The sequence below is a fragment of the Acinetobacter sp. BHS4 genome, assembly GCF_018454425.1.
Classification (GTDB): Bacteria; Pseudomonadota; Gammaproteobacteria; order Pseudomonadales; family Moraxellaceae; genus Acinetobacter; species Acinetobacter pittii.
In genome coordinates this window covers 2,362,753-2,419,777 of sequence record NZ_CP075323.1, presented here as the reverse complement: position 1 = coordinate 2,419,777, position 57,025 = coordinate 2,362,753, and the positions used below count along the sequence as shown (strand labels likewise).

The 57,025-nt window shown below is 37.4% G+C and carries 58 protein-coding genes and 2 pseudogenes (1 of these 60 cut by a window edge); 39 read left to right on the top strand and 21 right to left on the bottom strand.

All coding sequences use genetic code 11. From position 1 onward, the window contains the following. Positions 1 to 124: 124 nt before the first annotated feature. The 3 genes from KIP84_RS11525 to KIP84_RS11515 form a co-directional block, all read right to left on the bottom strand. Complete coding sequence (locus tag KIP84_RS11525; protein WP_057077495.1) at positions 125 to 1,159, bottom strand: AraC family transcriptional regulator; 1,035 nt, start codon at positions 1,157 to 1,159, stop codon at positions 125 to 127. Between the two features lie 297 nt (positions 1,160 to 1,456). Then, positions 1,457 to 2,782 (bottom strand): haloacid dehalogenase-like hydrolase, encoded by a 1,326-nt coding sequence (locus KIP84_RS11520; RefSeq protein ID WP_213688535.1) that lies wholly within the window; start codon positions 2,780 to 2,782, stop codon positions 1,457 to 1,459. Between the two features lie 74 nt (positions 2,783 to 2,856). Next, on the bottom strand, positions 2,857 to 3,858 hold the full coding sequence (locus tag KIP84_RS11515; protein ID WP_086400064.1) for a phosphotransferase: 1,002 nt from the start codon (positions 3,856 to 3,858) through the stop codon (positions 2,857 to 2,859). 181 nt (positions 3,859 to 4,039) lie between these two features. Here KIP84_RS11515 and eat point away from each other — a divergent pair, with 181 nt between their 5' ends. Next, a complete protein-coding gene (eat, locus tag KIP84_RS11510) occupies positions 4,040 to 5,455 on the top strand; it encodes an ethanolamine permease (RefSeq protein ID WP_213688534.1) in 1,416 nt (471 codons plus the stop codon). Positions 5,456 to 5,544: 89 nt separating this feature from the next. Here the strand turns inward: eat and KIP84_RS11505 are convergent, their stop codons facing one another. Beyond that, positions 5,545 to 6,012: an Lrp/AsnC family transcriptional regulator gene (locus KIP84_RS11505; RefSeq protein WP_002115807.1), complete on the bottom strand. Its 468-nt coding sequence runs from the start codon at positions 6,010 to 6,012 to the stop codon at positions 5,545 to 5,547. A 118-nt stretch (positions 6,013 to 6,130) separates the two neighbouring features. On the opposite strand from KIP84_RS11505, the gene KIP84_RS11500 reads away from it, so the two are divergent. Next, positions 6,131 to 7,006, top strand: a complete 876-nt coding sequence (locus KIP84_RS11500) for an EamA family transporter (protein ID WP_213688533.1) — start codon at positions 6,131 to 6,133, stop codon at positions 7,004 to 7,006. Between the two features lie 184 nt (positions 7,007 to 7,190). Further along, entirely contained in the window at positions 7,191 to 7,817 is a 627-nt protein-coding gene (locus KIP84_RS11495) for a hypothetical protein (protein WP_068527032.1), read from the top strand. 158 nt (positions 7,818 to 7,975) lie between these two features. Here the strand turns inward: KIP84_RS11495 and KIP84_RS11490 are convergent, their stop codons facing one another. The 3 genes from KIP84_RS11490 to KIP84_RS11480 form a co-directional block, all read right to left on the bottom strand. Further along, complete coding sequence (locus KIP84_RS11490; RefSeq protein WP_024436173.1) at positions 7,976 to 8,209, bottom strand: hypothetical protein; 234 nt, start codon at positions 8,207 to 8,209, stop codon at positions 7,976 to 7,978. Positions 8,210 to 8,549: 340 nt separating this feature from the next. Then, a complete protein-coding gene (locus KIP84_RS11485; RefSeq protein ID WP_119026689.1) occupies positions 8,550 to 8,666 on the bottom strand; it encodes a hypothetical protein in 117 nt (38 codons plus the stop codon). Between the two features lie 172 nt (positions 8,667 to 8,838). Then, complete coding sequence (locus KIP84_RS11480; RefSeq protein ID WP_213688532.1) at positions 8,839 to 8,991, bottom strand: hypothetical protein; 153 nt, start codon at positions 8,989 to 8,991, stop codon at positions 8,839 to 8,841. 385 nt (positions 8,992 to 9,376) lie between these two features. Here KIP84_RS11480 and KIP84_RS11475 point away from each other — a divergent pair, with 385 nt between their 5' ends. The 3 genes from KIP84_RS11475 to KIP84_RS11465 all read left to right on the top strand — a co-directional run bounded on the left by KIP84_RS11475 (position 9,377) and on the right by KIP84_RS11465 (position 10,496). Continuing rightward, positions 9,377 to 9,697: a hypothetical protein gene (locus KIP84_RS11475; protein WP_032038393.1), complete on the top strand. Its 321-nt coding sequence runs from the start codon at positions 9,377 to 9,379 to the stop codon at positions 9,695 to 9,697. A 229-nt stretch (positions 9,698 to 9,926) separates the two neighbouring features. Then, complete coding sequence (locus KIP84_RS11470; protein WP_014206275.1) at positions 9,927 to 10,136, top strand: cold-shock protein; 210 nt, start codon at positions 9,927 to 9,929, stop codon at positions 10,134 to 10,136. A gap of 171 nt (positions 10,137 to 10,307) precedes the next feature. Further along, positions 10,308 to 10,496: a hypothetical protein gene (locus tag KIP84_RS11465; RefSeq protein WP_014206277.1), complete on the top strand. Its 189-nt coding sequence runs from the start codon at positions 10,308 to 10,310 to the stop codon at positions 10,494 to 10,496. 99 nt (positions 10,497 to 10,595) lie between these two features. Here the strand turns inward: KIP84_RS11465 and KIP84_RS11460 are convergent, their stop codons facing one another. The 3 genes from KIP84_RS11460 to folE2 all read right to left on the bottom strand — a co-directional run bounded on the left by KIP84_RS11460 (position 10,596) and on the right by folE2 (position 13,534). Then, entirely contained in the window at positions 10,596 to 11,951 is a 1,356-nt protein-coding gene (locus tag KIP84_RS11460; protein ID WP_213688531.1) for a dihydroorotase, read from the bottom strand. Next, positions 11,941 to 12,501 (bottom strand): carbonate dehydratase, encoded by a 561-nt coding sequence (locus KIP84_RS11455; RefSeq protein WP_032007519.1) that lies wholly within the window; start codon positions 12,499 to 12,501, stop codon positions 11,941 to 11,943. The genes KIP84_RS11460 and KIP84_RS11455 overlap by 11 nt, the downstream gene beginning before the upstream one ends. Before the next feature lie 130 nt (positions 12,502 to 12,631). Beyond that, positions 12,632 to 13,534, bottom strand: a complete 903-nt coding sequence (gene folE2, locus KIP84_RS11450) for a GTP cyclohydrolase FolE2 (protein WP_213688530.1) — start codon at positions 13,532 to 13,534, stop codon at positions 12,632 to 12,634. A 520-nt stretch (positions 13,535 to 14,054) separates the two neighbouring features. On the opposite strand from folE2, the gene KIP84_RS11445 reads away from it, so the two are divergent. The 4 genes from KIP84_RS11445 to KIP84_RS11430 all read left to right on the top strand — a co-directional run bounded on the left by KIP84_RS11445 (position 14,055) and on the right by KIP84_RS11430 (position 18,261). Continuing rightward, positions 14,055 to 14,618: a TetR/AcrR family transcriptional regulator gene (locus KIP84_RS11445; RefSeq protein ID WP_213688529.1), complete on the top strand. Its 564-nt coding sequence runs from the start codon at positions 14,055 to 14,057 to the stop codon at positions 14,616 to 14,618. 316 nt (positions 14,619 to 14,934) lie between these two features. Further along, the gene (locus KIP84_RS11440; RefSeq protein ID WP_213688528.1) at positions 14,935 to 15,999 is read left to right on the top strand and encodes a catalase family peroxidase; all 1,065 of its coding nucleotides are present in this window, start codon (positions 14,935 to 14,937) and stop codon (positions 15,997 to 15,999) included. Between the two features lie 12 nt (positions 16,000 to 16,011). Beyond that, entirely contained in the window at positions 16,012 to 16,608 is a 597-nt protein-coding gene (locus tag KIP84_RS11435) for a cytochrome b/b6 domain-containing protein (RefSeq protein ID WP_213688527.1), read from the top strand. Positions 16,609 to 16,956: 348 nt separating this feature from the next. Then, positions 16,957 to 18,261: an MFS transporter gene (locus KIP84_RS11430; RefSeq protein WP_213688526.1), complete on the top strand. Its 1,305-nt coding sequence runs from the start codon at positions 16,957 to 16,959 to the stop codon at positions 18,259 to 18,261. Positions 18,262 to 18,346: 85 nt separating this feature from the next. Here the strand turns inward: KIP84_RS11430 and KIP84_RS11425 are convergent, their stop codons facing one another. After that, complete coding sequence (locus KIP84_RS11425) at positions 18,347 to 18,784, bottom strand: DUF2147 domain-containing protein (protein WP_060465925.1); 438 nt, start codon at positions 18,782 to 18,784, stop codon at positions 18,347 to 18,349. A 512-nt stretch (positions 18,785 to 19,296) separates the two neighbouring features. Between KIP84_RS11425 and KIP84_RS11420 the strand changes: the two genes are divergently transcribed. After that, positions 19,297 to 19,767: a spore coat U domain-containing protein gene (locus KIP84_RS11420; protein WP_002163230.1), complete on the top strand. Its 471-nt coding sequence runs from the start codon at positions 19,297 to 19,299 to the stop codon at positions 19,765 to 19,767. Between the two features lie 123 nt (positions 19,768 to 19,890). On the opposite strand, the gene KIP84_RS11415 is transcribed toward KIP84_RS11420, so the two are convergent. Both KIP84_RS11415 and KIP84_RS11410 read right to left on the bottom strand, forming a co-directional pair. Then, a complete protein-coding gene (locus tag KIP84_RS11415; protein WP_213688525.1) occupies positions 19,891 to 20,919 on the bottom strand; it encodes a MerR family transcriptional regulator in 1,029 nt (342 codons plus the stop codon). A 185-nt stretch (positions 20,920 to 21,104) separates the two neighbouring features. Then, positions 21,105 to 22,004 (bottom strand): LysR family transcriptional regulator, encoded by a 900-nt coding sequence (locus KIP84_RS11410; RefSeq protein ID WP_213688524.1) that lies wholly within the window; start codon positions 22,002 to 22,004, stop codon positions 21,105 to 21,107. Positions 22,005 to 22,138: 134 nt separating this feature from the next. On the opposite strand from KIP84_RS11410, the gene KIP84_RS11405 reads away from it, so the two are divergent. Continuing rightward, on the top strand, positions 22,139 to 23,527 hold the full coding sequence (locus KIP84_RS11405; protein ID WP_213688523.1) for an amidohydrolase family protein: 1,389 nt from the start codon (positions 22,139 to 22,141) through the stop codon (positions 23,525 to 23,527). A 24-nt stretch (positions 23,528 to 23,551) separates the two neighbouring features. Then, a pseudogene (locus KIP84_RS11400) lies at positions 23,552 to 24,013 on the top strand (DMT family transporter). Between the two features lie 157 nt (positions 24,014 to 24,170). Here KIP84_RS11400 and KIP84_RS11395 read toward each other — a convergent pair. Then, positions 24,171 to 25,796 carry a sialidase family protein gene (locus KIP84_RS11395; RefSeq protein ID WP_213688522.1) on the bottom strand — a complete coding sequence of 542 codons (1,626 nt, stop codon included), beginning with the start codon at positions 25,794 to 25,796 and terminating at the stop codon, positions 24,171 to 24,173. A 340-nt stretch (positions 25,797 to 26,136) separates the two neighbouring features. Then, positions 26,137 to 26,835, bottom strand: a complete 699-nt coding sequence (locus KIP84_RS11390) for a DUF1826 domain-containing protein (protein ID WP_213688521.1) — start codon at positions 26,833 to 26,835, stop codon at positions 26,137 to 26,139. Positions 26,836 to 27,157: 322 nt separating this feature from the next. Between KIP84_RS11390 and KIP84_RS11385 the strand changes: the two are divergent. Next, positions 27,158 to 28,533 (top strand): annotated as a pseudogene (locus tag KIP84_RS11385) (EAL domain-containing protein). Between the two features lie 118 nt (positions 28,534 to 28,651). Here the strand turns inward: KIP84_RS11385 and KIP84_RS11380 are convergent. Genes KIP84_RS11380 through KIP84_RS11370 form a run of 3 tightly spaced genes read right to left on the bottom strand, consistent with a single transcriptional unit; the run spans position 28,652 to position 31,523 of the window. Beyond that, positions 28,652 to 29,566, bottom strand: coding sequence for an alpha/beta hydrolase (locus tag KIP84_RS11380; RefSeq protein WP_213688520.1), 915 nt, complete (start codon positions 29,564 to 29,566; stop codon positions 28,652 to 28,654). Beyond that, positions 29,550 to 30,449 (bottom strand): alpha/beta hydrolase, encoded by a 900-nt coding sequence (locus KIP84_RS11375; RefSeq protein WP_213688519.1) that lies wholly within the window; start codon positions 30,447 to 30,449, stop codon positions 29,550 to 29,552. Before KIP84_RS11375 ends, KIP84_RS11380 begins: the two co-directional genes overlap by 17 nt. A 21-nt stretch (positions 30,450 to 30,470) precedes the next feature. Beyond that, positions 30,471 to 31,523 (bottom strand): sugar phosphate isomerase/epimerase family protein, encoded by a 1,053-nt coding sequence (locus tag KIP84_RS11370; RefSeq protein ID WP_213688518.1) that lies wholly within the window; start codon positions 31,521 to 31,523, stop codon positions 30,471 to 30,473. Between the two features lie 180 nt (positions 31,524 to 31,703). Between KIP84_RS11370 and KIP84_RS11365 the strand changes: the two genes are divergently transcribed. Further along, the gene (locus KIP84_RS11365; protein WP_213688517.1) at positions 31,704 to 32,303 is read left to right on the top strand and encodes a TetR/AcrR family transcriptional regulator; all 600 of its coding nucleotides are present in this window, start codon (positions 31,704 to 31,706) and stop codon (positions 32,301 to 32,303) included. A 61-nt stretch (positions 32,304 to 32,364) separates the two neighbouring features. On the opposite strand, the gene KIP84_RS11360 is transcribed toward KIP84_RS11365, so the two are convergent. After that, positions 32,365 to 33,123 carry an HD domain-containing protein gene (locus KIP84_RS11360; RefSeq protein ID WP_213688516.1) on the bottom strand — a complete coding sequence of 253 codons (759 nt, stop codon included), beginning with the start codon at positions 33,121 to 33,123 and terminating at the stop codon, positions 32,365 to 32,367. A 677-nt stretch (positions 33,124 to 33,800) separates the two neighbouring features. Here KIP84_RS11360 and KIP84_RS11355 point away from each other — a divergent pair. Beyond that, positions 33,801 to 34,355, top strand: a complete 555-nt coding sequence (locus KIP84_RS11355) for a TetR/AcrR family transcriptional regulator (protein ID WP_213688515.1) — start codon at positions 33,801 to 33,803, stop codon at positions 34,353 to 34,355. 83 nt (positions 34,356 to 34,438) lie between these two features. Here the strand turns inward: KIP84_RS11355 and KIP84_RS11350 are convergent, their stop codons facing one another. Continuing rightward, on the bottom strand, positions 34,439 to 34,795 hold the full coding sequence (locus tag KIP84_RS11350; protein WP_032003267.1) for a helix-turn-helix domain-containing protein: 357 nt from the start codon (positions 34,793 to 34,795) through the stop codon (positions 34,439 to 34,441). 127 nt (positions 34,796 to 34,922) lie between these two features. Between KIP84_RS11350 and KIP84_RS11345 the strand changes: the two genes are divergently transcribed. The 11 genes from KIP84_RS11345 (at position 34,923) to KIP84_RS11295 (ending at position 44,458) form a co-directional block, all read left to right on the top strand. Next, positions 34,923 to 35,780 (top strand): SDR family oxidoreductase, encoded by an 858-nt coding sequence (locus KIP84_RS11345; RefSeq protein WP_032003269.1) that lies wholly within the window; start codon positions 34,923 to 34,925, stop codon positions 35,778 to 35,780. A gap of 482 nt (positions 35,781 to 36,262) precedes the next feature. Beyond that, positions 36,263 to 37,429, top strand: coding sequence for a carbohydrate porin (locus KIP84_RS11340; protein WP_213688514.1), 1,167 nt, complete (start codon positions 36,263 to 36,265; stop codon positions 37,427 to 37,429). 12 nt (positions 37,430 to 37,441) lie between these two features. Continuing rightward, positions 37,442 to 38,737 carry a serine hydrolase gene (locus tag KIP84_RS11335; protein ID WP_213688513.1) on the top strand — a complete coding sequence of 432 codons (1,296 nt, stop codon included), beginning with the start codon at positions 37,442 to 37,444 and terminating at the stop codon, positions 38,735 to 38,737. 285 nt (positions 38,738 to 39,022) lie between these two features. After that, positions 39,023 to 39,727 carry a hypothetical protein gene (locus KIP84_RS11330; RefSeq protein ID WP_108008354.1) on the top strand — a complete coding sequence of 235 codons (705 nt, stop codon included), beginning with the start codon at positions 39,023 to 39,025 and terminating at the stop codon, positions 39,725 to 39,727. Positions 39,728 to 39,919: 192 nt separating this feature from the next. Continuing rightward, the gene (locus KIP84_RS11325; protein ID WP_032038331.1) at positions 39,920 to 40,477 is read left to right on the top strand and encodes a hypothetical protein; all 558 of its coding nucleotides are present in this window, start codon (positions 39,920 to 39,922) and stop codon (positions 40,475 to 40,477) included. Positions 40,478 to 40,479: 2 nt separating this feature from the next. Continuing rightward, complete coding sequence (locus KIP84_RS11320; protein WP_213688512.1) at positions 40,480 to 41,172, top strand: hypothetical protein; 693 nt, start codon at positions 40,480 to 40,482, stop codon at positions 41,170 to 41,172. Positions 41,173 to 41,338: 166 nt separating this feature from the next. Next, positions 41,339 to 41,656: a hypothetical protein gene (locus KIP84_RS11315; protein ID WP_213688511.1), complete on the top strand. Its 318-nt coding sequence runs from the start codon at positions 41,339 to 41,341 to the stop codon at positions 41,654 to 41,656. Positions 41,657 to 41,832: 176 nt separating this feature from the next. After that, a complete protein-coding gene (locus tag KIP84_RS11310) occupies positions 41,833 to 42,027 on the top strand; it encodes a hypothetical protein (RefSeq protein ID WP_068563151.1) in 195 nt (64 codons plus the stop codon). A gap of 250 nt (positions 42,028 to 42,277) precedes the next feature. Further along, positions 42,278 to 42,736, top strand: coding sequence for a hypothetical protein (locus KIP84_RS11305; protein WP_017387211.1), 459 nt, complete (start codon positions 42,278 to 42,280; stop codon positions 42,734 to 42,736). A 312-nt stretch (positions 42,737 to 43,048) separates the two neighbouring features. Continuing rightward, positions 43,049 to 43,393: a hypothetical protein gene (locus KIP84_RS11300; protein WP_005070094.1), complete on the top strand. Its 345-nt coding sequence runs from the start codon at positions 43,049 to 43,051 to the stop codon at positions 43,391 to 43,393. Between the two features lie 120 nt (positions 43,394 to 43,513). Beyond that, positions 43,514 to 44,458, top strand: coding sequence for a DUF4424 family protein (locus tag KIP84_RS11295; RefSeq protein WP_213688510.1), 945 nt, complete (start codon positions 43,514 to 43,516; stop codon positions 44,456 to 44,458). A 128-nt stretch (positions 44,459 to 44,586) separates the two neighbouring features. On the opposite strand, the gene KIP84_RS11290 is transcribed toward KIP84_RS11295, so the two are convergent. Then, the gene (locus KIP84_RS11290; protein WP_174725351.1) at positions 44,587 to 45,189 is read right to left on the bottom strand and encodes a DoxX family protein; all 603 of its coding nucleotides are present in this window, start codon (positions 45,187 to 45,189) and stop codon (positions 44,587 to 44,589) included. Positions 45,190 to 45,352: 163 nt separating this feature from the next. Between KIP84_RS11290 and KIP84_RS11285 the strand changes: the two genes are divergently transcribed. The 12 genes from KIP84_RS11285 to KIP84_RS11230 form a co-directional block, all read left to right on the top strand. Next, the gene (locus tag KIP84_RS11285) at positions 45,353 to 45,661 is read left to right on the top strand and encodes a hypothetical protein (RefSeq protein ID WP_004642275.1); all 309 of its coding nucleotides are present in this window, start codon (positions 45,353 to 45,355) and stop codon (positions 45,659 to 45,661) included. Positions 45,662 to 45,730: 69 nt separating this feature from the next. Further along, entirely contained in the window at positions 45,731 to 46,594 is an 864-nt protein-coding gene (locus KIP84_RS11280; protein WP_213688509.1) for a DUF692 domain-containing protein, read from the top strand. Further along, positions 46,545 to 47,300 (top strand): putative DNA-binding domain-containing protein, encoded by a 756-nt coding sequence (locus KIP84_RS11275; RefSeq protein ID WP_213688508.1) that lies wholly within the window; start codon positions 46,545 to 46,547, stop codon positions 47,298 to 47,300. Before KIP84_RS11280 ends, KIP84_RS11275 begins: the two co-directional genes overlap by 50 nt. Positions 47,301 to 47,302: 2 nt before the next feature. Beyond that, a complete protein-coding gene (locus KIP84_RS11270) occupies positions 47,303 to 47,923 on the top strand; it encodes an RNA polymerase factor sigma-70 (RefSeq protein WP_213688507.1) in 621 nt (206 codons plus the stop codon). Continuing rightward, the gene (locus KIP84_RS11265) at positions 47,917 to 48,096 is read left to right on the top strand and encodes a zf-HC2 domain-containing protein (RefSeq protein ID WP_002163210.1); all 180 of its coding nucleotides are present in this window, start codon (positions 47,917 to 47,919) and stop codon (positions 48,094 to 48,096) included. Before KIP84_RS11270 ends, KIP84_RS11265 begins: the two co-directional genes overlap by 7 nt. 91 nt (positions 48,097 to 48,187) lie before the next feature. Beyond that, entirely contained in the window at positions 48,188 to 49,099 is a 912-nt protein-coding gene (gene mumR, locus KIP84_RS11260; RefSeq protein ID WP_016141501.1) for a LysR family transcriptional regulator MumR, read from the top strand. Between the two features lie 298 nt (positions 49,100 to 49,397). Continuing rightward, positions 49,398 to 50,651 carry an NRAMP family divalent metal transporter gene (locus tag KIP84_RS11255; RefSeq protein ID WP_014206320.1) on the top strand — a complete coding sequence of 418 codons (1,254 nt, stop codon included), beginning with the start codon at positions 49,398 to 49,400 and terminating at the stop codon, positions 50,649 to 50,651. Between the two features lie 34 nt (positions 50,652 to 50,685). Beyond that, positions 50,686 to 51,450: a 5-oxoprolinase subunit PxpA gene (locus KIP84_RS11250; RefSeq protein WP_000496075.1), complete on the top strand. Its 765-nt coding sequence runs from the start codon at positions 50,686 to 50,688 to the stop codon at positions 51,448 to 51,450. 2 nt (positions 51,451 to 51,452) lie between these two features. Continuing rightward, positions 51,453 to 52,268 carry a putative hydro-lyase gene (locus KIP84_RS11245; RefSeq protein WP_213688506.1) on the top strand — a complete coding sequence of 272 codons (816 nt, stop codon included), beginning with the start codon at positions 51,453 to 51,455 and terminating at the stop codon, positions 52,266 to 52,268. Between the two features lie 32 nt (positions 52,269 to 52,300). Further along, positions 52,301 to 53,887, top strand: a complete 1,587-nt coding sequence (locus KIP84_RS11240; RefSeq protein ID WP_213688505.1) for an urea amidolyase family protein — start codon at positions 52,301 to 52,303, stop codon at positions 53,885 to 53,887. Continuing rightward, on the top strand, positions 53,884 to 55,602 hold the full coding sequence (locus KIP84_RS11235) for a biotin carboxylase N-terminal domain-containing protein (RefSeq protein ID WP_213688504.1): 1,719 nt from the start codon (positions 53,884 to 53,886) through the stop codon (positions 55,600 to 55,602). The genes KIP84_RS11240 and KIP84_RS11235 overlap by 4 nt, the downstream gene beginning before the upstream one ends. A 303-nt stretch (positions 55,603 to 55,905) precedes the next feature. Beyond that, a protein-coding gene (locus KIP84_RS11230; protein WP_213688503.1) for a chloride channel protein crosses the window boundary here: on the top strand, positions 55,906 to 57,025 show its 5' portion. Its footprint extends 101 nt past the window's final position; only the first 1,120 of its 1,221 coding nucleotides appear in the window; the start codon lies at positions 55,906 to 55,908; the stop codon falls past the right edge of the window.

Sequence of the window (57,025 nt, the reverse complement as noted above, 5' to 3'; positions counted from 1 at the left end):
AAGTTGGATGCTAAATCTAATTTGAAGGGTATTTTGTTGTTCAATTATTTTGTAGCTGTAAAAGTTATTTAGAATTGCTTAAATAATAAAAAGGCCTTTATTCAAGGCCTGTATTTGCAATGTTTTAGTGTCTTAATTGACGTGGTGTAACACCAAACCAGCGTTTAAATGCACGAGATAACGCACTTACTTCTGAATAGCCTAATAAGAATGCCATTTCTGAAATTGGAATATTTTTCTGTTTAATATAATGCTCGGCCAACTCACAACGAACCTGATCGACTAAATGGGTGAAGGTCAGTCCTTCATTTTTTAAACGGCGGGTAAGGGTGCAACTACTTAAACCAATATCATGAGCGATTTTTTCAAGGTTTGGTTCACCTTCACTGAGTTCAAGTTGTATGTGAGAGCGAACCTGATCTGCAAGACATTGACTTGGTGAAGCGCGATTGAGTAGGTGTAATGTATCTAGAATCACTGTTAATAAAATAGAATCACGGCCCGGCATAGTATGCTGGACGTCTTTTTTTGAAATGATGATGGAGTTAAATGGCTGATCAAAATAAACAGGTGCGTTAAATAATTTGCTGTGTTCTTGCCAGAATTCAGGTCGAGTATGCTCAAAGTGAATGGCGCGTGGTGAATAATGAGGGCCCATCACTTCACGGATCACATTCATAAACATGCCCATGGTCAGTTCAGCATCTTGGCGACGAGTTAAAATCGCGCCGTGTTGGACTTGATAATCTATGCGCCAGCTATCTCCTAAATCGACCATTCGATTGAGGGTATCTTTCTGATGCAAATAAAAGTTATTGGTCATGTTCATGAGTGCAGACTCTAATGTGTTTGAGCAAAGACCGATGTAACCAATAAGCCCTAATGATTTCGGTTGAAACTGTTGACCATAATGCAGACCAAAATTATCACAACCTGAAACCAAGGCTGCCTGTTCTAACACCTTGCAATAATTGGGTAGTTGTAAGCTCAAAGTTGGGCTGATTAGAAGTTCAGGATTAATACCACTAATTCCTAAAACACGATCAACATCTGCACCTTTTTGATGAATAAACTCGCTTAATCCAGAGGCGGCTGCAGACAATACACCTTGATTACACATATTTGAATCGACAAGATGAGCTGGATTGAGATGTAACATGTCAAGTCTCATGATATTTATTCCTAACTATTATTATATTAAGCAAAAGCCATACCAGTTTTTGCTTGCGTCCATGATTTTGTGTGGTTAAAAGTACTTATAAAATAATGGTTTATATGTTGCTGTTTTAAGTTTCAGGTTTGATTCTTTAAGAGGATATCTTTAGGTTGGGTAGCGAACTAAAAGAAGGCAGAAAATGCATTAGAGATAGGCAAAAAGGGCAGAACTAAAACAAGAAATTAAGCGGCTTCTCATGCATACAACATGTATTGTAGGCATGAGAAAATAAGTGAAATACTAATTTTTTGTAGTTTTTGCCGTTTGCGCACCATAACTTAAACTGGCCATTGAAGGTCTAAATTGACCTGTATTGGCATCGCGGCCCTGTAGTAAAAACTTAGTATTGGCTTGACCATAGCCTTGCACAGCCTGCTGAGAAAACTTTCCGATATCAGAGTTTGGGCTGCGCAATCGGTTGATAATCAGAACCTTCTGAGTCGTTGCAAAATCTTGCATCATATTTTGATCGCCCTCACTGTCACCTGCGATAAAAATTGGTCCGTAACCATATTTAGAGACTAAAAAACGCTGGATGGTTGCAGTTTTGCCTTTACCTTGAGTTTGTGCATAGCCATGACGAAACTCGGGTAAAATTCGATTTTGTGCATCTCGTTCTAACTCCATGGCGTAGGCATTTTTTTCATTAATGTTATAGCCAATCTCTGGATTAGAAATAATTTCCTTAATCACATCAATAAAAGATGCCGAACAGACATAGACATCAATGCCATTATCCTGAAAGGCCTTAAATAGATTTTGCATTTCACGGTATGGTCTTAAACCATTTTCCCAAGTGGTTTTCACAACGCCTGCTTGACCCGAAAGTGCAGCGGGAGAGGTCCATGTCACGGGTCCAATCGGTTGCTGCATTTGCCAAGCCACCGTTGCTTTCACCAAATTACGGACTTGTTGTTCGGTAAGCCCAGTAAATAAATAAGTGACCCACGGATATGCAACTTCATGATCAAACGTGTCTCCAATTGCCGCATATAGATATCTCATTTTAGTAATGAAATCGAGATAATGCGGATCTTGTTTAATTTGATCCAGACTTTGCTTACCTTTTAGACCGTTATAGTGGTGATAAAGCCATGTGTAGCTGGCAATAATATCTGGGGCAATTTTATCAATATTGACGACTTGGCCTTGCTGGTTGTTGTAGGCTGCTTCAAAATTTTGCGGGCTAATTCCTTTGCGAATAATCTGATTAAGCTGCTCTGGCGTGACATTAAACGCTAAGTGTTCAAGTTGATAAATTAACGTTGCTTCTTCGATGTCTAAAAATACCGAAGTATTGTCAAAGTCAGTGACAATATATGGGCGTTTTTCAGGATTATAATTAGGGCTATCTTTTCCATAAGTAGCAATCAATTGGTTAAGTTGGTCAAAGTTAAAAGTGTCCCATTGACCTTTTTGTATATATTCCTTTTTGGGAATAGCGACTGCGGGAGATGTACTTTGTATAGGGTTGTAATTACATGCGCTTAGAGCAAGCATACTTGCCAGACTACTGGTGAGTAATAGTGCTTTGGCAACTTTGCTCAGTTGATGGGTAGCTTGCATAAACCCTTCCTTTAAATTCTATAAAATTTAAAAACTAAAAATTGAAAATGAAGAAAAGCGATCTAAATCACTTTTCAAATTCCTACAGGCATTTGACCGTTTAGATATTTTTTACAAAGACGCACAGTTTCATTGGACCATTGGTTTCCAAGACTTTGAGCCATTTCTGTTTGTGCGTGAGAACCATTCCAAGCCATCATTTGAATGCGGCGTTGCATGATAAAAGTTGGGATCATTTCATATTCTTCAGACTGAATATGACCTACGCGCTCGTAGCCTTTTAACCAGTAATCAACCCAATGAGGTGCATTTGCATAATGTTCATTGAAGCTAATTGCAGCGGCGAGATCATGCATAAACCAGCTCATGCCGCAGTCATCAAAATCGATCACACCGATACGTTCTTGTTGTAGTAATAAATTGGTTAAACGCAAATCGGCATGAATTAGGCCATAGCGTTCTTGGGTTTTACCAAAGAAATTTAAATCTTTCGAAATCTGTGCAATCGCTTCTTCAATCACGCCGTGATCTTGAGGTCTTAAATGAGGTGCATTTTTCCAGTTTCCCCAGTGTCCATCCGCACCGATCATGGTTTCATGATTCCACACAATACGTTGAAAGTTTTCAGGCGCTTGCCATGTCTTACTATGTACGTGCAACTTTGCGGTAATTTGCCCTAATTGCTCAAATGCAGTGGGGTCAACTTCAACAGTCGGCATATCGCCCTCAACCCAGTTGAAAAGGACTGCATAACGATAAATATCATTCGATAGTTTTAAAGTAATGACACGCTCACCTGATTGATCTGCAATCGCAACAGGAACTTGAATACCACTCGCATTTAAAGCATCTAACCATTCAAGCTCGCTTTGTATATCGAGTTTGCTGTGATAGTTGGGACGGTGAATTCGAAGTGCATATCGGGTAGAGCCAGTTGAAATCTGAAAGGTTGCATTTTCAGACTGACACAGCAGTTTGACCTGTCCTTGATATTCCGAGGGATATTGCTTAATTGCTTGTTCTGCCAGTATTTGTAATTGAACTTGGCTTAAAAATTCATTTTGTTCTACAGACATAACCCAACTCCTCAATTTAATTTTTAAACACGTTCTGTGTTGAGATGCCGTCGATCTTATAAAAGAAAAAATGAATCAACTTGACTTCAAGTGGTCGGGGAGATGTTTTGCTGTCAAGTTTTATGAATATCTTTTGCGCAACTATTGGTGGTGTAAATTTAGTCGATAAGGCAATACGACAATGAAAGAGTCAGAATTAAACGTAGATGTGGGTGCTCTACAACAGGACGCAGAGTATTTTGCAAAACGTCAGTTAAAAAAGGGGGCAGTAGGTTGGTTACTTTTAGTGGGGCTAGGTGTTTCTTACGTCATTTCGGGTGACTTTGCGGGTTGGAATTTTGGGCTGGCACAAGGCGGCTGGGGTGGGCTCTTTATTGCAACAGTCATCGTCGCGTTTATGTATCTCTGCATGAGCTTTGTAATGTCTGAGATGTCAACGATGTTGCCTACTGCTGGTGGTGGCTATAGTTTTGCCCGCGTTGCATTTGGTCCTTTTGGAGGCTACCTCACAGGGACTGCAATTTTAATTGAATATGCAATTGCACCTGCTGCCATTGCCGTATTTATCGGTTCATATTGCGAATCACTCTTTGGAATTGGCGGCTGGGCTGTTTATCTAATTTGTTATTTAGTTTTTATGGGTATTCATCTGAAAGGTGCAGGTGAAGCACTTAAAATCATGTTTGGAATTACCGCCGTTGCTTGTATTGCACTGGTCGTATTTATTGTCGCGATGCTTCCACATTTTGACAGCGCACGTTTATTTGATATTCCAGTCAGCACTCATGCAGGTGCGAGTAGCTTTTTACCGTTTGGCTATATGGGAATATGGGCCGCAGTACCGTATGCCATCTGGTTTTTTCTTGCAGTTGAAGGGGTACCACTGGCTGCTGAAGAAGCAAAAGATCCAGTACGTTCATTGCCACGAGGCTTGATTGGTTCAATGTTAATATTGGCATCGTTTGCACTTTTAATCTTATTTTTGGGAGCAGGTGCAGCGGGTTCAAATGCTTTAAAAAATTCAGGAGCACCTTTAGTTGATGCACTCATTGCGGTATATGGTCAGCACACATGGTTGGCAAGCTTTGTTAACTTTGTAGGTCTTGCTGGACTTGTCGCAAGTTTCTTCTCAATTATTTATGCATATTCGCGTCAGATTTTTGCATTGTCACGTGCGGGATATTTGCCAAAAAATTTATCGCTCACCAATGAAAATAAAGCGCCATATTGGGCCATTATCATTCCGGGCATTATCGGCTTCTTACTTTCTTTAACAGGTGAGGGTGACTTACTCATTTTAATGGCTGTATTCGGCGCAACAATTTCTTATGTGTTGATGATGCTCTCACATATCAAATTACGTTTATCTCGCCCTGAATTACCACGCCCGTATAAAACGCCTGGTGGAATGTGGACGTCTTGTATTGCCTTGGTTCTCGCTGCTGTTGCTGTAGTTGCAGGTTTAATGGTAAATCCAAAAGTTTGGTTATTGGCCGCGCTGATTTATGTCGGATTTATACTCTATTACTTGTTATATAGCCGTCATCATTTAGTGAAAGGCACGCCTGAGCAAGAGTTCGCGATGATTGATGACTGAGTTTGATTGCGATAAATATAAAGAGGCTTCGGCCTCTTTTTTAAGCTTTATAAGACTATTAAAACGTTTAGAAGCCAAAATTGAAAAGTTTAAATATTTAACTCAAAGTTTACTTTTACGCGGTCTAAAACAATTAAGGTTCGATATGTTTTTACATCTTCATTATCAGCAAAATGTTTTCTAACCAAACTTTCAAAATGAGATAAGTTATTGCTCAGCATAATAATGATAAAAGAGACGCCTCCATTCACAAAGTAACACTGTTGAATTTCTTCAACAGAAGCAAAGTATTGCTTCGCTCTGTCCATCACTACAGAGCGGTCTTCGCTAAGGCGGACTTCAATAATAGACGTAATTTTTTCACCAAATTTAAGCGGATTTAAGATAGCGCAATTTTTTAAAATTATTTCCTTTTCTTCCATACGAGATATACGTCTTTGAACAGAAGCGGACGATAGACCAATTTTTTCAGAAATTTCTCGATGCGAAGTCTTATTGTCTTTTTGCAGTATTCTTAAGATTGCGTAGTCAAAATTATCTAAAGAAATATCTGACATGAGTAAATCTCTCATTAAGCTTTAAATATAGAGTTATTTAATCGTTTTATTGAGAGAAATAGAAGAAATATATTGATTATATAGAATTAAAATTTCAATCATTCCCAGAGCGGTAAATATGATGATTGAGACAAACTCCAAGCAAGGCATGGCATTTGCAGCCGCATTTCTATCTTTAGTTTCTGTGCAAATAGGAGCATCAATAGGAAAAGCCCTTTTTCCAATTCTTAGTGCAGAAGGAGTAACTTTAACTCGACTTGCTTTAGCAGCATGTTTCTTGTGGATTGTTTATAAACCTTGGAGAGATTGGAACAGACAGACCAATTGGAAAAATCTCATTATTTATGGGGCCATCCTCACTTTAATGAATACTTTAATTTATAAAGCATTTTCTTATATGTCTGTTGGGATCGCGATTTCCATTGAAGTGTTGGGACCGCTTACGGTTGCTATTTTAATGTCTAAAAATAAATTAGATTATTTTTGGGGAGCATTATCTATGATTGGTTTGCTTCTTTTGCCTATGGGCAATTCAAATAATAACTTTAGCTTTATTGGTATGACGTATGCTTTAGTAGCCGCAGTGGGTTGGGGACTATATATTATTTACGGCTCTAAAGTTGCAAAAGGTGGTGGAAGTTCTGTTGCGACAGGAATGTTCTTAGCAGCTTTGTTTGCAACGCCTTTAGGGGCATCTCACATTGTCCATATTTTTGATAGTTATACGATTCTTTTGACATGTTTACTCATGGCGATGCTAGCAAGTGCGATTCCCTTCATATTAGATATGATTGCGATGAAAAAACTGCATCCACGTGTTTTTGGAATTTTATTGAGTGCATCACCTGCGGTGAGTGCTTTGGCTGGATGGCTGATTTTAGATGAACGATTAAACAGTTTTCAGATCATTGGAATAACAATTATTATGGCATCGTGTGCGGGATGTTCTTATTTTTCTTATAAACGTAATACTGCAAAGCCTGTTCATCTATGATGCCGCATCTCTAAAAGCTGGATGAGTCGTTTTGAAGGGGGGTAAATAATAAATAGAGCCCCCTTAGAAAGGCTGCTTGTGTACAAAAAGAATATAAAAACAGCAAGTAATACTTACTCAAGTATCATTTTAATCTGATTGATATTTATACAATATAGTTACCAGATCACATGGATATGAACTCATGAAATTTCTAAAATTTCTAACTTTTAGCACCATTCTTACCTTATCCGCACATAGTTATGCGACAGTGGGCGGTGGACAAAAAATTGAAGTATTGGGCTATCAGCAAAAAGAGAAGAAACTTTATGTATTAAGACACTACGAAGATGGTCGAGGACGTCTACCACAACTATATTATTATCTATTAAATAGTAAATCACCTGATAAACTGATTGAAGTTAAATCTCTCTATATCAATCCAAAAACACATAAGATTGATTATGATCAAGATAGTAGAGCGTTTGATAAAGCTCTAAATAAAATTAAAAAGAATTTAACTCCTTTGATCGTAAGTAACAGTAAGAATGTAAAAATTCAGACGTTAAAAACTCATCAGAATCAAGTATCGTCTTGGTTTGATCCTTCAGGAAAGATCACGCAATATAAAACAGAATATGTTGTAAAATCGCCATCCTTACAAAGTAAGCCCCATGTTGCGGTTCATTACACCAAAGCAATAAAAATTTCCCAAAATTATAGCGTGCCTAAACACAATAAGAGGTTGGTTGTCGTTAAATATCTGGGAGTTCCAGAAGAAACTGGTTACGATATTGAAGACCCTGTTTTACTACTTCCTGTGAAAAAATAAGTTTGACAGCAAATTATTTTCTTGGTTCAAAGCCGCAGCAGTAGGGCATCACTATCTAGATGTTTACAACAATATTGCCGGCATTGGTCATTGTCATTTCGCGATCATTGAAGCGGTAAATAAGCACAAGGAAATATTCATTTATTACTTAGATTGATTCATTCAAGGTCGAGTTGGTCGTCATCTTTGGTGACTTTAATTTTTAACTTCTTATATTTCCGTTTATTGGGGTCAATTGCAGAATTTATAACTTCATCTGAAAAAGCTGAACATAACATCAATTTTGCATATGCTCGGTAACCTATCAAAATTCTTCGTAGTGGGTAGTCTGTTCTGGTGGAGTAATAGTCGATTCTGGAGTTCAATTCTTGTAGCAGAGTCTGCTGTGACATTAGAATAATTTCTGTAAGAGGTGTATGCAGCATATAGTGATTTATCTACTGTAAGAAGAATTATTTTGAAAATGTTATAAATTTTAGATAAATCAACATTTATATTACATATCCAAGTATTTTAGATGTGCAGAATATATATTTATTCTCTTTAAATTTAAGGAGATATGCTGCAAACATAAGTTTTTGATGATGCTGTAAAGATAATAGTAACAAGTCTTTTTAAAGCCACAGTGCACTATGTGTTATAGTCAATTTCGATTAATTATTGGCATTAAAATGGATATCTGTATTGGCGGTATACTTGATGGGAAAAAAAGAAAAGACGATCAAAATCATTTCAGAGTAGATAGTCATTATTCTGATCATGGATCCGAATATAATAAAGAGCATTTTCATCTACATGGGCAGCTTCATACATTTTGGATAAGTGAAGAGATTGATTTTTGTGATGCACAAAGAAGAGTTGAATTAATATTAAATAAAAGATTAGAACTTGTTTAAATTAAAATAAATATATGTATTAATATTTTTTTAGATTCAATGTGGAAAATGAATAAAACGTTTTAATTAATATGATGTTAAACAAAAGCTCTATTTAATATAGAGCTTTTGAGCTATCAATTATTTTATTTCTTTTTTGCTTCATCGTTATTTTCTGTAGGATTATTTTCTTCTTCAGGCGATTGTACAGGTTTTTCAGTTTTATCCTCATTAGGTTGCGCATTAGAATCATTTTGGTTTTGTGTGGTTTTTTTTGAAAATTCTTTGAAATCAGACATTTTAAACTTCTTAATAATAGTAAGGAAGCTTTATCGTAGGCCTTTAATTCGCTTACATTGCAGTAATTGTAGGAACTCTACGTAGAGATATGTGCCTAAAAGTGTTTAATTCTCGACATAATGTTTCTTTGAATAAAATACACTGTTGATATATAAGTGGAAGAAAATTTTAATCAAATACAAGAGTTAACATATAGCTTGAGAGCTATTGTTTTTAATGGTTTTTTGATAATTATAATTTATTTAAATATATTATTTTAATTTCTTAAGTGGAGGGAATATTTTTAATTAAAGTGCGGGATTCGATCTGTAAATATATTTATACAACATAAAGATACAGTTTTACATGCATACTCAATCAAATTAATTAAAAAATGAGGGAAATATGGATGATGAAATGAAAAAATATTTTGATGTGGCTGAAAGTGTTTACAACAATATTCACTTTAAAAATCAGTCCTCTAAGGATTTAATTGACTGTCTAAATAGACTGTTAATTGAAATTAAAAAAGAAGCAGCTATAAACAATTTACAATTAAAATATCCTGTTATTGATTTTGAAAGTTGTTTAAATAGGCCAATGAAAGAGCGTATTGTTAAAATTGATTTAAGCCTTCTCCCTAATTTTGATAATGAACATGAATTTATTCTTTGGTTGGCGGGTTTTGTGAAAAGTATTTCTGTATCTAGGAGTTATTATTTTTAAATAACGGTCGAAAATAAATATTTTTTAAATGTGTTGTATAAATATTTATTTGGCGTATACTCAATTTAACTAGAAAAAAAGACTTATTAGTAAATCCTCTTTTAGTATCGTAGTTTTATTCATAATACTTCGTTTTTTTAAGATCTTAAACTCAATTCGTTATTATTTTTTCAAAGTTTAATGAGTCATGAAATTTGGCTTTATATTATTAAAAATCAAAGGATATATTATGTCTAATACAGCAATCGGTACAGTGAAATGGTTTAATGAAACTAAAGGTTTTGGTTTTATTCAACAAGATACAGGCCCAGACGTTTTTGCACATTTTAAAGAAATCAGTAGTTCAGGGTTTAAAACCTTATATGAAGGTCAACGTGTTAGTTTTAATATAGCTCAAGGACAAAAAGGTCTTACAGCTACTAATATTATTGCCCAATAATATTTTAAAAATAAAAAAAGCATCTTAGGTGCTTTTTTTTGTTTGATATATCAATAGGATATAATTTGGTACATTTTTCTGATATTTAAAGTAAAAAAAGAGATCATAATAATTATATTAATAATAAGAAGGTCAAAAGAGATGGAACTTAGAGCCGTAAAAATGCATAAAATGTTTAGAGATTTTCATGAGGAAAAGGAACGTGGCTATATAGGTGAATATGATGAAAAACATAACCTTGTAGCAATATATAATACGTTTAAAGAAAAAATGCAGAAAATAGAAGGAACTTATCAATGGGTTTTACCTTCATCGGGTGAGGTATTTTTTGTTGAGGAAGATCCGCTATATAGTCGTTAATGGATTTTGCCTCCTACTTTAAGCAGATAAAAGCCTCATTATAAATCGCAATTTAACAATAAATTTTAATTATATTTTCTACTCTAAAATTTGGCGGTGTTATCTGTCTATGTCTAATGCTTTGCCTCGACAGCTTAAAAATAACTGATTTTGATGCCAAGCCAATTGCCCTGACACAATAGTTGTATCGACGTCATAGCGGAAGGTTTTATTTTGAAATGGCGTCCAGTTACATCGCATATAGTTTTTTTGATCTTTAACTGCAATAGCCTCTTTATTTTCTTTAAGTAGAACCAAATCTGCCCAATAACCTTCACGGATATATCCACGATTTTTGACTTTAAATAAATCAGCGACTTGGTGTGATGTTTTCTTAACCATTGTTTCTATACTTATTTTTTTATCTGCCACAAGTTCCATGAGTGCTGGAACAGCATGTTGAACTAAAGGCAGGCCAGCGGGTGCTTTTAAATAAGATTGTTGTTTTTCGTCCCATGTATGCGGTGCGTGATCTGTACCAATAATATCTAAGCGATTGGACTGAGCAATCGCAGTGATGAGTGCATCTTTGTCTTGTTGAGTTTTAATTGCTGGATTACATTTTATTAAATGGCTAAGCGCAGCATAGTCTGATTCATCAAAACTAAGATGGTGAATACATACTTCAGCAGAAATATGCTTTAGATTTAAAGGTAAATCTTTAAACAAACACAATTCTTTGGCTGTACTTATATGTAAAACATGCAGTTGGGTCCCATATTTTTCCGCTAAAGACACCGCTAAACGTGAACTCTCAAAGCATGCTTGTTTATCTCGAATTTTAGGGTGCATATGTGCTGGAATATATTCACCATATTTCCCGAAATATAAATTTTCTCTTTCTTTAATGCGAGGTGTATATTCGCAATGCGTTAAAAGAATGGTAGGGACATTGGCAAACAATCGTTCAAGAATTTGCGGGTCATCAACTAACATATTGCCAGTAGAGGCTCCCATAAAAACTTTTACACCGCTGACGAGCTTGGGGTTAAGCTGCTCAATAATATCTAGATTTTGGGAGCTTACTCCAAAATGAAAGGCATAATTTGCCATGCTATATTGGGCGGCAATTTGTCTTTTTTGCATAAAGGCATCTAAAGATATTGTTGGGGGATTGGTGTTTGGCATATCCATATAACTGGTAATTCCGCCAATGACTGCTGCCATAGATTCCGAAGCAATACTGCCTTTATGTGGTGAACCTGGATCTCTAAAATGGACTTGATCATCGATCATTCCTGGAATCAGCCAGTTCCCGTTCGCATGAATGGTTTTAGCATTAACAACATGAGAAATTGATGGAGCAATTTTTTCGATTCGACCATCTTGAATAAGTACATCTACAAATTCCTGTTTTCCCTCATTCACTAAATTGGCATCTCGGATAATGATTTTAGAATAGGGTTTAAAACTCATTGTGTAATGCCTTATAGCCTTTGACCAATTCAATATTTGTTGAGACAACACTCTCGGAAAACTCACTAATAGAGATATCAACCGGAGGGTATTGGTTTAAGTCGGTTTTAGAGTTGATGTAGCTCATTGCAGGGACATAAAAATGGTTCGGTAAATCACGACCATCGACGACTGCGTTATGACGAATAGCACTGTGATGACCGACCTTAGAGTTAAATATGACGCTGTTGAAACCGACAAAAACATGATGACCAATTTCACAAGGCCCATGAATAATTGAACGATGAGCAATTGATGTATTTTCACCAATTACAACTGATGCACCAGCTTTGGAGTGAATCACAACACCATCTTGAATGTTGGAATTTGCACCAATAATGATAGGTTCCATCTCTCCATTTTCGTCGGTTTCATCTGCACGAATCACCGCATAAGGGCCAATAAACACATTGGCATGAACAATGACTTTGCCGCAAATAATAGCGGTCTGATCGACATAGGCTGATTGATCAATAACAGGGAGATGGCCAGATGGATTTTTACGTAGCATTGGATTACCGTTTAAATCTGTTTATTTAAGTTGGGATATTGAGGGTAGTAAGTTGAAACTATTTAATTTGTGACAAACAACAGTCATTTTTGTAAAAATCTTGATCAGTTTCATATATATATAAAATGTCCTACCATTGCCATGACCCTTTTGCCACAGCATCATGCGCATGTAGGCTTTCTGCATGAGTCACTTTAAATTTGAAACCATGAATATTTTTGTGATGTATAAACGAACCATAAAGGCGTCTTAATGCATCTTCGCAGAACATTAGATTTTGACCGTTGGCAACCGCAAATGCCTGTTCATCAATACGCTTCACGGCAGTTTGCACAGGAGTCATTAATGCCAGTTCAGCTTGGTTTATAAATTCGATGAGTGGAATGTTTTGAAGATTTTGATCTAATTTAAATTGAAGGAGGGCAAAACTTCTTTGGCTATGGGGCGTTGCTGCAATTGCATCTGTGGTATTTAACCAGTTCATAATGTCTTGTTGGCTAAGTCGAATTTCTTGATTTTGTAAGGCCGACTCAAACCGTTGTTGAATAATATTTCTTGAAAGTGCCGCAGAGCATGGGCAGGTTGAAGAATAGGGGATCTCGACTTTTAATTCTGCCTCAAATTGATCATTAGAAAGTTGGCCTGACAAAACAAAAGGATAGCTTTTCCACCCTGAAAGCTTGCTGACTAAGGCTGATCGCTCGATATAAAGTTTACTGTGAATTTCAATTTTGGCATGCTGCGATAAATCTTGATGGCTGTCTAAAAAGTCCTCTAAAACTAATTTTAAATCAGGCATATTTATATTTTCGAGTGATGTTAACTCTAAAAGTCGTGTGTAAAGACGCGACATATGAATGCCTTTTGCTAAAGGGTCATCCAGACTGACATAAGCATTTACGTGGCTTGGGCATAAGGTATTTTCAATTCGAACGGGTAATGCAATGTTTTCCATGCCAACCCAATCAAGGCGGTGGCTATAGGCATTTGGTAAAGTTGGCTCGGCAGATATATCTGGGAGAACAAGGTTCATTTATTAGCGGCTTATATTGTGATGTTAATGTTATGTTATAACATAACATTAATGGGTGGCAAGTTTGCTATAGGCCTTAATGGAGTTAAATAACATTGAATAAGTAAACATAGATATATAAGCTCCTTGTCTCTTTCCGTAATGGTAGGACGGGAGAGGGACACCTTCGGGTGTGCTGGTTATATCTTTCACCAGTCTGCTAACCCTTTCTCGTTCTGCCACCATAATTTTAATGTCTGGCAGAACTCCCAATAAAAAGGAGTTGGCTTTGCACATCCATTATTTCTTGGCAGCCCTTGCCATAAGCTATCACGACACAGCTTAAACGTTTAAAGCAGTTTGATTGCCCTAAGGTTTTCAAGCTTTAAATCGTCACGACCAAAAAACTTACTCAACAATAAAACTTGAGATGTGCCAAGCACAGTCTTTATAGGCTTTGCTGTGCCTTTTTTTCTCCCAGAAAAGGCACAGGTTTTTTATCTCATTTATATACAACAAGAATTTTTATAACGGTAAAACTATGCCAAAGTTAGTGCTTTCCTCCCGTGCAATACAAGTTATTAATACGTCGATTGATTTATTTCAGCATCACGGCTTTCATACGGTTGGGGTCGACAGAATTGTGAAAGAGTCAAAAATTACCAAAGCGACCTTTTATAACTTTTTTCATTCAAAAGAGCGGTTTATTGAAATTTGTCTGATCGTACAAAAAGAACGTCTAAAAGAAAAAGTGGTTTCAATTGTTGAATACGACCAAGGCTTAAGCGTGAAGGAAAAACTTAAGAAACTTTATTTCTTACATACCGATTTAGAGGGACTGTACTATTTATTGTTTAAAGCCATGTTTGAAACAAAACTGACCTATCCAAAAGCCTATATAACAGCAGTGAGATATAGAACATGGCTCATTAATGAAATCTATAGCCAGCTTAGAGCACTCAAAAGGGATGCGACTTTTCAGGACGCCAAGCTATTTCTATATATGATTGAAGGCATAATTATTCAGCTTTTAAGTTCAGAACAGAAAGATGAGAGAGAAAGAGTGTTAGATTGTTTTCTCATCTCTACTATTAATTATCACTAGTTAACGAGCTCGCTTTTAAAAAGATCACCTCTTCGGACTCTTTCGGTCAATGTGGGAGCTTCTAGATTCTTCGTTCCCATGCTTTATTTATCTCCACTCAATTGTTAATAAGATGAATACTAACCCCGAGGTGCGTACCTTATATGATCGGGAAATAAATATTATATTAAGGCTTATCTCTATTGGATCCAGAACTTTCGAGATTTTATTTACTCAGCTAATTTTGAATTTGGTTCCATGAATGTAAGTAATACACTTTTTACATGACCAAACTCTTTTTTAGGGATGCAGCCATACAATTTACACAGGATGAAGAATGAATAATTTGAATTTTAAAACTCTAAAGAAGTATTGGCTGCGATTCGTGGGTATTGCTGTAATCGCGGGCTCCTTAGTATTGGCATTTGCTTGGGTCGCCGGTCTGTTTGGACATCGCACCACAAGCAAAACTTTTTTGGGAGACTCATTAAATAACTTTGATCCCGGATATCGACGTGCACACGGTAAGGGTATTTGTTTTGATGGCACTTACCACAGTAATGGTTCCGCAGCGGCACTCTCTAAAGCCACTGTATTTGCCAAGTCTGATCTACCAGCAATTGGCCGTTTTTCTATTGGAAGTGGTAACCCGCATGCGGCAGATAATTCGACAGCAACAGTAAGTATGGCTTTATTACTTTCCGCAGCTGATCATTCACAATGGCGCATGAAATTAAACAACTTTCCCTATTTCCCTACACGAAATGCCGAAGGTTTTTTGGCGCAGCAAAAAGCATTTAAACCAGTTCCAGCTACTGGCAAACCCGATCCAGCCCTTGTTGAGGCTTTCTTAAAAGAATATCCAGAAGCACGTAAGTCTATTGAGCAGAAGGCAAAGATGCCATTAACCGGTAGTTTTAGTGGCGCAGAATTTTATGTCGTAAATGCTTTTATATTGCGGGCCGCCAATGGACAAGAACAGCCAGTTCGTTGGTCTATGCGTCCTCATTCAAAATTTATTAGTCTGACGAAAGAACAACGTGATCAAGCTGGCCATGATTTCTTATTTAAAGACATCAAAAAACGTTTAGCTGAAGGGCCGCTATATTGGGATTTGGTTCTGCAACTTGCCGAGCCGGGTGACCCTGTGAATGACCCATCTCAACCTTGGCCAAAAGAACGTAAAGAAGTGATAGCAGGAACATTGGAAGTCAAAAATGTAACTGAACAGGTAAATGGCGTTTGCCGTGACATTAACTTTGATCCAACACTAGTTCCACCGGGAATTGAGTTATCAGATGATCCGGTACTCGCAGCACGAGCAAGCATCTATTCACAATCTTACAATGTTCGCTTACGTGAAATTGGATTTGGTAAAGCAACGGATGCCGTGGGCAAATAGGAGAGATCAGCCATGCAAAATAAATCTAACAATAATGCTCCAAGTCATTTTAATTTGACTGCTCGAATTCTACATTGGCTTATGGCAGTAGCGATTTTGGCCATGCTATTTATTGGTGTGGGAATGACAACCTCAATCACTTGGCGTCCGTGGTTAATCGATATCCATCGTCCTTTAGGAATCGCAATCTTATTATTGGTCATCATAAGATTAATAAACCGACTCTATTTTCCAATTCCACCTTTGCCGCCGACTGTACCGCGCTGGCAAGCATTTATGGCCCATGCATCACATTGGCTGCTCTATCTTTTGATGTTTAGTTTGCCATTGCTCGGATGGGCAACGCTATCAGCAGGTAATTGGCCTGTAACTTTATTTCCGGGTTGGTATCTTCCACCTATAGCACCCACCAACTCTACGCTTTATGCTTGGTTCCGTACTCTACACGGAATTTTGGCTTGGTTATTATTTGCTGTGGTTATTGGTCATCTGTCCGCTGCGTTATTACATGCATGGATTTATCGCGATGGCGTATTCTCAAGTATGGCTTTGGGCTCTTCTAAACCATCAAGTAATGGATCTTCTGCTGAAAAGGAGAATGTTGATTGAGGGGAGTGATTTAGCTCTTAAGCTCAGATCAGGCGGACGAGAGGGAAAAGATTTTCGATTGTTTTTTTAATCATCTGTTTGAATATAAAAATAATTTAAATAATAGAATGTATGGTTTGCTTGTTTTTTATTAGATGAGCAGACCATAGCCCCTGTGCAATAAGTTGAGATCATTACTCCGATAGAATCAAATCATCCGATCTAACTTTTTGTTTATATTGTAAAAAAATAATATTTTGACTTTATTGGCATATTATTGCTATTTTATTTTACGTTAATCGTAAATTGATTACGTATTGCATAATTAAAATGAATTAATTTAAAGCATGTCATGGAGAAGGGAATACCATGAAAGAAGTTGCATTAAGTGATTTGATCAATCAGCAGAAAGTTGGACGCTATCAAAAATTTATTCTGATCACCTGTTTATTACTAATGATTATGGATGGCTATGACATCCAGTCTATGGCTTACGCGGCCCCAATGATTATAGAAGAATGGGGCGTTCAAAAATCCATGCTAGGAATTGTGTTTAGCGCCAGCTTATTTGGTTTGTTTGTTGGATCATTTTTATTAAGTTCACTCTCTGATCGTTTTGGCCGCCGTCCCATCTTACTGATCTCAACCTTTATGTTCTCGGTGTTGATGCTGGTGACGCCACATGTGGGCAATATTGAGCAATTGACTGCAATCCGCTTTGTTACAGGAATTTTTTTAGGAGGTATCATGCCAAATGTTATGGCTTATAGCTCCGAAATTGTTCCATTCAAATCTCGTATTTTTACCATGATGGTCATTTCTTGTGGCTATACGGTAGGGGCAATGTTAGGGGGCGGTATATCCGCCTTACTAGTTCCTTGGGGAGGCTGGCAGGCAATTTTCTATTTTGGCGGTATTGTTCCTTTAATTATTTTCTTTATCACATACTTTAAGCTGCCAGAATCTTTATATTTTTTGAGTGAAGATCATAAAAATAATCCTAAGATTTTATTTTGGTTAAAGAAGTTTTATCCCGCATTAACATTTAATTCAGAAATAAAAATCATCAATAACACTGAAGTTGAGGTTAAAAAGTCGCCGCTTGAGTTGTTTAAAAATCAGCGTGCGTTTTTTACCTATTCCATCTGGATCATCAGTGTTTTAAATATGATCAGTCTATATTTTCTGGCGAACTGGCTCCCGACTTTGGCTAAAGAATCAGGGCTCTCACTAAATCAGGCATTGATGATCGGTTCCACTCTACAATTAGGCGGTACGGTTGGTAGTGTAGTGATGGGCCTTAAAATCGATAAAACAGGATTTTATAAAGTATTAATTCCTGTTTTTTTGGTAGCAGTGATGAGTGTTGCTTTAATTGGCTATGCTGTTAGCCATATTGTTTTATTATTTATTATCATTTTTATTGCTGGCTTTGCCATTGTTGGTGGGCAACCTGCCATTAATGCACTGTCTGCTAGTTATTACCCAGTTTCACTTCGTACTACAGGAGTGGGCTGGAGTATCGGAATTGCCCGTTTGGGTTCGGTCATTGGGCCGTTATTTGGTGGGTATCTTTCTCAATTTCTGGTTATTACTCATTTATTTGTGATTGCTGCAATACCTTCGCTACTCGTCATTATTATGCTGATGATTCAAGCTAAGTACCGATCATAAAAACTATTATATGCATCATGCGCATATTGACTGTAATTATGATCGGTAAGTTGTTACAAAGAGTTGGTTACTGCTACTTCATGAGCTATTTAACTCGATACCACGTTTGATTTCGACCAATCGCAGAGATACCAATGTATCCACGAGCAGTAAGTTTTTCACCATCTGGTGATACTGTTAGGCTAAAGCGATAGGTCTTATCTGACTGTGGGTCGAGAATAGATCCTTTGTCATATTTATTTTGACCCACACTTTTTAAATTTTTGACGATGGTTAAGCCAATCAAAGATTTATTTTTATAAGTACCTTCACACATCGTACATTTGTTGGCTTCACTTGGAACAAGTATTTTTTCGATGTTTGCAGAGAGGTTGCCATTTTTATCTTGGTTAAATCTTACCAGCGCTCGAGGTTGATTGGTTGCATCATCAATGGTTTTCCAAACACTGCCATGTAATTTGTCCGATGCAAATGAATGAACCGAATAAAGGCTGAATAAAATTAATAATAAATATTTTTTCATATCAATGGTTTCTCGAATTAAAAATAAATGGTTTCAAAGGCCAGAATTATTCATTTTAAATTTAACTTCACAATTTTCTTAGTATTGAATCTATAAGCTAAATAATATGCAAAGTTATAATCTATTTGTTTGGATATTATTTTGATCGGTTTTTTTATGCAATTGCGAGAATGGACAGAATGATTAAGCAAGGTTTAAAAGCAGATTATAAATTACTGATAATTTTTAGAAGTAGTGGGGTGAGTAAACTGCATACAGTTTGATAAATAATGACAAAATTTACGCTTAGGAGAAATAAAAAACATCCACTACTTTTTAAATTAGTTAGATTGCGTGTAACTCATCACAAATAATAAAAATAATATGCAAATCATGTGATTAGTATAGATTGACACTGTGCAATATTAAGTCTTATAACTAAACAATCCTGAAAGCTGTTTCTTTAATAGGAACAGAAAAAACACAATATAAAGATGAATAGACATTAGAACAAAAAGTTAAGGAGAGAAGAAATGAAAGTCATTAGACATGCCTTATTTTCTCTGATGGGAATGTTGACAATAAATAGTGCAGATGCTGGAAATGCATCTACATCATTGAGGGTCAGTTTAACCATTCTAGAAACTTGTGAAGTTTCCACACAAGGAAACTTAGATTTTGGTTCGGTTGAACGTGCTCAGCCAGTTCCTACTGCAAGAACTGATGTAACTGTGCAATGCAGCAAAAATACACCCTATCAATTGGCTGTAACCTCTGACAATAACTTTGAACTTAAATCTGCTAACAGCCCAGCATCTGTTGCATATGTACTGTATCAAGATGCGGGCTATACTCAAATTTGGGGAGGAGCGGCAGGTAAAATACCTTCACGAATCGCGACAGGAATGAAAGAAAATATTCCTATTCATGGAGCGATCATATCAACTACGAATGTTCAGGCGACTAAGTATGAAGATTGGGTTCGTGTGAATGTTATATATTAATCGTGAAAAACAAAATAATCATAAATATCAAAAACTAATTTATAAAAAATCTGTTTTTAGGGCAGAATAGAATATTTTAAAAAGCTACACCAAATTATGGTGTAGCCAGCTGCTTTGATAGAACTAAGCACCACGCATTAGTGCTGCTACTGCTTTTTCCAGAAATTGTAGAGTCACTGGTTTGAGCCAAGTACCGTCAGCAAGGCCTGGTTCACTTTGCATTGCTGTACGGATTTTTTCTTGAGTAGTTGGATTTTTGCCAGCATAGCCTTGTAGCATAGAGAGCCATTGTTGTGCCAAATGCTTTGCTCCATCACTATCAGGTGTGACCTCGGCATCAATCAATTTTTCAATATCGACCAATAATTGAGGCCATTTTTTCATCTCACGAATGTAATTTTCTTTTAGGAAAGTAAACTCATCGTCAGATAAATAACGGGCAAAAATACTCAGCTTACTCTCAGAAAAAGCTTTAAGTAAAAACTCAACAACTTCTGGCGTTACGCCTAATTTTTCCTGAAATTCAGGCTCGGCTGAGTTTATGGCATTTAGTTTAACTAACCATTCTGGGTTAGCTCGCGTATTGTGCTCAAGAGTTTTCATCCACTTCCGAGCCAAGTCTTGAGCGGCTTCACTGTTGGGTGTTTCGCCTGCATTAAACAGTGTATTTGCTGCTTGAGTTAACTCTTGCCATTCTTGGTGACTTTTACTGCCTGTTTGTAAGAAAGTCAGTTTTTCAAGCTCTTCTTTTGTAAAGTATTTTTCAAACATCGCTATAAGCTCCAGTGTTTTTAGCCAATCCTCCAAACCAAGCTCTTCACCACTTATGATCTGAGATTTAAGTTTGCTGAGCTGATTTCGCAATTTCTTTTGCTCTGTCAGCCGTTGATCAATTGCTTGAATCTGCTGATCAATAATCGGTAAAAGTGCAAGATTGGGGTCTTCAAGAACCGTATGGATTTCGGCTAACGACATTCCCAGTCCTCGTAATGCTTGAATCTGATGCAAACGAGTAATGTCTTTATGGGTGTATAGTCGATAACCAGCATCGGAACGGACCGAAGGCTGAAGTAAACCGATATCGTCATAGTGATGAAGAGCACGGACAGTAAGTCCTGTTTGTTTAGCCAATTCACCAACTTTTAACAGCATCTTTTAGCTCCTTCTTCCTTAGGCGTGTTTTATGCTAGGGGCTTACGTTACGTGAGGGTCAACTACTTAAATCATATTTTTTCATTATTTTTGCTTTAGTAAATATTTGAATTTATCTCTTTATTTCAATAATTACCTGAGTTTCATTGCAAGATCTTAAAAAAGGTCTTTTAAAGTGAGTTGGTTTAATAATTCCTAATGATCTCGTCTATCCAGTCAGAAAACACCCGTACTGCTGGTGAAAGAAAACGCTGATGTGGATAAAGTAAAGTCACGGCAACAGGTGGTGGACACCAGTCTTGTAATACTGCGATTAGTCGTTTTTCTTTTAAGTGATCTATCACAAGTCTTTCTGCAAGTTGAGCGAGGCCATATCCTTCAAGGCACATTTTGATATAAAGCTCAGTTTCATTAACGGCAACAGTACCATTCATTTGTACGGTTTTTTTCTCTTCATTTCGTACAAAGCGCATTTCTCCAGCGTGTCTGTGGCTCCCTGAAAAATAATGAATAGCTCGGTGATGTTCCAAATCATTGGGAGTTTGTGGAAATCCATTTTCTTTTAAATATGCAGCTGAAGCGCATGTGACCCAGCGGAACTCACCAAGAGGGCGGGCTACCAGCGTGGAGTTCTCTAAATTTCCCATGCGGATTACACAGTCCACGCCTTCCTTAATCAGGTCTACTTGTCTATCGCTGACACCTATCATGAGATAAATATCAGGGTAACGCTGTTGAAACTCTTGCAGATTGGGCATGATGACCGAATGAGCAATGCCCGCAGGCATATCAACTCGTAATCGGCCCTGTGGCTGTTTGATGGCGTTAGTCAGGTTGGATTCGGTGTGTTCAATGAGGTCGATTATTTCTCGGCACTGGATGAGATATTCTGCTCCCTCTGGAGTCAGGCTAACCCGTCTCGTTGTCCTATTTAATAGGCGTACCTGTAAATACTTTTCAAGATTTTTAACTGTGCTGGTGACTGTTGAAGCGGGTAGTGAAAGTGCTTCTGCCGCGTGGATAAAGCTCCCAGCTTCTGCCACCCGAACAAAAATCTGCATTGCCTGAATACGATCCAATCTCATACCTTTGTCCCAATACTATACTCACACTCTTAGATTATTCGTTTTTACTGAATAATAAAAACAGTTTAACCAGCTTTTTCAGCATTATCACTTCAGATAGATTTTCAGCATACATTTGAGAAGTTGGAATAATGATGACTGATTACAACAGAAACATAGTGCAGCTGACTAAGTCTTCACCAAATAGAACACTGATTCGCGGGGCGACGATCCTAAGCATGGATAGCGTAATTGGGAACATGGTTCGCGGAGATATTCTTATCGAGAACGGTACGATTATCGCCGTTGGTGAAAATTTAGAAGCCGAAGGCGCAGCTATTATTGATGCATCCAATATGATTGCGATGCCGGGTATGGTTGATACCCATCGACATTCATGGGAAGGACAATTACGACGGATTAATCCGAATGCCGAAAGCTTAGAAGACTATTGCAACGCGACGCATTATTCTTTTGCCAAGTATTATCGCCCAGCAGATATGTACATCGGTAATTTGCTTACAGCTCTAGGTTGTATAGATGCGGGTATCACAACATTGATTGATAACTCACACAATAGTCGCAGTGCGGCCCACTCTGATGCGGCTGTTGAAGCTTTGCTAGATGCTGGTATTCGGGCTGTACACGCTTCTGGTGCACCAGTAACAGGAGATTGGGATAGAGCGAACTGGCCTAGTAATCTCGAACGTCTTCAAGAAAAATATTTTAAAAATAGTAAAAACAGTTTGGTGTCATTAGCTGCCATGGCTCAGTTAGAACCCGAATTATGGGCTGAGGCACGCAGATTAGGGCTACCAATCATTACTGAATTTTTTGGTGGGGAAATGGCTGCTGCACTAGAGGGTCTACATCAACAAGGTCTGTTAGGGCCAGATAATATCTTTAACCACTGTACCTCGTTGCCAGATGCTGGATGGAAAATTTTGCGCGAAGCTGGAGTGCGAGTAAACGTATGCCCACGATCAGATGCTCACTATGGTATCGAAGATGGTATGTTTGCCATGCAATCGGCTCTACGTCATGGCATTAGACCCGGTTTGAGTGTAGATAATGAAACGTCTTATAGTGGCGATATGTTTATGGAAATGCGCGTAGCATTTTACTTACAGCGTGTAATGGGCATGCACCAAAACAAATGTTGTGGTTCAGCACATTCGCCAGTGACCTTTCAGGCGCAAAACCTTCTCAAAGCTGCAACGGCTGATGGTGCTACTTGTGCAGGTCTGCAAGAAAAAATCGGCAGCCTGACACCCGGTAAACAAGCTGACCTGATATTAATTCGAACGGATGACACTAATCTTTATCCGTCTGGTAATGCTTTTGGCACGGTTGTTCATGCAACTGAACGCAGCAATATCGATACGGTGATGATTGGTGGAAGAATCGTTAAACGTGACGGTAAAGTGTGGGGTGTGGACAGTGAGCAACTTCGTGCAGCGATTGATGAATCTCGCCAGCATCTTTTCGTTGCGGCTGGTTATGCTCCAGATATTTTTGCCGAGACGTTTCTACCTCTTGAATAAGTTGTCTAAGAGGGAGCAAACACTATGTCTATAAATGTTATCTATTACCTTATGGCCTTTGCTGCAGGGTTGGGGATTACTCTACAGACCACGTTGAATGGCCAACTAGCAAAAGGTATAGGCGGAGATTCTGTTGTAGCGGCATTATTCTCGTTTACTGCTGGTGCCATATGCCTTGGGATTTATTCTCTAATGCGGGGATGAATAACTCCTTCGCTGCTCGCTATTCCAACCCAGCCGTGGTGGACCCTTTTAGGAGGGGTTCTAGGTTCATGTGCACTGCTGAGCTATGTCGTCCTTGCACCTAGAATCGGATTATCGGCTTTGCTAGGGCTGGCAATTGCTGGGCAAATTATCTCGTCATTGTTGATTGATCATTTTGGATTACTAGGGGTGGCCGGACGACCAGTTTCCATGATTAAACTAGTTGGAACAGTGGTCATGCTGATAGGTCTAGGGATTGCTCTTTTCGGTGACAGGGGATGAGTTTTGAAACTAGTATTTTTGGTATAAAAGAATCATCTAGGATTTCACATTAGTAAGTAGTTAGAGAAATTAAAAAATACTGTTTAGAGGTTTCTCTAAACAGTATTAATCTTTAAGTAATAGGTATAATAATTATGTTTATAAATTAAACATAATACTATTTTGATAAGTCTCTTAAATTTCTGTTATGGGTACTATAAAGAGTCTCCCAAGTTTTACCTTTATCATTCGATATTTTAACCAATGCATATTGGCCAGAATAAAGGATGTTAAGAAGTGCTCCTGAATTTAAAGTAACGATAGAACTAGGAGCCATTATTTCATGCATTTGCCAAGTCTTACCTGCATCTTCTGAAATTGCTAATTTGTCCCAATTAAATTGTGCACCTGATATATATAAGTCTCCCTGTCTTGAAACTTGGGCAGGGAAAACATTTACTTTAAAAGGGCTATTAACTTTTTGCCATGTTATACCATGATCATTAGAGTTAAATAGATTTGAAAATATACCTGCAAAACCACGCTTTGAAGTAATTACGCTAATTGATTTATCTGGGTTAACTATTAATTGAGAGATATTCTCATTATCTGGTACTTTATTTTCAGACCATTTTTTTGTTATATAATCATAATGGTTAATTTTTCCATACATATCCGCATAGCTAAATCCTTGATCATCCTCCCATAACCAAAATCCACGTAATCCCCAAAAATTATCAACAATTTCTTTTTGTACAATTGGTTGCCAATCACCATTTTCTAAGCGATTACTTTTATAAACTGTAGCTTTATAACCTACTATATGAGATAGAAACCATCCGTTTTGATCATCACCCACGATAGAGGAAATTACGCCGATTGGTAAATTACCACTGTCAACTGGGGTAAGAACATCACTTCCTTTTAAGTGTTTATAAAGAGTATTCATTTCACCATAAGCTAGAAAATCAAAGTTATAATTTTCTTTTACAGTTATACAATCAAAAGCTAAGTTATCATTACTTTGAAAAATTTTAGTTTTTTTATTAGTATCGTGTGAGGGTAAGAAAAAAACTGAGCCAATTTTGCTTGATGCTATAATAGTATTATCTTTTAGCTCTTTAAAACACTGCATACCAAAGGGGAGTATCTTGCTTTCATCACCTATATTTTTTTCTAAAGTTGTAACTGGTTGTGTCCATCCATTCAAAATTTTATCTTTATAAATTGCTTCTAGATAACTATTCTTTAATTTATTAATTAAATCCTTATTTGAAGAATGTTTTTCAGATCTTGCTATGAAGTAGGCATCGTTAGCATGTGTTAAGTTAATACGTCCTAAATCAGTTGTGGTATTTTCTAGTACTTTAAAAGTACCCATCGGGTGAGGTTTATCTTTATCATTTAAATTAATAAATTGGATTTTACCTGAAAGAAAAGGATTTGGAGATGGTTGATAGTTGCTCAATTCAACAATGCGATATTCACCAGCTGGTAGTTGTCCACTATAAATAAATGTAGAGCGAGAGACATCTGAATTTATCATTTTAATTTCATAAATTTTATTATTTTTCTGTATTGCCGTTTTTTCTGTAAGGCTTTCTATTTTTAAAGAAGGATAAATTATTCCACTATTAAAACTAATACTGAGTACAATAGGATTTAGTTTTTCATCCGATTTTATAGTTTCCAGCACTCCTTTTGCTTGTTTATTCGTTATTTTCGGTTGTGGCGTCGTTGCACATGCCTGTAAAAGTGCGATCGCTATTAAGGTAACCCCTAATCTTAAATTAAATTTACTCATTTGTTGTGGATTCCATTTTTAGAAAGTATTTTAAAATGAAGTATTTACAGTGTCTATTTGATCGAGCGTGATATTACTATAATTGCTAGTATTGATGGAATATTTATAGATAATTTATGACTAATAAATTTTTAAATAAACTGATTCGTTGAGCTTAAAAGTTATAAAAATTATTTTGAGTTCTTGTGTGCATTAAAAATTCTGTTTCAAAGGGCTAAAGTCTGTTTTAAATAACGGGATTGACTTAAAGTGAGTTAAATCAAAGTATTTAAGAAAAGAATAAAACTAAAACTTAAATTTTATAGAGGCCACATTCAATTAAGATATATGGAATAAACATTTAACAAATCAACAGCAATCGATACTCGCCATCTTTTTCAACAGGTGCTCGATGAACACAAGGTAAAACCTTTTGAGTGGGATGATCTACTGCTAAACGCCAAATATGTCCCGTACCTAAATTTACAGGTTGAGCATCGGGTTTAGGCTGATAATGCAAATCAAAAAAATACTCTGCCAAAAAAGCTTCAAATTCAGCATCAGAACCGTCATGTAATTCTTTGAGCTTTTCTCTAATTTCTGGAATTAAAACTTTTTGTTTAACCTGATCGTTGGGTACAATATCGCTAGCAGCGCCGTGATAGGTACATAAGAATGTATCGGTTTCAATGGGCGAGCGATCAACATGAAATGAATATACATCTGTTGAAATGAAATCTAGCTCTTCATCGCGTTCATAATGTTTAAGTAAGTTAAGTACTGGCGATGCGCCAAAATCAGTTAACAGCTCGATATCTTCTAAAATAATTGCTCTTGCCAAATTGCCTTTTTCTGAAAGTTGCAGGACTAACAGTTCTTCAATAGAAACTTCTGTAATATTTTCTTTTAACTGAAGTTTATTCACAATTTCTTTAAAGTCACCCACCAAATTTCTGTGCCAGCAGATCGCATTTGTCTCTCCTTGAAAATGTGTATTTACAAGTTCAGAGAAACTAGACACTTTTCTAATTTGATTGCTGTCAGAAAATGCGTTTTTCATATGAGAATTAGATAAACCAGAAGCCGAGTCGCATAATATACACTGAGCTATCTGTAGTCGCTAAATAGTATTTCTCATTAAATAAGTTGATCGCTGTTCGCACTCAAACCTTGTGTAGCCTAGTAGAGACATGTATCGTTAGGGGATAATACTTTAAAATAATAAGGTGACTGAAAAACAAAATTATTCAATTAAACAACCGGACTGTGCCACCACAATTAAAACAACACCAATCTCAAGATGAGTTCTATAACACTAAATAAAACATGAGGTTTTATTGATGAAAACTGACAGGGTATATCACTGATCAAGCTTGGGGTTTATGAAGAAATATTTTACGGTTGATTTATTTATGATAGCTTCGTCTTATTTTAAAAAACGCAAAAAAATTACCGTACCGTAAAAGATCAGCAGCTTACAATCGCAGCAAAAGCAAATATCTTTATTTGTATTATTTTTTGTTTGTTTTGGACCACATATTTTATATTTGCAAAAATGTGGTTAATTGTGGGTATGGATATCATTTTTACACTGATCTCTATATTTAGCCTTTTTCTCATTTATATAAACCGCATTTCAGCGGGTATTCTTTTATCTCAAGTCGTTCTGCTTGTTTTTCCAGTCATTTTTTGCTTATTTTTTGATGTCGCTACAAGTGATCGTCCGCAAGTGGCTCAATTGTTTTTACCCGCTGGGGCGATATTGGGATATTTAAATTACCGTAGAAATCCAAGCCTTTTACAAGCTGCTTTAATTCTTTTGTCGATCGGATGCTTTATATTTTTTAGTGGCAGCTCTTTTAATCTTGAGAGCGCTATACCTTTACCGGAAGATATTCGTGACCATGGGGGATGGATTGCAACTTGTGTCGCTACGCTCATGATCTGTATTTCAATTTACACCATGCAATTAGAGATACAAACCGAAAGTACTATGGTGCAAGACTTACGCTTAGCGCTTATTAAAGAACAGTTTGAGCTTTTTTATCAACCGCAAATTAATGCTTCTGAAACGCTAATTGGCGCAGAAGCTTTATTAAGATGGCATCATCCTGTTTTAGGATATATTCACACAAAAGATTTTATTCCAGCAGCTGAAACTTTTGGGTTAATGCCGGAGATTGGAGAATGGGTATTGGCTCAAGCCTGCAAAGTTCTACAAGAGTGGAGTAAAAAAGCCGAGACTAAAGATCTTACGCTTTCAATTAATATTAGTGCTGATCACTTCATGCAACCAAATTTTGAGCAAACTGTGATTGGGCTGATTCAGAAATATGAGGTCAATCCATCTCGGCTCATATTAGAAATTACTGAAAATATTGCTTTAACGAATTGTGTAAGCATGATCGAAAAAATGAACTTTTTATCTAATCAAGGAGTTCAGCTTTCTCTTGATGATTTTGGTACAGGTTATTCATCTTTAAGCTATCTACAAAAAATGCCCATCAGATAAATCAAAATTGATCGTAGTTTTGTACAGGCAGCATTGGATGATAAACGCAGTAATAAATTAGTGACTGGTATTATTAAAATTGGACTAGATTTGAACCTCCGCGTGTTAGTAGAAGGCATCGAAACGACTGAACAATTTAGTGTTTTTAAAAATAACGGATGTACTGAGTTTCAAGGCTATTTGTGGGGTTGTCCGATGCCTTTAAATGATTTCTTAAAACAGTTAGCTCATTTCAAAAATATTTAATAAGGACGCACGATAACTATTATCCATAGTCAAAATTTAATTAGGCCACTCCGAAAATGTCATTAAACAATTTTGAAGAGTGGCCCAACTAAGTAATATATTTGAATAATAAAAAGATCTACATACGAATATTACGGTAGATAGATTTTACTTTGTCGCGACTAATCGTCAGCATGTGAATTGCGCCGTGAATCATTCCTTCTAATAAATAAAAGTTCACCTGAATACCCGCATCCCACAGTTTTTGAGCATATCTTTCACCATCGTCACGAACGGGATCATATTCACAAACAAAAATGGTTGCGTCAGGCAGTCCTTCTAAAGACTGAGCGAGTAATGGGCTTACAAGTTCGTTCTGTTTTTCACTTTCATGCTGCACATATTGATCCCAGCAATAAACCATTGTGGATGAGTCCAAACCATAACCTTCGGCATATTGTTGATAAGACTTGCTGCTCATCGTGGCATCTAAAGCAGGGTAAAAAAGAAGTTGATGGCTCACCTTAATTTCTGGGTGTTGTTTTGCCATTAAACATGTGGCGGCAGCTATATTGGCGCCCGCACTATCTCCACCTACAGCCACGCGGTTTTGTTCAACTCCAAACTGTGATGCGTTCTCGTAGATATAACGGAATGCCGTAAAAAAATCATTTAAAGGTGTAGGGAACTTAAATTCTGGCGCTAAACGATAGTCCACAGAAAATACAACCTGTTGAGTGGTTTCTGCCAATAAACGACAAGCGCGGTCCCATGCATCTAAACTTCCGAGGCACCAACCTCCACCATGAGCAAAAACCAATGCGGGCCGTTGCTCAGTGTTTTCGAGAGAATAGGGAACATACACCCGAACCTCAATTTCCGCGCCATCTGAAACAGCAACATAAAAACTTTGTTGATAGCTTGCATCTTGTTGAATGCCTTGCTGATCAATAATGTCTTTATTTACTTGCTCCCTTAGCGCTTGTAACGAGTTTACTCCTTGTGCGGTAGGTCTGGATTTAAGCCAGTTTTCAATTTCAGCAAGTAGAGGCATGGCTTTTTTCCTGCTGCAAAAATTCTAAAATGAGTGAGCTGAATATTTCTGGCTGTTCCTCCATAATGAAATGACCGCAGTCTTTGACAATCGTACTGGTTAAATGTGACGAAACCTTTTTCATGGTTTCATAAGGGGCATTATCCGTAGCATGTTCAGCACCGATTGCTAAAACTGGCATGTCTAAATTTTTAGTTTCTCTCATTTTATTTTGACGTATGGTTTCTGGAATAGAGCGATAATAATTAAACCCCGCTGCTAACCGACCCGGAATTTTATAGGCTTCTATATAAGTTTCAGTTGCAACTTTATCTTTGTGCCACGACCATTTATCAAACATATAATTTAAATAAGTATCTTCACGGCCCGCGATTAAAGCTTCGGGTAAATCTAGGGTTTGGTTAAACATGAAGTGCCAAAGAAAAATATTTTCACTCGGCTCAACAAAAATAGGAGGTGCGGGCGCTAAACCGGGAATCACAGCCTCTGTGACCGCAAGTCGAGTCACTGATTCAGGAAAGTCAGATGCAAGCGCATAGGCAACCCACATGCCAATGTCGTGACCAACAACCGAATAAGTTGGATATTCAAGTTGAGTCATGAGCATCGATAAAATTTTGGCAATACGTCCCGTATCGTAACTTCCATCCAGTGGAGCTGAATTTCCCGTTCCGGGTAAATCTACAGCGATTGCTCGATACCCCTGTTTTGCCAGTTCAAGCATGACTTTGTGCCATGCGTACCATGTTTGTGGCCAGCCTGGAATTAGTAATACCGCTGGACCTTCACCTAAGGTGACGTAGTGTAATTTTTTGCTTTCGATGTGAATGTAATGATGATCGAATTCGTGATGCGAGTTTTCATTGAATAATTGAGTTTTCATGTTGATTTCTCTTACGCTTCCTTAAATACCCAATAGCTGATTAATTTGAGTCTGATTAACAGGGGCAGCAGCAAAGTCATCAAACACTTTATCGGTAACATGAATAATATTTTGCTTAATGAACTCGGCACCTTCACGTGCGCCATCGTCTTTATTTTTGAGGCAACATTCCCACTCTAATGTGGCCCAGCCTTCGTAGTCGTAATGCGCTAACTTTGAAAAAATCGCTTTAAAGTCAACTTGACCATCACCCGTAGAACGGAATCGACCCGCTCGATTTCCCCAGCTTTGATAGCCGCTATACATTCCTTGGCGGCCTGTTGGATTAAATTCGGCGTCTTTAACATGAAACATGCGAATGAAATCTTTATAGATATCGATATATTCCAGATAGTTCAGTTGTTGCAAAACAAAATGGCTTGGGTCAAAAAGAATATGGCAACGTGGATGGTTATGAGTCCGCTCTAAAAACATTTCAAATGTAATGCCGTCATGCAAATCTTCACCGGGGTGGATTTCATAGCAAAGGTTGACGTCATGTTCATCACAAGCATTCAAAATAGGAAGCCAGCGACGTGCTAATTCATCAAACGCCGTTTCGATGAGTCCTGATGGTCTTTGTGGAAATGGAAATACATAAGGCCATGCCAAAGAGCCTGAAAATGTCCCCATATCTTTAAGACCTAAGCGGGCAGATGCTTGAATTGAAGCGAGCATTTGTTGTTTTGCCCACTCGGTTCTAGCTTCTGAATTACCATGCAAATGAGATGGGGCAAAGTTATCGCACATTGAGTCATAAGCAGGGTGCACAGCCATTAACTGCCCAAAGATATGCGTCGTTAACTCGCTAATTTTTAAGTCATGATTGCTTAAAGTACCTAATATTTCATCGCAATAATCTTGGCTTTCTGCTGCCAAATTAACATCAAATAAACGCTTATCCCAAGCGGGAAGTTGTACCGCTTCAAATCCTTGGTCTGATACCCAAGCAGCAATATCTTCTAGACGGTTAAACGGGAAAACATCATCGCTAAATTGAGCAAGATGAATACTTGGGCCTTTGATGGTTTTCATAATAAAACCTAATTAGTTGTCGATCGACAAACAATAGGCTTAATTTTTGAGAAAAACAACTTTTTATTTGAAAATCAAAACAAAGGGAGACTATTTTTAATAAATCTCATTGATTTATTTGTGAAAATATTTTTTTCGAATAATAATGAAAAGAGGTACTAAATTTGATAAAGGGTCATTATGGCTGGCAGACCAAGAGAGTTTGATCGAGAAGAAGCCCTCGTAAAAGCGAGAGATTTCTTCTGGCTTCACGGCTATGAAGGTACATCCATGTCAGATTTAGTTGAAGTTTTGGGTATTGCCTCTGCTCGAATTTATAAAGCATTTGGCTCGAAAGAGGCTTTGTTTAGAGAAGCTGTAAATCACTACGAAAAAAATGAAGGTAATTTCGCCTTAAATGCTTTAAAGCAAAAAAATATTAAGGATGCAATCAGTCAACTATTTGCAGATGCACTAGCGCTTTACACGCAAGCCAACCATTCGTATGGGTGTATGGTTGTGTCGGCAGCGAGCGTATTAGGTGAAGAAAACCAAGCTGTTTTGGAATGGATGAAAGCACAGCGTATTGCACGGGGCCAAAGTCTGGTCGATCGATTTGTTCAAGCAAAATCAGACGGACAATTGGTAGCAGAGGCTGACCCTAAAACCTTAGGGCAATATTACGCGCTTGTTCTGCATGGGCTATCAGTTCAGGCAAGAGATGGATATTCGCAAGAAGAGCTTTCTCAGGTGATCCATTTTGCGTTAAAGAATCTAGATCAATATGTTGTAAATGCTTAATCGATTCAACTTTCAAGCTGAGACTTAATAGGTTTTGTACGATTAATAGCTCAAATTAAATTCACTCTTTATATAAATTTGACTTAATCATGAGCGGTAAACCAAGACTACTTAATAAACTAGTTCGAGAATTTGGCACATTCTTACTTTCTAAATCAATAAGCTCAATAAATTTTTTATTAAATTGTTTTCTAGGATATTTTTCTAGAATTTCATTTCTAAAAGATAGGGGAATTCTATATAGACCATCGCTAATCACATCACAGGATGCACCTTGCTGTAATAGCGTAATTTCTGCAGGGTCAGAATGATCTATATAGCCGTTCATATGTAAGCAGATAGCATCTTTAATGATTTCACTTTTCTTCTCATCAAAGTTATGTTCTTTGGCCTTTAGTTCAAATTGTTTAGCACTCTCATAGGTAAAACAGTTACAACCTTTACTATGAATATGTTGCTCAGTTAAGCCAATATCATGAAAAAGTGAGGCTATTAAAAGTGATTCATCATCAAATTGCTGTTTTTGTATATGGCCTAGGGCAGCTCCCCAGAAATAGGTTCGCCATGAATGATTATAGATAGATATACTTGCTTTAGTTTCGAGCTCATCAAGCGCGACTTTAACCATTTGACTATCTGGTATTACGATCTGATCAATATCAAAATCATGAGAAGTTTTGAATCGAAAGTAATTTATTTTTATAGAAGCCATAACACTTGGCAGTATAATTTTTTGAATTAACTTAATTTTATCTTTGAAGCTGAGCTGACCATTGGTAGCTTGCATCCAGTGATACGAACCAATTCTTTTAGTTTTCATTATTAGATCTCATTTTAGAGTAATTACTCTAAAATATTATTATAGATGATTTTTTGCAAGTTTTCTCTTTTAAGACCTCGATAGAGCTTTGATTGATAGACGTTTTATAAACCCCAATTTAACAATAACTTCCTCATTATTTATCCTTACTTTTTAATGATCTATTTTAAAGCAAATGTCATTTTGTGTGCTTGACTGCAAAGGGGTTGGGCACTATTCTTTGCCTGCTGGCCTACATTGCCAGTCGGTTGTCGCAGACCGAATCAAACGAGCATTAAAAGTTTCATACTTTTAGTGTTGAGCCCTCGTGCCCCCTCTATGGCGGAACGGAGGGGGACACCTTCGGGTGTGCTGGCCTCGTTTGACCAGTCTGCGAACCCCTTTCGTTCTGCCACCATAATTCTAATGTCTGGCAGAACTCCCAATAAAAAGGAGTTGGCTTTGCACATCCATTATTTCTTGGCAGCCTTTGCCAAAAGTTATAACGACACAGCTTAAACTTTTAAAGCAGTTTGATCGCCGTAAGGTTTTCAGGCTTTAAATTACTTCGTCTTAAAACTTAATCAACAATAAAACTTGAGATGTGCCAAGCACAGTCTTACGGGCTTTGCTGTGCCTTTTTTCTCCCAAAAAAGTATCTCATTTAGAAACAACAATAATTTTATAACGGTAAGACTATGCCAAATTTAGTTCTCTCAACACGTGCCATACAAGTCATCAATAAGTCGATTGATTTATTTCACCATCACGGATTTCATACGGTTGGAGTCGACCGAATCGTGAAAGAGTCAAAAATTCCGAAAGCCACTTTTTATAATTATTTTCACTCTAAAGAGCGATTTGTTGAAATCTGTTTGATCGTACAAAAAGAACGTTTAAAAGAAAAAGTAGTTTCAATTGCTCAGTACGACCAAGGTACAAACGTGAAGGATAAACTCAAGAAACTTTATTACCTACACGCCGATTTAGAGGGGATGTATTACCTATTATTTAAAGCAATTTTTGAAACTAAACTGGCCTATCCAAAAGCCTATATAACGGCAGTGAGATATAGAACATGGCTGCTTAATGAAATTTATAGCCAGCTTATAAAACTCAAAATCGATGCTACCTTTCAAGACGCTAAGCTATTTTTATATATGATTGAAGGTGCAATTATTCAGCTTTTAAGCTCGGATGTGGCAATCGAGCGGGAGAGAGTGCTTGAGTGTTTTTTGTTGGGGTTTATATGATAGAGTCGGACTCTACGTTTGCTGATCAAAGTTAGATGAAGATATATCAGTCGTGAAGCGAGTTTAAATATGCTGAAATTTGCTTATAAAACTAAGTCTGAACGAGGCTGCTTTTCTAATAACCGAGATATATTATTTTCAAGCCAATCAGTTAAATCAAAAAGGCGTTCGGAAGCTTCTCGACCAAAGTCCGTTAATTGATAATCTACTCGAGGGGGCACTTCGGCATAATCCTGACGATAAATAAAACCATCTTGCTCAAGTGACTTTAAGGTTTGTGCCAGCATTTTTTCACTAATGCCATCAATTATTTTTTTTAATTCATTAAAGCGTAAACGTTGATCACGTAGTGCAACTAAAATTAAAACACTCCAACGGCTTGTTAGTGTCAATAAAATTTTTCTAGATGGACAATCTGCTGCAAAAACCTGACCTTTCATTGCTCATTACCTGCATTACAAAAGTTTACATTTAATGCTGAACTTACTTTTAGGTAAGTACTTACTTTTAGTAAGTGAAGATACTACGATGATTGAAATATTTCAACTACATCAGATGGAGATCACCATGCGTATTGCAGTTACTGGTGCAACAGGTCAACTTGGTCAATTCGTTATTTCTCAATTACTTGAACGGACCGAAGCAAAAAATATTGTGGCATTAGTCCGTAATCCAGAAAAAGCTATAGATTTAAGTTCAAAAGGGGTAGAAGTTCGTCCTTTTGATTATGTTCATGACTTAGAAAAACTTTCAGAGCAACTACAAGGTATTGATAAGCTTTTATTAATTTCATCAAATGAAATTGGTCAACGTACGGTACAACACCAAAATATTATTAATGCAGCAAAACTCGCACATGTAAAATTTATTGCTTACACAAGTTTATTAAAAGCAGATGTAACACCACTTTTACTTGCACAAGAACATGTTGAAACTGAACAATATTTAAAAGCATCAAATATTCCCTACACGTTATTACGTAATAACTGGTACAACGAAAATTATGCAATGGGTCTTAAACAAGCGGTAGAGCATGGCAAAATTTTTGGGGCAACTCATCACGGTAAAATTTCTTCTGCTTCACGTCTAGATTATGCAACTGCGGCCGCTGTGGTATTAACGCAAGACGGGCATGAAAATAAGATTTATGAACTGGCAGGTGATACAAGTTATACGCTTGATGATGTTGCAAAATGGACAAGCGAAATCACTAAAAAAGATATAACTTATCAAGATTTACCTGAAGCAGAATATAAAGCACTTTTAGTACAGGTTGGTGTACCTGAAGGCTTTGCTCATATATTGGCAGATTCGGATGAAGGCGTATCTAAAGACGGTTTATATAGTGATAGCAAAGATCTGCATCAGCTCATTGGCCGTGCAACGACAAGTATGCAAGAAACTGTGAAAGAGTTTTTAAAATAAGTAGAAGCTTTTTAGAAAGATCTTTTAAGTTAACAATATATTTATCACTTGTCTGAAACCAAAGAGGCTTGAATTGATCTGATTCAAGCCTTTATTTATTTGAATTAAAAGATATAACTATAATCATTGTAGTTTAAGTTTTTGATATTTAAAAATTAATAAGAAGCTTATTCGATTATCTAATAGCCTAAGTATTAAAAAATAGTATGTCATTTTTAGACAAGATTGATGTCATTCGCACACAAGTCAAACCAATATAAATATGTTGAAATCAGATTTATCAAATGGGGCTGAAATAAATAAGTAAGCCAAAAATTATCGATATTTATTAAATATAATTTATTAATTTGTGGTGGAGGATATTCAAAAGATATCAGAATTGATAAATATTAAATTGAGTGAAAATAATTATTTTTCCAAGTCATTAATTAGAAAATCGAAGACTTGGAAAATAGTTGGTCATATTTAAAGGAAAGGATTCTATGTATATATCTAAACAAGGATGTATAGGTACACTCGTGCTTTTATATAGTATGAGTACAAATGCAGAAATTAACTTAAAAGATAATTTTAAGTTTACAGCTAATTTTATTGATTTAGCGATGTATAGCCAAGAAAGTGCTGTAGATGACAATTTTACTAATTCAGCAGGTTTGTTTTTAAATACTGAAATTAAATTGGCGAATGAAAGCCATGACTTTGGGGTTTTAAAAGCACAATATGTGTTTAATGGTTTAAATGATGATGCACAGTTAAATACCTCAAACAATTGGTTTGGCGGAGTAGGAAGTTATGTCGGTGGAGCAATTGCTGCCAATGATTTGGCTTCATCCCAACTCAGTTTGCTGACTTGGGATAAGTATTGGAATGATAAAAAACTCTATACGTCCGTTGGGCGTACCAATCTAAGACGATATTTCCTCTATAACAATTGTCAAAATATCCTGTTGTGTACTGACCCGATTAAAGGGGCAATGGGTTCATTGCCGACTAACTATGCGTATTGGGGCGGTTATGCCAAATATAATTTATCAGACCTTATCTATATGCATGCAGGGCTTTTTGAGGTCAACACAGATGATTATGTCTATAAGAAAAAAGGATTAGATTTTTCCTTTCATCATCAACTAGGTTACACCCAAGTATATGGTGTGGGATATAAAGATAAAAACACTAAAGCAGAGTTATTATATTTTTATAATAATTCTGAATATCGTAATGCCTATACTCAAGAAAAATATAATGGTACAGATGGTTTGAATTTTAGGTTTAACCATGATTTTAATAATCAGAATATTCCAACAGTATTTGGTGCTTACTCATATATTGATGAGAAAAATCAGCCTTATAAAAATTATTGGGAATTAGGATTAAGCTATAAAATTAATCAAGGAAAGAATCATTTAGGCGTGAAGTTCGGTCAGTCTCAACTTAATGATGATTATGTTTTAATGACAGAGAAAATTAATGGTAATAATAATAAAACAACCTCTTTTCTTTCTTTAGATACCGATATTAATTACAAACGCCTAACTCTAAGCCCATTCGTACAATACATCTGGAATCCAGATAACTACTACCGCTCTACAGGAAAAGCCTTCAATAGCAATGTGATTGTCGGTTTAGTCACTCAAATTAAGCTCTACTAAGGGAAAAAAGAGATGAAGATTACAAGAATTAGCTTACTGTTCACTGGTCTATTCGTCAGTAGTGTCGCTTGTGCTGAATATAGCTGTCAGCAGTTGGAACTAAAGGATTGTCCAACGATCGTGGATAAAAAATTACCTGACCCACATGATATGTTGACATGGACGCAACAGCAAAGGGTGGTGGGCTTTCGAAATACATTCCGTAGTTATGATGGCAGTGTTTTTCATCCTGATAAGAAAAACGTGCTGGCACTTCCAAAACTAAAGAACAGCATTAAAAATAAGGATATCCATTACTCGGTAGATGGCAAAAATTATAATTTAAATGACTACTTAAAAAATCAAAGTGTTGCAGGTCTGATTGTATTAAAAGATGGCAAAATTGCTTATGAATATTACGGACAAGGGAACAATGAAACGACTTTATGGACTTCTCGTTCAGTTGCAAAGTCTATTGTAGCAACATTAATTGGAGTTGCTATTCAACAAGGTAAAATCAAATCAGTAGATGATCCAATCATTCAATACTTACCAGATTTGAAAGGAACTGCTTGGGAAAAAGTATCCTTAAAACAGCTTTTGCAGCATACATCAGGCGTTGAATGGAATGAAAACTATAAAGATCCAACTTCAGATTTTGCAAAAATGACCTACTGTGAGGCAGCTAATAATCCAGATGCTTGTGTCTATAAAAATGTGAAAAACCTGAAAGCGAAATATGAACCGGGAACGGTATGGTCATATAGCACAGGTGGGGCATATCTGGTGGGTAAAGTCTTAGAAGCAGCAACACATCAGAATATTGCTAAATACCTAGAAGATAACGTCTGGAAACGGGTAGGTATGGAGCGAGAAGGTGTTTGGCAGTCGTATACCCGCAATCAAGTTGACATGGGGGGCCATGGGTTTAATGCAACGTTACGTGATTATGCGCGTTTCGGACAATTTATATTGAATGAAGGACGTGTTTCTAATGGCGACAAGATGTTACCTGATGGCTGGACAGCACAAGCGACCAAATGGAATCAAGCGAAAGGCTCTGTCTCAGAAAACTATCCAAAAGGAATATATGGTTTTCAATGGTGGAACTCACATGCAAAAAAAGGTTTACCATTAAGTACACAAAATTCTGATGAAACTTTCTGGGGACTGGGTATTTTTGGGCAGATGTTAGCCATTAACCCTAAAGACCAGATTGTTATGATGCAGTGGAGCACGTGGGAAACCGCGATGCCTTCTGCTGAGCTTGATAATGAAAAAAGTTTATTTTTTAATGCGGTAACTCAGCATCTTACCGAGCAAAAATAAGCAGTTTTCTATGGCTTAGATTGTCATGAAATTTTAACTTGATATTTAACAACGGGAATTTTAGAATCCGCCCAACTAATTTTTAGGAGCTTCAATGTGAGTACTTGTTCGAGTGACAGTAGTCGATCGGTAATAGTCTAAGTATCCACTGAAGTCCTGACAGACCTCTTTTTGTGGATGCAAGAAGAGGTTTTTTTATTTTCATCTTTTCATTCCTATTATTAACCCATGATCTAATCATGTTGGGTTGCAGTACTTGCATGTGCTCCATGACTTATGGGAGTGATGCCAATGTTATTTACTTTAAAGAAACGCTCACTTATTTCTGGTTTCTGTTTATTCACATTATCTAATGCAAGCTATAGTGGACGACCTATGGTTGTTGACGATGCCGCTCTTGTTTCTCCAAAAACTTGTCAGCTAGAAACATGGGCACAGCATAACTCTGACAGCAAAGAATATTGGGCAACACCAGCCTGTAATTTTGGTGGCAATTTTGAATTTGCTGTAGGGATGGGGAGAGTAAATGATGATACTGAGCATGTCAGTTATGCAACTCTACAAGGCAAGACCTTATTAAAACCTTTAGAAACAAATGATTGGGGAATCGGCTTTTCTTTTGGCACTCAAATCAATACTAAGGATTCTTCAAAGAAAGATTGGACGGTTAATGTTCCTTTAAGTCTTTCTACTTTGGATGATAAATTTTTAATCCATGCCAATATGGGATGGTTACGTGAAAATACCACACATAAAAATCAAACCACGTGGGGAATTGGAACCGAAACACAACTTGCTAACCCATTAACGTTCACTGCCGAAGTATATGGTAATGACCGAAATGATGCCTTTTACCAAACAGGTTTTCGATACATGGTCTATAAAGATTTTGTTCAATTAAACGCAAGTTACGGCAACCAAATGTCTCATCATGATAATGCTTTTTTCTCTGTCGGATTTGTGTTTCTAACAAAGCCATTTTTACCTTAATGACTTAGAAATATCTTAATAAAGTATTTAAAAAAAGTGCTCTTTTAAACAGGAAAGGGCACAAACAAAGAAATTTAAAAAGGTGAGCATATATTTCATTCAAAGAAATTTTCTCTCTCTCTTCTTTTGATTTCATCTAAAACATAAAGTAAAGTGCGTTCACAAGATATTAAATAAAATGAATGGCTTGTTATGAATATTATAAAAGGTACTAATTTTTGGAGATTACTTTCTATTATATTAGGTTTTATTATTTTTCTAGGATTGTATTATTTTTTTATTGTATATCCTAAGGATACAGAGCAAGCCAGAATAAGATTTTCAGAAGAAGTCATGGCTTCTTTTTTTTGGATGGACTTATCTGATGAAGTGGAAATAAACAGTATTATTTTAAAAGAAGGGCTAGAGTTAAACTCCATTAATGATGAGATATACATTAACGATTTGAATGGATTAAGCTCATTTTATGTTTGGAATGGTGAACATAAAGAGATGAAAGATGTCTTAAATAAATATTCTGAGTATTCATATTTTGGTAATAAGGGCATTCGAGGATTATGCTTAAAGCTTATGTTTGTACAACAATATAATCAAAAAATTCAGCAGAAAAATTATTCTTCACCAAGGCTATTAGCATCAAAAAATATTAATAAACGTAATCTGGAAACTATCTCTCCATGGTTAAATGATATGAAGGCTTTTGATGAGTTTTATAAAGCTAAGCACATGATTCCAAATTGTAAAATATAGATATGTCTTCTAAAAATTTTCTTTCTACGATTGCACTGAAAAGTAAAGAGAACAAAGGAACTATAGCTCTATGTTCTATTCTTTTTATTATTCCTTTATTTGTATTTCCTACTTATCCTAAAAATGAATGGCACTACGAGCTATATCAATACATCACACAAACTATGCATGTGACTGTTGGTACGAAAGGCCCATTACCGTTTTTTACGATTCTTTATAGCATTTACATAACCATAGTCATGTTCTTTGTTGGTTGTGTTATCTCCTATTTTTTTATTAAAAAATATGGGGTTAATAAAGCGTATCAAGAGGAAATTTATAAAATATTTTTTAAAGCCGAATTTGAATCTTCAAAAAAATACCCTTGGTTAGAGAACCCCTTAATCAAAAAAACATTAGTCTCAAGTTTATTTGCCCTATGTTTTATTATCGGAATTTTTCACTTTATTGAGGATGATATTACTCAGCAGAGACCCAGACGTAGAGGAGGGCTTATAGTATTGGGGTATAATTACAGAGTCGGAGTGATGATATGGGAAATCATCATAACTGTATTTAGTATATTTCCTATTTTTTATTTTGGCTTGTTATTTTTATATATCATTAATTATTTTTTCCGTGGGTTAGGTACAGGTAAGGTGGCAATTCCTTTAGAAGTGCCAAGCAAAAAACGAAAGAGAATTAGGAAGGTCTGATATTTTCCTTTTGAACTGATTAAACGCATTTCACTCAATCTATCAATAAATGTGACAGAATCTAACTTTTTATAACCTATAAAGGCGACTATCCTAATTGGGCTTGAGCACAATCTTTTGAAGTGTTCCTTTTTAGTTTAGTTAGATTTTTTTAGGTATTTAAAAAATGAATAAAATGCACGTAACTTTAGCGGTAATTATTGGTCTAGTTGTTGGTGGCGTAATTGGTGCTCTAGGTTACTCTAAAACTGCTGCGCGTTATGACGCGATGACCACAGCCTGTGTCATGGTAAATCAAGCGGTTGAACATGGCATCTTGCAACCAGAACAAGTCAAAGAGCTTGGAGAGTTAACTGGCCAAACCCTTAAAAAAGATTACGAGTCAGTTGCCTCTAAATTTAAATTCTCTGAAAAACAATTAGGCAATGCATCTGAAGGCTCTAATTGTAGTCAGTTTATTGTTGGGGTAAACGCCGCACAATAACCATTAAGAAGCCCACAGTGAGTGGGCTTTTTTTTATAATGTTTAGTTAGGGCAGCTACAATATTAACTGAACATATCATTTATAGACTGCTATAATAATCACCAATTCAAAATCTGAAATATAAGCTTGCCTAAAGGCAGGCTTTTTGTATGTTTAAACAAGTCTGCTAGGAAATATGAAACGCTATTTAAAACAAACTGAATTGACTACGTCTAATTGGACAACAGAGCAAGACTGTTTCTTGATTGAAAATAATTCTCTCTCAATTTACGAGCTCATCGAACATTTACCTTTTTCTGAAGAAGAAATACGAGTGCGTCGAGCTGTTTTAGGGCTGGTAAGACGAGATAAGCAAATGAAAATATATTAATTTTACCAAATGGTAAAAATAATATGAAAATAAATGTTTCTAATTATCTCTATTCAACCATGCATTTTTGCGGATGAGTTATCAAAACCTTAATTTTTTTAAGAGTTTTTATGGTGCAATTTACATAAAGCACTAACTACTTACAAACCACTCTAATAAGGCTACCTTTAATTACACTACTTTAAGCATAATCAAAGACAGAAAACATTCATAGATCAGAACTTTATAACAATAGTACGGAGAGAGGTTAATGCCAAAGTATCTAGCTGTAGCCGAAAAGGTTTATAAAAATATAAAAAAAGATAGCTTATTCACTGATGACATTACTCAGAACCTTAACTGTTTAATTAGTCAGATTCGAAAAGCCATCAAAGGAACTGAGTTTAAGCTCAAGTTCAACTATATCGACTTTGAAGAAAACTTAACGAAACCGTTAAGTGAATGCAAAGTTCAAATTGATCTGAGTGTTATGCCAAAGTTCGTAAATGAAGGTGAATATCTTCTTTGGTTAGCTGGATTTATTGAGCGAATCACAGAAGGTGGAAAACCAAAGTTACCGCCAATTTCGCACTTTTTACCACCAGGTTTTAAGATGTCGAAAGATGCGTTTCCGGTCACTGTTGCTCCTCCAAAAGAAGAGCATGCAGACATGATTATCAATTATTTTAAATCTGAGGATTTTATTAAAACTAATAAAACTCCTTCATAAAAGAATATAGAAGTAAACGTCCACCTTACTTCTATATCTGCTGGTTTAAATTCAGCGACCGCCTTCTGGGGCGGTTTTTTTTTGACTTAAAATTGATCATTACTTAATTGTGATAACTAGAAAAATTTAACTTCAACAAAAGTCTTAAATGTATATAAATATGAAAATAAAAAATGTTTTTAATAAATATCAATTGCTTAATTATATTTGTCGGTAAAGTAAAAAATACATTTTTCACATTACTAAAGTACCAAGTAACGCAATTAAACATTTAGCAGTTCATAATCTTTAAAAAAAGAGAAAGTGAACGATATGAATGAAAATGCAGAGCTTATAAAATACATTGACGTTGCTGAAAACGTCTATGAACGTGTCTATGAGAATAATCAAATTTCAAATAATTTGATTGTTAACCTTAACCGCATCATGGCGGAAATCAAAAAACAGGCCCAAGAAAAAGACCTAAAGTTAAAATATAAGTCGATTGACTTTGAATATTGCTTGAGTTTGCCTTTAGCAGATAGAGATATAAAAATTGACCTTAGTTTGATGCCTCACTTTGAACATCGTGATGAATGCATTTTATGGCTAACCAACTTTATTGGAAAAATTAGTGTGCCTAAAAAGATGACCAGACAAAAGCTAAGTTTTCATTAAAGTTTTTAGATTTAAAGCGATATAAGTCATTACTAAAAAACTAACCGCATCTGTGCTTAAACAGTTATGCTTTATTACAGATCGATATTTCATAATTAGAAAATGACAGAGCGCTTTAAAATGAAAACGTTTGTATTAACCTTTGCTGTTTTAGCTTCACTATCTACCTATAGTCTAGCCAATGACTCTACGGGTTACGTGGGTACAGGTGGGATTCAATATCTTAAAAACTCACAGATTGCCATGCAAAGTGAAGATCTATTCATCAGTAAAAAACTGATTAAGGTCGACTACCTCTATAAAAACTTAAGCAATAAAGACGTAACGGAAACGATCTTATTTCCGTTACCACGCATTGATAATTTTTTTGAGTCTGATTTTGCTCACACCGAACAGCTTTTAAAAAGTTTTAAAATTGTGGTGGATGGTAAAAATATAAAACCGGAGATGCATGTCAGAACCTTTATTCAAAAAGATGAAAAATCTCCACTGATTGATGCAACAGATGAGTTTAAGCAATGTGGTTTTAGTGAACAAGACATGCTAAATCCATGGACTCGTACTAACTATGATTATGAATATTATGTAGATAAGCTAAAACAATGTAATAAGCCGCAAATACAGAAAATTTTGGCCAAATTTAAAAAAGATGATGTGATTCCGTGGTCATCTCAAGTGATCTATAGTTGGAAGCAGACTTTTAAAGCCAATAGTTTGACTAAGATTCATCATGAATATAAACCTTTGGTCGGTGGCTCTGTAGCTCTCTATCCAGATGAATATAACCAGCAATTTTGTATGGATAAACAATTTAAGCAGGGCTTAAAAAAAGCCAGTGCAGAAAATTCGCCGTTTAGTGCTTTGGGCTATATTTTAACGACGGGTGCAAATTGGGCAAAGCCAATTGAAAACTTTAAGCTCACTATTGAGCGTGATAAGGATGAACTGGTTTCATTTTGTTGGGATGGGCCAGTTAAAAAGATTAGTCCAACTCAATTTCAAATGACAAAGACTAAGTTTGTACCTAAAAAAGACCTAGATATTATTTTTGTCAGAGTTCGATAATTTGATACCAGCTTCTGGTTTGACCAAATTGCCTCAATATTGATTGTGTGTCATGAACCAGACATGGCACACACTAGGAAAAAGATGTTCTATATGGCTGTCAGTAGGATTGTTGGCGTAATGATTAATTAGAGCAGTTTCTTTTTAATCCAATAATCTAAACTGAAATAACGGCCGCCCCCAAGAACAAGCAGTGCGAGTAGCATGACTAAATACGTAACGGCAAACTCAACTCCATTATTTAAAATTACAAACGAACCACTGGAAGTGAGCCAATCATAATTGCCGTAGGTTTGTAATATTTCACGAGCTTTCTCTAACTTTTCAGCCGAGGCCAAGACCTGCATGTTTGCAAAGGGTGCATTTGGATCAGCAATCGCTTGCCATCCATTTGGTATATGGACAGTAAATATGGCAACCAACATGGTAATCATGAGGGGAATACTAATTAAGCGAGTAAAGAGGCCAAATGTTAATAGTATTGCACCTGCTAGCTCCGCCGTTGTTGCAAGTAATGCCATTACATACGGAAAGGGAAGTCCTAAACCTCCATCTGAGTTGCCAAACCATTCTACAATGTCATTAAAGTGCATTAATTTATTTGTGCCTGCCATCCAAAATATAGGAACTAAATACAATCGAAGAGCCAGAGCTGCGATGCCGTCCGCATGTTGTAGAGTTTTACCCAGTTTTTGATAATATTGAGATAAGCCATAAATAAAATTCTTCATGATAATTTCACATCCGATGCGATTGAATATTAATTAGTCGGATAAAGACTGTATTTCTTACATAAAAAAATTTTTATTTACGGTGTAATAAAAAAGGATTTCGTCCGTCTAACTATACGTACAAATGTACAAACCGAGAATTTATCTTTAAAGGAATACTAAAATGAACAAACTCAACTCAATGACTTCAGTGGCGGCATTATTAGCACTTTCAGTTGCTGGCGCTACACAAGTGGCGGTAGCAGCAACCCATACAACAACCGAAGCACATGCAACCAAAGCAGCAGATGGAAAATGCGGTGAAGCAAAATGCGGTGCTAGCAAAATGAAAAACCACGAAAAGTCTGCCGAAGCAAAATGTGGTGCAGATAAAAAAGCAGCTGATGGTAAATGTGGAGCAACCAAAAAAGCAGCGGACGGCAAGTGCGGTGCAGATAAAAAAGTCGCTGACGGTAAGTGCGGCGCTAAGTAAACAATCTGATCATGGATGATGTCGACCTTCTGGTAAGTGTCGGCATCGTTTCTAAAAGGAGAAATCCCCATGATGGATTTGTCAGGCGTAGGGCTGGGTTTAAGGCGGGATTTTATAGACTCGTTTTTAGATGCAAAAACATGTCCAGATTTTATTGAAGTTGCTCCTGAAAACTGGCTAGGTTTTGGTGGACGACACGCGAAATTACTCGCACAGTGTGTTGAAAAAGCTCCATTAATTTGTCACGGCTTGTCATTGTCTATTGGCGGTCCTCATCCACTCAATCTTGAATTTATCGGCAAAATAAAAAGCTTTTTAGAACAATATGATGTCTCTGTTTATTCTGAACATTTAAGTTACACAAATGATGGGGGCTATCTATATGATTTGTTGCCCATTCCTATGACCGAAGCGGCTGTTAAATATGTCGCTGAACGTATTTTACGTGTTCAAGATATTTTAGGAAGACGATTAGTCATAGAGAATGTTTCTACTTATTTAATGCCCAATGCTGAAATGAGTGAAGCGGAATTTATCCGTGAAGTCCTTCAATATGCAGACTGTGATTTACTGCTGGATGTAAATAATGTCTATGTTAACAGCATTAACCATGGCAGTGATGCATTTGCATTTATTCGGGACATGCCAAAAGAAAGAATCCGTTATTTACATATTGCTGGACATGAAAAAGTTCAGAAAAATTTATTAATTGATACGCATGGCGCAGAAGTTTGTGATCGCGTATGGGAACTATTGAGATATACCTATCAAGTGTGTGGTGTGAAGGCAACTTTACTTGAACGCGACTTTAATATTCCATCATGGCAAGAGCTAGAAGAGGAGCTAGCCAAAATTAAAATAATTCAACAACAGGAGAGTGGCTATGAAGGAAAATCAAATATCCTTCCAAACCATGCAACAACAGTTTTGTGACTGGATTCGTGATCCTGATTTGGAATTACCTCAAGCTCTTCCTGCCGAACGAATGCATATTTATCGAGACTTACTTTTTAATAATGTCTGTTCATTTATTGATTTAGTTTATCCCGTGGCTCGTGCGATGTTGCCAGAGTTAAAGTGGCAACAATTACTCTCGGAGTTTTTTCAAAAAGCCCAGTGTCGCTCGCCTTTGTATAATGATATTTCTCTTGAGTTTAGAGAATATTTGACAGATCAGCAGCACCCGATATTGCAAGAATATCCGTGGTTGGCTGAGTTGTTGCAGTTTGAATGGCTTGAGTTGTATTTAGACACTCTTGAAATTGAAAAAGTAGTCTTGCAAGAAAACTGTAATTGGCAGTTAACCACGAAGGTATGGGTATTGGTTTATCAATATCCCGTTTATAGGTGGACAACTTTAATGACTCCAGAACAGGCCGAGCCTATGCCTGGAGCAATTATGGTCTGGCGAGATGAACGAGACAAAGTATGTATTCAACAGCTTTCGCCTTTGTTTGCTATGGTGATTGAACAGTTGACTCAAAATGTAAAGTTAACTGACCAAGATATTCATACACTGATTCAATCTGTACTCACTGATTTATCTGAACATGATATTTATCTGCAGATTCAAGAACTAAAAGCACTGTTAACTCGAATGCGATTGATTCAAACTCCCCATGATTTTAAAGAGGTATAAGGATGACTTCAGCCGTGGCATCAGATCATGAAGAAATAGGGGATCAGTTGCATAATCCAGCCTTTTTACAAGACTTAAGACAGCAAATGATAAAATTTGCTTTTTTACAGCTTTCTTCTCTTCCTCAAGCTGAAGATGTGGTGCAAGAGGCATTAACGAGTGCTTTCCAGCATTTAGATTCATTTAAAGGGCAGGCTGCGTTCAAAACATGGGTATTTGCCATTTTAAAAAATAAAATTATTGATGTGATTCGGCAAAAGTCACGCTTGGTCGCAATGACTGAATTATTTAAAGATGAGGAAAGTGAACTGAGTATTGATGCACTGTTTGATGCTTCTGGACATTGGCACAAATATGAAGCGCCTCAAGCGTGGCAAAGCCCTGAAGAGATGATGGAGCAGGCAGATTTCTGGATAATTTTTGAAGCTTGTTTAAATCATTTACCTGCCAAATATGCTCAAGTTTTTATGATGAGAGAGGTGATAGAGCTGAGTTCTAATGAGATTTGTAGCAAGTTGGAATTATCTATCTCAAACTTTAATGTGTTGATGTATCGGAGTCGTACCCGACTACGTGAATGTTTAGAAAATAAATGGTTATTGAAGGAGGATTGTTCATGCTGACATGTCGACAAGCCACTCAACTGTTGTCTGAAAAGCAAGACAGACCATTGTTATTACGTGAGCAAAGTGGTTTACAACTGCATTTATTGGCGTGCCGCTCATGCCGCCGTTATTCAAAACAGATCAAAACAATTAGTCAGCTTTCTAAGGCATTTAAAAGTTTTGATGGCTAATTTTATTTAAAAATTTATTTATTGCTAGCCTAATTACGCTAACAACTCCCATACTATAAAAGTAGAGGAGTTTTTTAAGACAGGATGACACGTGAATTTAAAGAATCTTGAAGCATTTTATTGGGTGGTGACTTTAAATAGCTTCAATAAAGCGGCGACTAAATTACAAACCACACAGCCTGCGGTCTCTCAAAAAATCACAGCTCTTGAAAATGAATTAGGCTTTAAAGTTTTAGATCGAAACTATCGGCAGTTTAAGCCGACTCATAAAGGCTTAACTTTATTTAAATATGCCGAAAAATTTATGCGCCTAGAAACAGATCTGGTCGCAGAACTGACAGAAAACCAGCACCTAACGGGTACTATTCGTTTGGGAGTTTCCGAAACTATTGTTTATACATGGCTCGTTGAATATATCGAAAAGGTTCAACAAGAGTTCCCAAAAATTTCAGTCGAAATCGTAGTGGACCTTACGCCTAACTTACAAGAAGGCGTTCGGACAGGCGACTTAGACATGGCTTTTTTGCTTGGACCAACTTTAGCTTTTGAATGTATTGAACAGACTTTGTGTGACTTTGAACTAAGCTTCTTGGCATCACCTTCATTTAAAGGTGGTGTTGCTCAAATGTCTTTTAAAACTTTGATGTCGCATACCATTTTAACTTATCCAAAAATTACCTATCCCTATAAAGAATTGAAAGCACGAATGAAAGAGCAAGGGATTGATGAACCACTTTCAATTACCAGTTATTCATTGGCAACGCTGTTACGTTTAGCCGAGCAGGGCTTAGGCATTGCTGTGGTGCCGACCTTAACAGCACTAAAAGAAATTACTGATGGCCGACTAGAAATATTAAATACACCTATTCAATTAAAAACGTTCCATTTTACCTCGATCTACATTCAAGGAAACGATGTTGCCTTAAAAGAGAAATTGACTGAAGTTGCGGTTAAGGTCTCTGAATGCGCTATGAAAAGACTCAATGAGCAAATAAAAAAATAAGCTGTTTTGTATGTAAAACAATAAAGGCAGCTTATTAACTTCAATAAGTAAAGCTTATCCTGATCTTCTAATAATTAATAAATTATTAAAAATCAAATATTTGAATATTTAATTTTATGTAAAAAGTCTTATTGTCCGTAGGGATTAGCTATGTTTTTATTTTAGACACAAGATTTGATCACCGATTGTGTTAATTGGGGAACAGGGAATCTTTGTCATTTTAAAGGATTAAAGAATATCGTTTGGGACGAAAAATGGTGTTCTTGGTTCAACTTGAAAATAGCGTTGTTAAGCTCAAATGGATGAGGAACGCATTAATATGTCTTTACTGAAATCTTCTTTTTTATCAGATCGCCAATGGGCCATTGTGGCCTCGATCTTTATGATGGCGACCTCTGCAATGGGACCCGGATTTTTAACCCAAACTGCTGTATTTACAGTCAAGTTAGGCGCGGCATTTGGCTTTGCCATTTTAGTTTCCATTCTGATTGATTATGTGGTTCAACAAAATATTTGGCGAGTGGTGACACTTACTCAAATGCGTGCATCAGACATTGCCAATAAAGCATTGCCGGGTAGTGGTTATTTACTGGCGTTTCTGGTGATTTTGGGCGGGTTTTTCTTTAGTGTCGGTAACATTGCCGGTGCAGCTTTAGGTTTAAATGCGCTTTTTGGCCTCGACACAAAGTGGGGCGGTATTTTAAGTGGTGCTTTAGCCATTTTGATTTTTGCCTCAAGAAAAGCAACGCTTGCCATGGATAAAAGCATGATCGTGTTGGGATTACTTAAAATCCTCCTGATTATTATCGTTGCTGTCATTGTGATGCCTCCAGTTGGGCAAGCTGTACATCAAACCTTTGCTCCAGATCAGATCGACTTTGCCATTATTACCACCATTGTTGGCGGTACGGTTGGTGGCTATATCTGTTATGCGGGTGCACACCGTTTACTCGATAAAGGCGCTGTTGGCCCTGAAAATATTGATGAAGTTGCTAAAGCTGCGACCAAGGGCATTGTTGTAGTCGGCATCATGCGCTATGTGTTGTTCTTGGCTTTTTTAGGTGTGGTGGTGAGCGGTGCAACCATTGATTTAGCCAGCCATGACGCCAATCCAGCAGCTCAAGCATTCCAATATGCAGCGGGTACATTTGGTTTTAAATTATTCGGCTTAATTTTCTGGGCAGCGGGTATTAGTAGCACCATTGGCGCAGCATATACTTCAGTTTCATTCTTTACTGCGTTTAAAAAGAATTTAACACCAAAACAAACCAACTATACGACCATTACCTTTATCGCATTGGCTTTATTGCTTTATGTGTTATTGGGTGCAACTCCGGCAGGCCTACTTATTTTCGTAGGTGGTTTTAACGGATTGGTGTTGCCAATTGGCCTTACAATTTTTGTGTATGTTGCCGCATGCCGTAAAGATTTGATGGGTAATTATAACTATCCAAAATGGTTGCTTATTTTGGGTGGATTAACATGTCTGTTAACGTGGTGGATGGGCTATATGTCGTTTACGACTGTGTTTAACTATTTGACCAAGCTTTAAGCCAGACGTTGTTAAGTAATAAAGGAATAATGCCATGTTTGTAGATTTAAATAGTGATTTGGGTGAAAGCTTTGGCTCATGGAAAATGGGTAATGATGACCAGATTTTACCTGTCGTGACCAGTGCCAATATTGCTTGTGGCTTTCATGCTGGCGACCCACTCGGCATTTTAAAAACGGTTCGTAAAGCCGTTGAGCTTGGTGTGACTATTGGAGCCCATGTGTCTTACCCAGACCTTGTAGGCTTTGGCCGCCGTAATATGGATTTGTCACGTGACGAATTGATTGCCGATGTGCTTTACCAAATTTCTGCACTCGATGGCTTGGCTAAAGTGGCAGGCTCAAAAGTGCAATACGTTAAACCACATGGCGCGCTCTACAACACCATTGCACATGACCAAGCTCAGGCAGCAGCCGTGATTGATGCCATTAAAATGTATAACCCTGAACTGGTTTTAGTGGCTTTGGCTGGGTCGAACTTAGTCGAACAGGCACGAGTTGCGGGTTTAAAAGTTGTGTCTGAAGCATTTGCAGACCGTGCATATAACAGCGATGGCTCATTGGTGTCTCGCCGTCTAGAAGGTGCGGTTTTACACGACTCGGCATTTGTTGCGAGCCGTGTGGTGTCTATGCTTAAAAATGGTGGAGTTGAGTCAATTGACGGCGTATTTACCCCAATTCAGGCCGACACCATTTGCTTACATGGTGATACCGACGGTGCGCTAGAGATGTCGGCAGCCATTAAAGCCGAGCTTGTAAAAAATAATATTGAAATTCGCCCGTTTGTAAATAAAGCATAAGGATGAGCACCATGTATAAGGATATTAAAGTCGACCCAGCTCAGCTTGAAGCCGCGTTAGAAGCGCGTTTAAAAATCCGTGCAGGTTTTGATAAACCGACAGCAGGCATGGCTGCGGGCATGACGCAAGTCAACATGATTTCGGTGCCAAAAGAGTGGGCATATGACTTTTTACTCTATGCACACCGTAACCCGCAAAGCTGCCCAGTGCTTGATGTACTCGAAGAAGGTATCTATGCAACTAAGCTTGCGGCAGATTCAGATATTCGAACTGACTTCCCGCGTTATCGCGTTTGGAAAGATGGCGAAATGGTCGATGAAGTGACCGATGCAAGAGAGATTTATAACGCTCATCCTGATTTGGTGACTTTCTTAATTGGCTGTAGTTTTTCATTTGAAACAGCTTTGCAAGAAGCGGGCATTGAAGTTCGTCATATTCATGACGACACCAATGTGCCGATGTATCTAAGCAATATTCAGTGTGAACCAGCAGGCCGTATTTCAGGAAATATGGTGGTTTCAATGCGACCAATTCCATCGCATCAAATTAGTGAAGCGGTACAAATTACAGCACGTATGCCGAGCGTGCATGGTGCACCTGTACATATTGGGCACCCTGAAAGCTTAGGAATTTTGGATGTAAATAAGCCAGACTTTGGCGATGCTTCTCGTATTGAAGCGGGTGAAATTCCAGTGTTTTGGGCGTGTGGAGTAACGCCGCAAGCTGCCGTCATGAACTCGAAAATTCCTTTTGCGATTAGTCATGCGCCAGGTTACATGTTTATTACCGACATTCCTGACCGTGCTTGGATTGGCTAATTGGACTAAAGAAGAATTAAAAGGATAAACAAATGCGTTTTTTATCGGTAAACGCCGATTGTTTTCTGATTGAGCTTGCGAGCTTAGAGGAAACTTTGGCGTTGTACAATAAATTGCAAAATACGCAATTGAATGGAATTAAAGACTTAGTCCCCGCTGCAAAAACAATTTTGGTTTTTTTCAATGAGATCGAAACCAACTTTAAAACGCTGGTTGCTTCAATTCAGGGTCTCAAAGTTGATTCTGGATTTGAGCGTAGTAGCCAAGAAGTGATTGTACCGATTCGTTACGATGGCGAAGACCTTGCGCAAGTTGCCGAACTACAAGGGCTGTCTGTGGCTGATGTGATTAGAAAACATCACCAAAGCGTGTGGAATGTGGCTTTTATTGGTTTTGCACCGGGTTTTGCTTATATGAGTAGTCCCGATAAGCCTTTTACCGATATTCCACGTTTAACGGTTCCGCGTAAAAAAATACCGTCAGGCTCGTTGGGCTTGGCTGGAAAATACTCTGGTATTTACCCAAAAGACAGTCCGGGTGGCTGGCAACTTATTGGGACCACATCAGAAAAAATGTGGGATTTAGAGCGTAAAAACCCTGCGTTACTGTTACCGGGCATGACTGTATATTTTGAAGATGTGACGCATAATCCAACCATTGTGAATGTACCGCAGAAAATTACACGTAAGGTTGAGCTGAAACAATCGGTGCCACTATTTACGATCACTGCGCCAAGTTTACAAATGCTCATTCAAGATGAAGGGCGCTTAAACCAGACCAATATTGGGGTTGGCGTAGCGGGTGCAATGGATTTATCTGCCATGCACAGTGCTAACCGTATTGTCGGTAATCCAACCGATACACCTGTCATTGAAGTTTTAAATGGCGGCCTAAAAGCCAAAATGCAGCATGCGGGCGTTATTGCAGTGGCTGGGGCTATCTCAAACATTCGGGTGAAATTTGCCGATGGTCAAACCGCAGACTTTGCAAGCTATCAACCGATTGATTTGGATGAAGGCGATGAATTTCAAATTCAGCCACCAACAGCAGGCTTAAGAAATTATTTGGCTGTTCGCGGTGGAATAGACGTTGAGCCAGTACTCAATAGTGCTTCGTTTGATAGCTTGGCAGTGTTAGGTCCAGAGCCTTTAAAACTTGGAGATACCATTTATCAAGGGCAAGTAAAGGCAGCCAATATTAGCGTAAATGAAGTTGGTAAAAACGATTTGCCACAAGCTGGCGAAGTCGTTGAGCTAGATATTGTGATGGGCCCACGTACCGATTGGTTCGAACAAGACAGTATTGAACTGCTATGTCAGCAAGAATGGCTCGTGACCAATGAAAGCAACCGAGTCGGGCTAAGACTTTCAGGTGCACAGCCTTTAACTCGCAAAATTACCCATGAACTGGAAAGTGAAGGCACATGTATTGGTGCTTTGCAGATTCCACCGAGTGGTCAGCCCGTTTTGTTTATGAATGATCACCCTTTAACGGGCGGATATCCGGTCATTGGCTCTGTTGCTAAACACTATTGGGACTTGGTGGCACAGATTCCAGCAGGTTGCCGCATCAAATTTAAAAAAATTGCCGAATTTACAGATTTTGAGAATGAAAGATGAATACAGAAAAATTATTGATTGCTAACCGTGGTGAAATTGCCGTTCGTATTATTCATGCTTGCCGTGATATGGGAATTTCATCAGTCGCGTTATATGCAGATGACGATATTGGCAGCATGCATGTCGAACTTGCAGATGAAGCATGGGGTTTGGCTGGTGCGACTGCTAGCGAGACTTACCTAAATATTCCAGCCATTATCGAAGTTGCAAAGAAATCGAAAGCGACCATGGTGCATCCTGGTTATGGCTTTTTATCTGAACGTGCTGAATTTGCCCAAGCCGTGATTGATGCGGGCTTAAAATGGGTAGGTCCATCACCAAGTGCAATTGAAAAACTAGGCGATAAAATCGAAGCACGTAAAATTGCAGCTTCGGTTGGTGCGCCCTTGGTTCAGGGTACGCAAGATCCACTTAATAATGCAGATGAAGCTTTAGAGTTTGCCAAACAATATGGTTTACCCATTGCCATTAAAGCCGCATTCGGTGGCGGTGGCCGTGGCCTAAAAGTCGCGTGGAAACTCGAAGAAGTCAAAGAGCTTTATGAGTCGGCGGTACGTGAAGCAAAAGCTGCTTTTGGTCGTGGTGAATGTTTTGTCGAGCAATATCTCGATAAACCGCGCCATGTAGAAGCGCAAGTAATAGCCGACCAACATGGAAACATTGTAGTGCTTGGCACACGTGATTGTTCGTTGCAACGTCGTAACCAAAAGTTAGTTGAAGAAGCACCAGCGCCATTTATTAGCGATGCGATTTATCAGCAAATTTTAACCTCGGCAAAAAACATTTGTCAGGCTGCAAACTATGTGGGTGCGGGAACAGTTGAATACTTACTAAGTCGTGACGGCAAGCTTTCATTTTTAGAAGTAAATACGCGTTTGCAAGTTGAGCACCCAGTGACTGAAGAAATCTCAAAAGTTGATTTGGTGATTGAGCAAATTCGCGTGGCACAGGGCCATGAGCTTTCCATTAAAGAAACACCGAAAGCGCAAGGCCATGCCATTGAGTTTCGTATCAATGCCGAAGACCCAGCACGTGGTTTTATTCCAGCCTTTGGTGTGTTGAGTTTATTTGAAGCGCCGTTTGGTAACGGTGTACGAGTCGACACAGGTGTTCGAACTGGGTCATTAGTGTCTAGCCATTTTGACTCACTCATGGCAAAGTTGATTGTCACTGGTCCAACCCGAGAAGTTGCAATTGCTCGCGCTAAACGTGCTTTAAAGCAATTTAAAATTGAAGGTGTGGCTTCGGTTTTAGACTTTCACCGTGCGGTACTTAATGAACCTGACTTTACCGAGGAATTTAATGTACATACGCGCTGGATTGAAAATGACTTTAAACAAGAATTAAAGCCAACTAAACGTGGCATTCCAAACCATCAACAACCAATGCTGCTGAGCTACATTGAAATTGATGGCAAGTTACACCGTTTAGGTTTACCTGCGGGTATGTTTGCACAAGATCCAGCAACCGCCGTTCAAGCACAAACAGCCGAGCCAGAAGTGAGCGCTGAGCATTTACTTGCCCCAATTAATGGTGTGATTAGCGCTTGGAAAGTCGAAAATGGTGAGCAAGTCACTGAAGGCCAAGTAGTTGCCATTATGGAAGCCATGAAAATGGAAGTGCAGGTACTGGCACATCGTAGTGGTGTTATTCAGATTGGCGCAGAGAAGGGCGCGACCTGCCATGCAGAAACTGTGATTGCGAGTATTAATTAAGTTTTGCATAAATGATTTGGCTCACTTAAGCATTAGTTTAATTGGGTCAAATCGAATGCTTATTTATTCACTCGGTTTGTTATTTTTCACAGTACTCGTTAACCATTTTTAGCTTGAAAATCAGCACTAATTGTGAGATATTTATCACAGTTTAGTGATGTGAAAATTAATCACTGTATTGAAAGCTCGCTTATGCGGGCTTTAATTTTTAGCCCAGTTTAAGCATTTCTCACTTAATGAGCTGGCAGCATAAAAACAATTTGAGAATTTGGCACTCACTCAAAGGCGAATTGAAGAAAGCGAATGAAAATTCTACCTTCATCTGAATATGATCAAATTCTAAAATACAGTGTCTATTGGCTCGTCATCTCAATTGTGATTGGAGTCGTCGCGGGGTTGGCCTCGACTTTAATTTTTGTGGCTTTTGATATTTCAAACAAAGTCAGAAGTCTGCATCACTGGCTCATCTACTTTTTGCCTTTTGTGGGTTTTGGTATTGGTTATCTCATTAAAAAATATGGATCACCGATTGAGCGGGGAACCCATTTACTGATTGATGAAATTCACCAGCCGAAGTCGTTTATTCCAAAACGAATGAGCCCCATCATTTTTATTACTTCAATTTTAACGCAGTTATTTGGTGGTTCGGCAGGGCGTGAAGCGCCAGCGGTTCAACTTTCGGGTGCCTTAATTGACCACTTGAGCCATATATTAAAAATCTCGGAAGACAACCGAAAAATTTGTTTAATCGCCAGTATTGGTGCAGGCTTTGCGGGGGTGTTTGGCTTGCCTCTAGCGGGTGCAATCTATGGGTTAGAAATTACTGCTTTAGGTAATTTAAGATACTCTGCTATTTTTCCATGCTTTGTGTCGGCTCTGATTGCATCGGCGATCCCTGAGCTATTTGATATTGTTCATCCGCATATTTTTTATGTGATTAGTGAGTTTCCAGCCATTCATTTTGGCACGCTCATGAACTTAATTGTGGCAGGTCTGATCTTTGGTTTAGTCGCGCGTTTCTTTATTGCGGCCATACATTTTGCGAGTGACGTCTTTTATAAATATGTGCGTTATTTGCCATTAAGAACAATGGCGGGTGGTATTGTTATTATGCTACTTACGTTGTTCACCGCGCATCAGCAATATAATGGTTTGGGTACAGATAAAATCATTTCATCTTTTTATGTACCGATTCAGTTTTACGACTTTTTTAACAAGACTATTTTTACAGCCATCACTTTAGGTTCAGGCTTTAAAGGTGGTGAAATTACGCCGTTGTTTTATGTAGGTGCGACATTAGGTAATGCTTTAGGGGCGGTTTTAAACTTACCACTTTCATTGCTTGCTGGCTTAGGTTTGGTAAGTCTGTTTTCAGGGGCGAGTAAGGCACCGTTAACGTCTATTATTTTAGCTGTTGAACTAT

What these genes read in the sequence shown, in the direction of transcription:
- KIP84_RS11480 (WP_213688532.1), bottom strand. Translation starts at nt 8,991, where the DNA reads ATGTCTGATTTCAAAGAATTTTCAAAAAAAACCACACAAAACCAAAAT.
- KIP84_RS11425 (WP_060465925.1), bottom strand. Translation starts at nt 18,784, where the DNA reads ATGAAAAAATATTTATTATTAATTTTATTCAGCCTTTATTCGGTTCAT.
- KIP84_RS11455 (WP_032007519.1), bottom strand. Translation starts at nt 12,501, where the DNA reads ATGCTACGTAAAAATCCATCTGGCCATCTCCCTGTTATTGATCAATCA.
- KIP84_RS11275 (WP_213688508.1), top strand. Translation starts at nt 46,545, where the DNA reads ATGAAGGAAAATCAAATATCCTTCCAAACCATGCAACAACAGTTTTGT.
- KIP84_RS11360 (WP_213688516.1), bottom strand. Translation starts at nt 33,123, where the DNA reads ATGAAAACTAAAAGAATTGGTTCGTATCACTGGATGCAAGCTACCAAT.
- KIP84_RS11295 (WP_213688510.1), top strand. Translation starts at nt 43,514, where the DNA reads ATGAAAACGTTTGTATTAACCTTTGCTGTTTTAGCTTCACTATCTACC.
- KIP84_RS11310 (WP_068563151.1), top strand. Translation starts at nt 41,833, where the DNA reads ATGAAACGCTATTTAAAACAAACTGAATTGACTACGTCTAATTGGACA.
- eat (WP_213688534.1), top strand. Translation starts at nt 4,040, where the DNA reads ATGAAAGAGTCAGAATTAAACGTAGATGTGGGTGCTCTACAACAGGAC.
- KIP84_RS11330 (WP_108008354.1), top strand. Translation starts at nt 39,023, where the DNA reads ATGCCAATGTTATTTACTTTAAAGAAACGCTCACTTATTTCTGGTTTC.
- KIP84_RS11240 (WP_213688505.1), top strand. Translation starts at nt 52,301, where the DNA reads ATGCGTTTTTTATCGGTAAACGCCGATTGTTTTCTGATTGAGCTTGCG.
- KIP84_RS11525 (WP_057077495.1), bottom strand. Translation starts at nt 1,159, where the DNA reads ATGTTACATCTCAATCCAGCTCATCTTGTCGATTCAAATATGTGTAAT.
- KIP84_RS11280 (WP_213688509.1), top strand. Translation starts at nt 45,731, where the DNA reads ATGATGGATTTGTCAGGCGTAGGGCTGGGTTTAAGGCGGGATTTTATA.
- KIP84_RS11410 (WP_213688524.1), bottom strand. Translation starts at nt 22,004, where the DNA reads ATGAGATTGGATCGTATTCAGGCAATGCAGATTTTTGTTCGGGTGGCA.
- KIP84_RS11390 (WP_213688521.1), bottom strand. Translation starts at nt 26,835, where the DNA reads ATGAAAAACGCATTTTCTGACAGCAATCAAATTAGAAAAGTGTCTAGT.
- KIP84_RS11440 (WP_213688528.1), top strand. Translation starts at nt 14,935, where the DNA reads ATGAATAATTTGAATTTTAAAACTCTAAAGAAGTATTGGCTGCGATTC.
- KIP84_RS11335 (WP_213688513.1), top strand. Translation starts at nt 37,442, where the DNA reads ATGAAGATTACAAGAATTAGCTTACTGTTCACTGGTCTATTCGTCAGT.
- KIP84_RS11345 (WP_032003269.1), top strand. Translation starts at nt 34,923, where the DNA reads ATGCGTATTGCAGTTACTGGTGCAACAGGTCAACTTGGTCAATTCGTT.
- folE2 (WP_213688530.1), bottom strand. Translation starts at nt 13,534, where the DNA reads ATGAACCTTGTTCTCCCAGATATATCTGCCGAGCCAACTTTACCAAAT.
- KIP84_RS11250 (WP_000496075.1), top strand. Translation starts at nt 50,686, where the DNA reads ATGTTTGTAGATTTAAATAGTGATTTGGGTGAAAGCTTTGGCTCATGG.
- KIP84_RS11515 (WP_086400064.1), bottom strand. Translation starts at nt 3,858, where the DNA reads ATGTCTGTAGAACAAAATGAATTTTTAAGCCAAGTTCAATTACAAATA.
- KIP84_RS11350 (WP_032003267.1), bottom strand. Translation starts at nt 34,795, where the DNA reads ATGAAAGGTCAGGTTTTTGCAGCAGATTGTCCATCTAGAAAAATTTTA.
- KIP84_RS11520 (WP_213688535.1), bottom strand. Translation starts at nt 2,782, where the DNA reads ATGCAAGCTACCCATCAACTGAGCAAAGTTGCCAAAGCACTATTACTC.
- KIP84_RS11370 (WP_213688518.1), bottom strand. Translation starts at nt 31,523, where the DNA reads ATGAAAACCATCAAAGGCCCAAGTATTCATCTTGCTCAATTTAGCGAT.
- KIP84_RS11235 (WP_213688504.1), top strand. Translation starts at nt 53,884, where the DNA reads ATGAATACAGAAAAATTATTGATTGCTAACCGTGGTGAAATTGCCGTT.
- KIP84_RS11435 (WP_213688527.1), top strand. Translation starts at nt 16,012, where the DNA reads ATGCAAAATAAATCTAACAATAATGCTCCAAGTCATTTTAATTTGACT.
- KIP84_RS11355 (WP_213688515.1), top strand. Translation starts at nt 33,801, where the DNA reads ATGCCAAATTTAGTTCTCTCAACACGTGCCATACAAGTCATCAATAAG.
- KIP84_RS11325 (WP_032038331.1), top strand. Translation starts at nt 39,920, where the DNA reads ATGAATATTATAAAAGGTACTAATTTTTGGAGATTACTTTCTATTATA.
- KIP84_RS11285 (WP_004642275.1), top strand. Translation starts at nt 45,353, where the DNA reads ATGAACAAACTCAACTCAATGACTTCAGTGGCGGCATTATTAGCACTT.
- KIP84_RS11270 (WP_213688507.1), top strand. Translation starts at nt 47,303, where the DNA reads ATGACTTCAGCCGTGGCATCAGATCATGAAGAAATAGGGGATCAGTTG.
- KIP84_RS11505 (WP_002115807.1), bottom strand. Translation starts at nt 6,012, where the DNA reads ATGTCAGATATTTCTTTAGATAATTTTGACTACGCAATCTTAAGAATA.
- KIP84_RS11395 (WP_213688522.1), bottom strand. Translation starts at nt 25,796, where the DNA reads ATGAGTAAATTTAATTTAAGATTAGGGGTTACCTTAATAGCGATCGCA.
- KIP84_RS11415 (WP_213688525.1), bottom strand. Translation starts at nt 20,919, where the DNA reads ATGCTGTTAAAAGTTGGTGAATTGGCTAAACAAACAGGACTTACTGTC.
- KIP84_RS11475 (WP_032038393.1), top strand. Translation starts at nt 9,377, where the DNA reads ATGGATGATGAAATGAAAAAATATTTTGATGTGGCTGAAAGTGTTTAC.
- KIP84_RS11420 (WP_002163230.1), top strand. Translation starts at nt 19,297, where the DNA reads ATGAAAGTCATTAGACATGCCTTATTTTCTCTGATGGGAATGTTGACA.
- KIP84_RS11315 (WP_213688511.1), top strand. Translation starts at nt 41,339, where the DNA reads ATGAATAAAATGCACGTAACTTTAGCGGTAATTATTGGTCTAGTTGTT.
- KIP84_RS11405 (WP_213688523.1), top strand. Translation starts at nt 22,139, where the DNA reads ATGACTGATTACAACAGAAACATAGTGCAGCTGACTAAGTCTTCACCA.
- KIP84_RS11490 (WP_024436173.1), bottom strand. Translation starts at nt 8,209, where the DNA reads ATGTCACAGCAGACTCTGCTACAAGAATTGAACTCCAGAATCGACTAT.
- KIP84_RS11265 (WP_002163210.1), top strand. Translation starts at nt 47,917, where the DNA reads ATGCTGACATGTCGACAAGCCACTCAACTGTTGTCTGAAAAGCAAGAC.
- KIP84_RS11430 (WP_213688526.1), top strand. Translation starts at nt 16,957, where the DNA reads ATGAAAGAAGTTGCATTAAGTGATTTGATCAATCAGCAGAAAGTTGGA.
- KIP84_RS11500 (WP_213688533.1), top strand. Translation starts at nt 6,131, where the DNA reads ATGATGATTGAGACAAACTCCAAGCAAGGCATGGCATTTGCAGCCGCA.
- KIP84_RS11375 (WP_213688519.1), bottom strand. Translation starts at nt 30,449, where the DNA reads ATGAAAACTCAATTATTCAATGAAAACTCGCATCACGAATTCGATCAT.
- KIP84_RS11290 (WP_174725351.1), bottom strand. Translation starts at nt 45,189, where the DNA reads ATGAAGAATTTTATTTATGGCTTATCTCAATATTATCAAAAACTGGGT.
- KIP84_RS11255 (WP_014206320.1), top strand. Translation starts at nt 49,398, where the DNA reads ATGGATGAGGAACGCATTAATATGTCTTTACTGAAATCTTCTTTTTTA.
- KIP84_RS11300 (WP_005070094.1), top strand. Translation starts at nt 43,049, where the DNA reads ATGAATGAAAATGCAGAGCTTATAAAATACATTGACGTTGCTGAAAAC.
- KIP84_RS11320 (WP_213688512.1), top strand. Translation starts at nt 40,480, where the DNA reads ATGTCTTCTAAAAATTTTCTTTCTACGATTGCACTGAAAAGTAAAGAG.
- KIP84_RS11495 (WP_068527032.1), top strand. Translation starts at nt 7,191, where the DNA reads ATGAAATTTCTAAAATTTCTAACTTTTAGCACCATTCTTACCTTATCC.
- KIP84_RS11380 (WP_213688520.1), bottom strand. Translation starts at nt 29,566, where the DNA reads ATGCCTCTACTTGCTGAAATTGAAAACTGGCTTAAATCCAGACCTACC.
- KIP84_RS11305 (WP_017387211.1), top strand. Translation starts at nt 42,278, where the DNA reads ATGCCAAAGTATCTAGCTGTAGCCGAAAAGGTTTATAAAAATATAAAA.
- KIP84_RS11445 (WP_213688529.1), top strand. Translation starts at nt 14,055, where the DNA reads ATGCCAAAGTTAGTGCTTTCCTCCCGTGCAATACAAGTTATTAATACG.
- KIP84_RS11365 (WP_213688517.1), top strand. Translation starts at nt 31,704, where the DNA reads ATGGCTGGCAGACCAAGAGAGTTTGATCGAGAAGAAGCCCTCGTAAAA.
- KIP84_RS11470 (WP_014206275.1), top strand. Translation starts at nt 9,927, where the DNA reads ATGTCTAATACAGCAATCGGTACAGTGAAATGGTTTAATGAAACTAAA.
- KIP84_RS11245 (WP_213688506.1), top strand. Translation starts at nt 51,453, where the DNA reads ATGAGCACCATGTATAAGGATATTAAAGTCGACCCAGCTCAGCTTGAA.
- KIP84_RS11465 (WP_014206277.1), top strand. Translation starts at nt 10,308, where the DNA reads ATGTTTAGAGATTTTCATGAGGAAAAGGAACGTGGCTATATAGGTGAA.
- KIP84_RS11340 (WP_213688514.1), top strand. Translation starts at nt 36,263, where the DNA reads ATGTATATATCTAAACAAGGATGTATAGGTACACTCGTGCTTTTATAT.
- KIP84_RS11460 (WP_213688531.1), bottom strand. Translation starts at nt 11,951, where the DNA reads ATGAGTTTTAAACCCTATTCTAAAATCATTATCCGAGATGCCAATTTA.